We start from the raw sequence: 57,060 nt of genomic DNA, 5'->3' as shown, positions 1-57,060 counted from the left end.
CTTCATGCCGGTGATCGCCCAGACGAAGGTCCTCCCCCAACTACTGTCAGAGACCCGAGCCCTCCTCGCGAAGTCCTGGCCGAGTATCTGAGGCCCGCTCTCTCCGCTGTCCGGCCCACTCGGCCAGCCAGGACTGGTGCAGTGCCACCAGCGCGGCATCGAAAGCCATCGCGTACGACCAGTCCCATCGTCGGCGAGCACCGTACGCCGTCCAGCCGGTGTCGCTGTGTGTCAGCATCAGTCCACCGGGCTGAACCCATCCCCAGCGCAACGGCAGGAAGAGCTCCGAGCCGACCGTACTGTCCAGAAAACAGGCCCACCGCCGACGAAGCTCGCCTGAGCGCCACGGTCCCAGGACAGCGATGATCCGGCTGTGGTGAAGTCCGTTCGCGATGTAGTCAAGCTCCCATCGGTACCCCGGCCTCACTTCGCCCGGCGTCGCGGAGATGACCACGGCCAAGGCGTCGTCAGACCAATCGGCAACCGATGCTTTCCACGCATCGGAGTCGAAGCTGGCTCGCGCGGCTCCGATCGGTTGCAGCCGGGTTCCGGGTGGAGCCACCGCGATCACCGGTCCGAAGGCACTGAGATATCCGACCAGGATCTCCTCGAACCGACGCGTCCGCCGAATCGCCAGCCGATTGAGGATCCCACGCCGGGAGTACGTCGCTCGCAGTTTCAGTGAGTCTTCGTCGAAACTCCGCAGATAGAGCAGATGCGGCCTCTTGTCGGCAGCCAGGATCTGCCGCGCACTCACCGCGGCGAGCCGCTGGGAAAGCCGGTCGATCCCGTAGGCCGCCAGGACCGCACCGGCGAACAGGACCAGCGAGATCCGCGGTTCGTCCGCGATCAGATCCGCTGCCAGCATGAGCCCCATCCGGAACCTGTCGATCGCAGACAAGCTGCCGTCCGCCCAAGCACGGGCAGCCACACTCTCGATAGTGTGTAGACCCGTCCGGACGGCAAGCACTGCTGCCATCAGAACCAGATACGCCGCGACGGTGGCGGTGAACGCGAGCCAGGCCACGGTCCGCAGACTGGAGCCGATGAGGCGCCTGGTGACGCCACGCGCCGCTCGCTGCTGCGAGGTGACCCGATTGAGCGGCACCTTGGGAAGGCGTCTCCTGATCAGGAACAACGTTGCAGCGGCGACCAACCAGAGCCCGGCGGCAGTCCACTGCTGCGAGGTCCCCTGTGCGACGACGACCAGAGCACAGAATCCGGCAACGGATCCGAGCACGGTCCGGACGAACCGCCTGCGCCGGGCTCTCCGCACCACCCCGCCGACATCGATGTAGCGCGGTGGCGCCGAGCTGGAGACGAACGATTCCTCGTGCAGCCGGCTGCCCAGCCTGACGGGGCCGAGCCACACGAGCCAGGCTGCAACAGGCCCGCCGAAGAGAAGGCCGAAGATCGCGGAGCTCCCTGCTGGGTCGGCTACTTCGCCGGGCACCTTGCTGCTGAGATCACTGACCATCTCGGCGCTGGCCGCCTCGCACTGCACAACGCCTTGGCAGGTGATGATGATGTTGTACACAGAGCGACCCTCGGCCCAGGTGCGTCGCAATGATCCGTTGGCGTTGCGGTGTGCACGATCAGCTCCGTGCACAAGGACATGCGCAGGCGCCACGCCTGCCGTGGCCTCCACCAGCGAGACGTTGGTGACCGCGTCGCCCTCCCGCCGGCACCAGTCCCAGATCACCGCCAACTGCTGGTTTGGCTTATTCGTCCATCGGGCGACCAACTGTGAGCGACAACCCTTGGCCTTCTCGTCGAGCGGCGCCGCTCGCCGATCACGGACTGCCCAGGACGATCCGTTACTGCTGGGCGGTGACCAGGCGAGCAGGACCGCCCGGGTGGCGGCATAGTCATTGGCAGACGTCGCCGCCAACGCAACCAATGGTGTGCAGAACGCGAGGGCGGCCGTCATCGCTGCCACCGCCGTCAGTCTCCGTGGCGGGCGCATGGTCTCTTCAGGGATTCGTAGGTTAGGCCGTGGGCGGAGAGGATTGGCTCCAGGGCAGGGGAGGGCTGCTTGGTCAGGGCGAGAAACACGTGCAGAGTCGTGATGTGGATGACCGACTGCTCGTCAGCCTCTTCCCGGGCCGCGTGGACTGCGTGTCGTGCAGCGGTGCCGAAGGGTAGTGACTCGAGTCGCGTGGTGCCTTCAGGGACCATCGCCGCGGCAGCCTCCGCGCGTAGCGTCACGGGATCGACAGCGGCGCGTTCGAGGGCGGCCAGAAGGGGGTCACCGGCGTTGTCCAGGACCCCGACCAGCAAGTGTTCGGGACGAAGCTCCGTTGCTCCGAGTGTTACGGCCTCTCGCTTCGCATCGGAGATTGCCGTGCGGAGCGCCGAGCTGCAGCGATCGATCAGCCGGACGATCATTGAGGTGCCATCGGTGGTGAACATGGACACTAGCGACGCCGCTCTGGCAGCGGACTCCAGGTCACCGGCCGCCTCGAAGTACTGCTTGGCCACGTTGATGTCGCTGTAGGCGCCGTCGTGGTCGTCCATCCGGAGACGCAACTCGCCGAGGAGCACGTGCGCCAGTCCCTGCTCGGCCTTGTCGCCGGTGCGTTCGAAGTACTCCGTCGCCGCCTGGTACGTGTCCAGCGCACTGAACAGATCGCCGATCAGTTCGAGTGATCGACCCCAGCACCGGGCCACAACGCCCTGCATCTGGACGTCCGAGAGGTTCTGATACTCCTCGGCCGCTGTTTGATAGCTGCGGTTGGCCGCCTCGTAGTCGCCCTGATCACGCAGGGCATCGCCCAGCCGGGAGGCGGCCCGCGCTGCCTCACTGCGATCGAGCAGAACCGCGTTGGCCCGTAGACGTCTGAGTCCGGACACGACGGCCGGCTTGTCGCCGCGTTCTTCCGCAAGGTCGATCAGTTCCTCGAGCGCCTCGTTCTTCAAGCTGGGGCCGGTTACCGCCTGTCCGCTCAACATGATCGGAGTGACGGATTCACAGGCAGTGATCATCAGCTCATATCCGGCGACCGCCGAATCATCATCACCGGATTCATGCAGCGCTCCCGCCAAGAGAGCACGGTATATACATGCCTCTGCGACAGAACCGTGTGCCTGCGCCAGAGCGATGGCGAGCCGATAATGCTCAAGAGCTCGGTCGAACTGCTCCCGGGCGAGTGCGTTGTTTCCTTTACCGGCATGCCATGCAGCCTTGCCGCGACCAAGAACCCCCACAAGTACCTCACGTCTGGACTGGCGCTGGATGATCGTGGAGTCTAGTCCTCGATCCGTGATGGTCAAGCACTACGACGCTACGAGCGATGGGGAATCGGTGTGGATTTTCTGGGAGTGCTTGTGCTCATCTCGATTTATCTCGGAATCTGGCTGGCGGGCATCCTACGAGACACCGGATCACGCGAGCATCTGGCGTTCATCGGCCGAACACATTCGTTTGTTTTTCACCTGATCCGGCTCGAGGATGCCGGCTATCGGGTGCGTGACCTCACGCCGCCGCTCCACTCGATGCGCAGAAAACTCAGCCAGGCGGTGATTGGCCCACTGATCTATGTGCTGTTGGGGTGGGGTCTCCACCAGGTGTTCCACCCACCCCTGTGGGTGACCTGCCTCGGCGTAGCCCTACTTGTCGCACTGTTCGGTGCCTTTGATGTGGCGCTCTTCGACTGGCTGGGTCTGACCATGGGCGAGAACATCCGGAGCCATTCAAAGTGGTTCGCCCTGGCAGTGGCGACAGGGTCAAAAGTCGGCCTCACGGCGAGCGGTATCTGGGTTGCGGCAACCGGCGCTGCCGCCGTAAATGGCGGGGCGGCGGTCAAAGGTGTGGCGCTCATCTTGGCCTCGGCCCTTCTCTTGTCGGTTGCCCACCGGCCGGCTGCCTGGACGGAGCGCGCCAGTAGGCGACGTCGTGGTTCGCCGTCAGGAACCAGGTCAGCGGCGGACGGTTTGCTGTTCTTGCGGTCGTTCACCGACGACCGGATTACCATTCGTTCGCTGCTCGGAAACATAGGTCTGGCGCGGCCGGTCTTTCCAGGTATGCGGGCCCGCTTCGAGGAGAACATTGCCGTCATGCTCGTGAATAATGGGAACCTGATGGCACTTGGCCGGCCCGGCGAACAACTGCCGGACCTGGGCGCGGCGCGTACCTACTATCCTCATGAGAATTGGCAGGCCGAAGTAAGCCTGGCCGCGAATCGCGCCCGGTCGATCTATATAGTTGCCGGCTCGACCGAGGGCCTGAAGTGGGAGATCGAGCAACTCCACTCCTGGTCGTTGCTGACCAAGACCATAATTCTTTTTCCACCTGATGCGGACCAGGCGCGTTCCCGGGCCCGGTTCGTCTCGGCCTGCGCCGCGCTGAATTCCCCTGTTGTCGAAGAGGACCTGTGGGTCTCGTCGCTGTGGATCGGCATGGGGTACGACGAGGACGGAGAAATAGTCCACTACCTGTCGACGGGCCGGGACTGGGCCGCGTACTTCGGTGCGATTATCTTCTTCAACGGAATCCATGCCGGCCGTATTGCCAGGCCGGTTCATGAGACCCAAAGAGGCGAACAATTGGAGGCTGCAGGAACATCTGAGCCGAGTCCGGTCGACTTGCAGCCCGGGGAGATGAAAAAGGTGATGACGCTTGTGGCGTACGCGCGTCACAGGCTTGCGGTCGGCGATGAGCAGGGTGCCGCGGCAGCTATTGAGAGAGTGCTGGCCATCGATTCGTCAAATGCGGAAATCGCTCGTTTACTTGATAAACAGCGGGAGTAGTGGGCCGACCACGCCGAGGAGGGCGTCTAGGGGGACTTCTCGGGATGGGTTGGTGAGGCCGCTGACTCGGACGACTCGGCGGCCTTGGCGGAAGACGAGTTCGCCCTGGTCGGGGAGGTAGTAGCCGGGTTTGCCGATCGGTGCGAAGCGGGGCGGTGGGGTGCGGACCGCTTCCGGGATCGTGTCGGCGTGGAAGGACTCGACGATCGAGACGGTCGCGTCGAAGCTGCCCCAGATGCAGGTCAGCGCGCCGTTCACCCGGTAGTCGCGCCGGAGCTGCACCAGCGTGCCGATGAACTTCTCGGCCTCCGGCGTTGACAGCTGACACGCTGAGTCGGTCTGCCGCGCAGTACGAAGCAATCTCGGTACTACGTCGCGCACCGCCCGGCTGATCGCGATCGCCTTCACGCGGTCGATGCCGGTCGGATACCGATCGATCCCGCCGGTCGAGAGCACCCTGACCGCCCGGTCATCCACCGGGAAGACGACTCGCGACGGGCTGATCCGCGCGTCCGGCCCAAGCTCCGGAAGCAACTCCAACGTCCCGGACCCGGCCGCCAGCCGATCAACCGAGTCCGGCTGCTTCGGCAATGCGGTGACCCCGACGGTCACCGCACGCCCGTCCAGCAGCAACGTGCACAGGTCGAGCGCCGGCAACCCACCGTCATTCCACGAAAACGGCTTGGCGGTGACCGTCACCCTGAGTTCCTTGCTCAACGGCCAGGCGACCGCAGTACAGACATTCACCCCCGCCTCCCCGGAGGTCCCGTCCAACCCCTCCGCCTGAGGCGGCGCAATAGCAGTAGGCACCACCACAGGCACCCCCGGAACCGGCGGCGCCCCCTCATTAGCCCGCCGAGCCACCGAACACCCCACCACCAGCCCCAACACCGCCCACCCCACCACCACCCGCCGAAGCCACCCACCCCAACCGCCCGGCCGCGACCAGCGGTACTCGGGGAGGGCCGCCGGGGTTTGGTGTCTGGTGGGCGTCCGGCTACCGGCGCGGGGGCGCGCGGCAGGGAGCCGGGGGTCGGTCATCGGGCCTCCCGTCGGGGTGGGCGTGAGCCCATGGTGCGCCTGGGAGTGGGGGTGGCGATAGTCGTCCGGGGTGGCGCTTCACCAGCCGAGGGCGGGACTGGTCTACGATCGCGTCGCCATGCTTAACAGATTCCGGCAGTTCTGGACCAAGGTGATCTCACCGATCGCCAACCTCCTGCTCAGGCTCGGCGTGAGCGCCGATGCCGTCACGCTGGTCGGCACCATCGGCGTCTGCGCCGGTGCGCTGATCTTCTTCCCGCGCGGCCAGATCTGGCTGGGTGTGGTCGTCGTCACCTGTTTCGTCTTCTCCGACCTGATCGACGGCTACATGGCCCGCACCTCGGGGACGTCGTCGAAGTGGGGTTCCTACCTGGACTCCACGCTGGACCGGCTCGGCGACGGCGCCATCTTCGGCGGACTGGTGCTGTACTACGCGGGCAGCCACGGGCACACCCCGTGGATGGCGGGCGTGACGCTCTGGGCGCTGGTGATGGGCGCGACCACGTCGTACGCGCGGGCGAAGGCCGAAAGTCTCGGCCTGCACGCCAGCGGCGGCCTGGCGGAGCGCTCGGACCGGCTGGTCTCGGTGCTCGTCATCGGCTTCTTCTCCGATGTCCTGAACCTCCCGATCCTGCTCAAGATCGTCCTCTGCGCCCTGGCCGTCGCCAGCACCATCACAGTCGTCCAGCGCACCCTCTCGGTCCGCAAACAGGTCCTCTCAGACCCAGCCAACGCCGCCCTCGGCACCCCGCCCGGTACTACGCCGCCCCCGGCCGGAGCGCCCAGCGCCGCCGGTACTACGTCAACCGCAACCGGGTCGGGCAGCACCGCGGGTGCTGCGCCGGGCGGTGCCGCTGGAGCGGAGAGCACCGGTGGCGGGAGCACCGCGCCCGCTGGCGCCGGCTCGGCGACGAGTTCGGCGGGTACCGAGGGCGTGGCGCCGAGCGACCTCGGCCTTGGCGCGCCGGACAGTGGAACGGCCGGTGGAACCACCGGCGGAGCGGCCAGCGGCACCACCGGCCCCGGGGCCGGCACGCCGCCCGCCTCCTCCTGACCGGTGGAAGGGGTGCGGCAGCGGGCCGTTGATCTGGCGTTCGCCTTGGCGTGGACGTTGGTGCGGCGGTTGCCGGAGTCTGTGGTGTCGGCGGTGTTCCGGCGGGTGGCGGACTTCGTCGTACGCCGGAACGGGCGCGGCGTGCAGCGATTGCGCTCCAACCTCGCCGTCGTCCGGCCGCAAGCGACCCCGGCCGAGCTGGACGCGCTGACAGCGGCCGGAATGCGGTCCTATCTCAGGTACTGGCAAGAGGCGTTCCGGCTCCCCGAGTGGGATGACGAGCGGATCGTCGGCCGGGTTCGTACGGTCAACGAGAAGTTCCTCCGCGACGCCCACGACGCGGGCAAGGGCGTCATCTGCGCCCTCCCGCACCTGGCCAACTACGACCACGCGGGCGCCTGGGCCGGTCGTACCGGTATGCCGGTGTCGACCGTCGCCGAGCGTCTTCGCCCCGAGTCGTTGTTCGACCGTTTCGTCGCATACCGTGCCAAGCTCGGTATGGAGGTGCTTCCCCTGACGGGAAGCGACGAGCACGTGTTCGGAGTACTGGCGGAGCGACTGCGATCAGGCGGTTTCGTCTGCCTCGTCGCCGACCGCGACCTCTCCGAGCGAGGCGTCCCGGTGAAGTTCTTCGACCGCCAGTCAAGGATGCCCGCCGGCCCAGCGGCCCTCAGCATCCGCACCGGTGCCCCGCTGATCCCCGCGACCCTGCACTACGACGGCCCCGATCTCGTCATCACCTTCCACGACCCGATCGACCGCACCGGCGGCCCGGCGCAGATGACCCAGCGCTGCGCTGACGCCTTCGCCCTCGGCATCGCCGAACATCCGCAGGACTGGCACATGCTGCAGCGAATCTTCCTGGACTGAGATGAAGATCGGCCTGGTCTGCCCGTACTCGCTCGGTACGCCGGGTGGGGTCCAGAACCACGTCCGCGACCTGGCCGAGGCGTTGCTTGCCCTCGGCCACGAAGTCTCGGTGCTCGCGCCGGTCGACGACGACAACGGCCCGCCGTACGTCGTATCGGCCGGCCACGCCGTCGGAGTGCCCTACAACGGTTCGATCGCCCGTGTGACGTTTGGACCTCGTACCGCCGCACGGGTCAGGAATTGGCTGACCGAGGGCGCCTTCGACGTCGTCCACGTGCACGAACCGACGACGCCGAGCGCCTCGATCATCGCGCTCTGGGCCGGCGACGGCCCGTTCGTCGCGACCTTCCACACCTGGCAAGTGCGTTCCCGCGCGATGAGCGCGGCCGCCGGACTGCTCAGGCCCGCGCTGGAGAAGCTCGACGCGAGGATCGCGGTCTCGGAGAACGCACGCTCGATGATGGTGCAGCACATCGGCGGCGAGGCAGTAGTGATCCCGAACGGTCTCTACACGAGCCATTTCGCCGGCCGGATCCGACCCGAGTGGCAAGGCGCTCACGGCACGATCAGCTTCCTCGGCCGGATGGACGAACCACGCAAGGGGCTCGGCGTCCTGATGGCAGCCGTACCGCGGCTGGTCGCCAAGCGGCCGCAGGTGAAGGTACTGGTTGCAGGCACCGGACAGGCCGACGAGGCGCGGCGTTCGCTGCCGGAGCACTGCCGGGAGAACGTGCTCTTCCTCGGCGCGATCGACGATGTCGCCAGGGCGGACATGCTGGCCGGGTCGGACGTGTACGTCGCGCCGCACCTCGGTGGCGAGAGCTTCGGGATCGTACTGCTGGAGGCGATGGCCGCCGGCGCTCCCGTGCTGGCGAGCGACCTGGCGGCGTTCCGGCAGGTGCTCGATGGGGGCCGGCTGGGCGAATTGTTCGAGCCAGGCAACGCGGAGGCGCTCGCTAGCCAGGCGGCCCGGCTGCTGGCGTCGCCGGACGAGCGCGGCAAGCTACGGGATGCGGGTCGCGCAGCGGTACCGGCGTACGACTGGGGCGTTCTGGTGGACGACCTGGTGGCGGTCTACGAGCTGGTCGCTCGGCGGTAGGCGACCAGCCCGTCGGCGGTCGGGCAACTCGGCAGTGGTCAGCGCGACTCAGCAGTGGTCAGCGCAGCTCAGTAGCGGTGGCTGCGATGGCGTCGAAGTCGCCGGGGGTCGGGTGCCAGGGGAGTTGCAGCGGGTCGTCCTTGTACCGCGGGATGACATGCAGGTGTGTGTGGAACACCGACTGCCAAGCGTCGGCGCCGATACAGCTGAGCAGGTTGGCGCCATCGGCGTCCAGCCGGTCGATCACGCGACCGACCAAGGACTGCGCGAGCAGAGTCGCCGCGATCAGGTCTTCCGGAGCAGCCTCGCGCAGATCCATCGAGTGTTCGCGCGGGATGACGAGCAGATGCCCCCGCGTGGCGGGGTTGATGTCCATGAAGGCGATCGCGCGCTCGTTCTCGGCGACCCGCTGGGACGGGATGGTGCCGGCCACGATCCCGCAGAAAAGACAGTTCTCGGTCATCGCTCCAGGCTAAACTGCGCCAACCCGCATCAAGGCCGAGGGAGTCCCATGTCCGACGAGTTGCTGCGCCCGACCATCGGCGCGGACGTGGACGTGACCGTGCGCCCCTGGCGGTTGATGTCGCAGGCGTACGTGGCGTTCTTCGGCGGGGTCCTCGCGGTCACCGCGATCGCCTGGCTGAACGCGCGCCGGCTCGGCGTACCGGCTCGTGGGCGGTGGCTGATCCTGGGCTCCGGCTTGGCGGGGTTCGTGGCCGTCGCGGTGGCGCTCGAGTTGCTGACGGGTGAGGTGACGGTCGCGTCCGGGACGCGCGTGGTGATCCGGGTGATCGCGGTGCTGACCTGCCTGGTCCAGCTGCGGATCCAGCAGCCGATGGATCGCGCGTTCCAGTTGCGCGGCGCGGAGTACAAGTCGCTCTGGTGGCCGGGGCTGGCCGCGGTGATCGCCGGCGGAGTGCTCGAGGTCGTGCTGCTGATGCTGATCGAGGCCGTGCTGTGAGCGAGCCGACCGAAGCGAGGCTCCAGCTGGCCGGCCACTGGCTGCAGATCGGCCACCCCGAGCGCACGCTCGACGAACTCCAAGGGCTGTGGGGCGACGCGGCGCTCGACTACCGCGCGTTCCTGTTCCGTGGCGCCGCGCTGCACGCTCTCGACCGCAACAGTGAGGCCATCGACGTACTACGTGCCGGGCTGTCGCACTACGGCCAGTCAACGCCTCTGCTCCAATTACTCGGCTCTGCTCTCCGTGCCGCCGGGCAGCTGCAGGAGGCCGAGGCTGTCTACCTGCAAGGCCTCAGCCTCGACCCGAACGAGCCGGACCTGCTACTCGGCTACGCGATCGTCTGCCTGGCCGCGGGCCAGACGGAGAAGGCTTCTGCTCTCGTCGAGCGAGCCGCATCCTTCGCGCCCGAGAGCGCGGCCGTGTCGTCGGCCCGCGCGCAGGTCGCCTTCGCCCAAGGCCGGCACAAGGACATGCGGCGGCACAGCCAGGAAGCGCTCTCTGTCGATCCCGAGGACCCGGGCACCCAGGCGTTGCACGGTACGGCGTCGATGCTCACCGGCGACGCGAGGTCGGGATACCGCTCTCTCGCCTCGGCCGCCGCGAGCAACCCAGCGGACAGCGATCTGCGCGGAGCGGCTCGGGAAGCCAAGCTGATCAACCACCCGCTGCTGGCGCCCTTGCGTCCCTTCCAGCGTTTCAATCCGCTGGTGGTCTGGATCTGCGCGATCGCCGTCATCTACGGACTCCGGTACGCCGGATTCGGGCTGCTCGCGAGCGTCGCGGCGATCGGCTGGTTCGCGTTCTGCATCTACTCATGGGTCGCGCCGCCACTGGTACGCCGCATGATCAACCGGAAGTGGGGCTCATGACGAACGACCGGATCTCCGCGCTGCGCAAGGCGGTCGAGGCCAGCCCCGACGACGTGCTGCTGCGGCTCATCCTGGCCGAGACGCTGGTCGCCGCGGACGAGACCGATTCGGCGCTCGACGAGTACGTCGTGCTGCTCGATCAGCACGGCCTGCCGGCGGATCAGTTCGTGCCGGTCGGTGAGTTGGCGGCGGCCAACGGGCGGCTGGCGCTGCTGCGGAGTTGTCTGGAGGCAGCCCGGCAGGCCGGTGTCGTCGAAGGGACCGGGCGCCTACAGCAACTGGTCGACGAGATGATTTCCGAGCGTAGCGGCGTACGGGTGAAGGTCGGTCCGGAGGACGAGGCTGTCGTCGAGAGCGACACGGTGAAGGAGACCACCACCTTCGACCAGGTCGGTGGGATGGACGAGATCAAGCGGGTCATCCACCGGATGGTGATCCTGCCGCTGAGCCGGCCCGAGCTGTACTCGAAGTACGGGCGTCGGTCCGGCGGCGGCGTGATGCTCTACGGGCCGCCCGGTTGTGGGAAGACGTTGCTCGCGCGTGCGACGGCGGGGGAGTGTGGGCTGCCGTTCGTCAACGTCCGGATCGAGGACGTGATGGATCCGTACCTCGGGGTGTCCGAGCGGAATCTGCATGCCGCGTTCGAGCGAGCGCGGGCGAATGCGCCGTGCGTGCTGTTCCTCGACGAGTTGGACGCGCTCGCCTTCGCGCGGCACAAGCACGGTGGGTCGGAGTCGCGGCGGCTGGTCGACGTACTGCTGCAGGAGCTGGACGCGATCGGCTCGGAGAACGAAGGGCTGCTGGTACTGGCGGCGACGAACGCGCCGTGGGATGTGGACGAGGCGATGCTGCGGCCGGGACGGTTCGATCGGGTGATCTTCGTACCGCCGCCGGACGAGACCGCTCGGGCGGACATCCTGTCGGTGGTGCTGAAGGACGTGCCGACGACTGGGGTGGATCTGAAGTCGTTGGCCGGCCAGACGCCGATGTTCAGTGGTGCCGACCTGCGGGCGCTGGTCGAGCGCGGGGTTGATCGGGTGATCGACGAGGCGCTGACGAGTGGTGGTGAGCCGCCGTTGTCGATGCAGCATCTGTCGGCCGCGCTGCCGACGGTGAAGCCGTCGACGCTGGACTGGCTGCATCGGGTTCGCTCGTACATCGAGTTCGCCAACCAGTCCGAGCGCTACGACGACGTCGCGGAGTACCTCCGCAGCAAGGACATCCGGCGCCGCCTCAGCTGAGGGTTGTCACACCGTCGACTTGACCCGGGCGGCAGCTGAGTCGGGCATAGGTTCATACCGGGCGAAGCTTCGCGTGAAGGATGCCGCGCCGTGGGAAAGCGAGCGCAGATCGATGGCGTAGCGGGTGATCTCGACCTGCGGGACCTCGGCCTTGACCAGGGTGCGGTCGTTGCCGACGCGTTCGGTCCCGAGCAGACGGCCGCGTCGGCCGGAGAGGTCGCTCATCACCGCACCGACCAGGTCGTCGGGCGTCAGTACCGACACCAGATCGACCGGCTCCAGCAGGTTCACCTTCGTCGCGGTCGCCGCCTCGCGCAGCGCCAGCCCGCCGGCCATCTGGAACGCCATGTCGGACGAGTCGACGCTGTGCGCCTTCCCATCGAGCAGCGTCACCCGGATGTTGACCATCGGATACCCGGCGCCGACACCCCTCTCCATCTGCGCCCGGATGCCCTTCTCCACACTCGGGATGAACTGCCGCGGCACCGCTCCACCGACCACCTTGTCGACGAACTCGAACTCGGCGCCCTCCGGCAACGGCTCCACCTCGATGTCGCAGACGGCGTACTGCCCGTGCCCGCCCGACTGCTTGACGTGCCGCCCGTGCCCCTTGGCCTTGCCGCCGAACGTCTCCCGCAACGGCACCCGCAACTCGACGGTGTCCACGGTCACGCCGTACCGGTTGGCTAGCGCGTCCAGTACGACGTCCGCGTGCGCCTCGCCCATGCACCACAAGACGATCTGATGCGTCTCCGGGTTCTGCTCGATCCGTAGCGTCGGGTCCTCGGCGGCCAGCCGCTGCAGCCCGACCCCCAGCTTGTCCTCGTCAGTCTTCGCATGTGCCTGTACTGCGATCGGTAGCAGCGGCTCGGGCATCGTCCACGGCTTGAGCAGCAACGGATCGGCCTTGTCGGAGAGCGTGTCCCCGGTCTCGGCCCGGGTGAGCCGGCCGATCGCGCAGAGATCTCCCGCGACCACCGCGCTGGCCGGGCGTTGCTGGCGGCCGAGCGGGAACGAGAGCGTGCCGATCCGCTCGTCCTCGTCGTGGTCGGCGTGGCTGTTCGCGTCCCCGAAGAAGGACGTGAAATGGCCCGACACGTGAACCGTCGTGTCGGGCCTGATGGTGCCGGAGAACACCCGCACCAGGCTGACCCTGCCGACGTACGGATCCGACGTCGTCTTCACCACCTCGGCCAGCAACGGACCGTCCGGATCACAGGCGACCTGCTTGCGCGGTACGCCGTGCGGCGTGAACACCTCGGGCAGCGGGTGCTCGGGCGGCGAGGGGAACCCACTCGTCGCGACCTCGAGCAGCTCCATCGTGCCCACGCCGGTACCGCTGCAGACCGGGATGACAGGGAAGAACGAACCGCGGGCAACCGCTCTCTCGAGGTCCTCGATCAGCACGTCCTGGCCGATCTGCTCGCCCTCGAGATAGCGCTCCATCAGCGACTCGTCCTCGGACTCCTCGATGATGCCCTCGATCAGCGTGCCGCGGAGCTCTTCGATCTGATCGGCGTGCTGCGGGTCAGGGTCGTGCGTCGTGCGCTTGCCATCGGCGTAGTCGTACTGCGTCTGCGAGAGCAGGCCGACGAGACCGTTGCCGCCGGCCGGGAGGTAGAGCGGGAGAACCTTGTCCCCGAAGGCGCTCTGGGCCGTGGCGAGCGCGTTCTCGTAGTTCGCCCGGGCGTGGTCGAGCTTGGTGATCACGACGGCGCGCGGCATGCCGACCTGGTCGCACTCCTGCCAGAGCGCCTTGGTCGGCTCGTCGACACCCTCGTTGGCCGGGAGGACGAAGAGGGCGCAGTCCGCTGCTCGGAGACCGGCGCGGAGTTCGCCTACGAAGTCGGCGTACCCGGGGGTGTCGATCAGGTTGACCTTGACGCCGTTGTGGGGGAGCGGGGCCAGGGCGAGCCCGACCGATCGCTGCTGCCGGATCTCTGCGTCGTCGCAGTCGCAGACCGTCGTACCGTCGACGACGGTCCCCGGTCTGTTCAGCACTCCGGAGGCGACCAGCAAGGCCTCCACCAGTGTGGTCTTGCCGGCACCCGACGGCCCGACGAGCACCACGTTACGGATAGCGGCCGGGCTGTCCGCGACCGGAGCAGCACCACCGCCCTGGGAAGCATTCGCCTTGTCTGCCATGACGTTTCCTCCTGGTTCACCCACCATTCCCCCAACCGCCCACCCAGCACAAGCCCCCACGTAGCGCTTGCTGACCGAGGCAGGCGAGGTCAGGTCAAGGCGGCCATCGCCAGTTGGCGATGTCGGGCGGGGTCAGGTAGGGGCGGACATGGCCAGCCCGCGAGTCGGGGAGGTCAGGTGGAGGGCGTCAGGGCGCTGAGCATCGCTTGGAGATCCTCGGGATGCAGCCGAGCGACCGTCCTGCCGGCCAGCTCGGCGCGCAGCGCGGCCAGCTCAGCAAGTGCTTGCGCTGTCGCCTCTTGTTGACGGTTGAGCTCGGCCGCCGTCCGGGTGGCGCTCTCCCGCTGGTGAGCGAGGTCTGCCTCCGCCCGCGCCAGAGCAGCTCGTACCTCGATCACAGTCTCCTGCTGGGCAGCCTCTACCCGGGCGGCTTCTTGGAGCGCCGCCTCCAAGCGGACCGCCGCACCTTCGGCCAGCAGCCGTGCCGTGTCGCCTTCGGTGCTGCGCCGCCGCTCAGCCTCTAGCTCGGCGCGAAGGGCCTGCATCTCGGTACGAACGGCTGCGACTTCCGCCCGGCGCTCCTGCTCGCCCCGGAGGGCGGTATCCCGTTCCAGTGACGTCCGTTCGACCACTGCCGCAAGCTCCAGGCGATCCCGCTCACCGGCCTGCAGTTGTAGCTCTGCGGCTGCCAGTAGTCCGGCTGCTGTCTCCGACCTCTGTACTGCGACGTCTCGCGCGCTGAGAGCGTCTTGCGTCTGCTGACGTGCTGCGCCGAGAGCTTCCGTCGACTCCAGCGCCTGGCGTGCTGCCGCAGCAGCGCGGTCGACTGCCTCGGAACGCTCCTTAGCCGCCCGCTCGGCAGCAGCGATCGCCTGTCTCGTCCGTTGCTCGGCGCTCTCGCGGGCTTCCTCGGCGGCCAGTCGGGCTCGTTCTGCTTCTGCGACCTGCGTGTGGGCGGTCTCGACAGAGGCGACCGCAGCAGCCTCCACCTCATCCAGGCGGGTGCTCACCGCTGCTAGCGCCGCGGTCAGCGCGTCTACCGGCTCACGGATTGTCTCCAGGTGGTCTCGCAGGCGCTCAGCGTCCAGCCGGAAGGTGTTGCTGCCCGCGTCCAGGCCCAGTGCTCCTAGGGCCTCTTTCTCAGCCCTCGCCATCTGTGCGCAGGTCCGGCCGCCATCCCAGCGAGTATCCCGGCAGAAACTCCTCGGTCTCCCGCCCTGCATCCCCGGCGCCGGCAGTTCTGCCCGGCACTTGCTGTATCCGCAGCGCCCAGTCCCCTCACTCATGTCGCTGAGCGTAGAGGTTTGCAGATACGAAACCGCGAAACTGGTTCGGCGTTTCCCAAACCAAACCATCAACCAACGAAACCAGTGTTTTGTTGGGACGACGAGACAACATCAGAACGGGGACCGGTGTCCGAGGACTCGGTACGCGGTGGGCGGGAGACGGCGAACACGGCCAGTTCGGCGATGCTGGGTCCGCCGGCGGTGTGCAGTTGCGCTAGGTGGGGTCCACCGGCGGTCGATCGGTCATACCAGGTCGGGCCGAGGCCAGCCCGACGCCGCGAGCGGCTTCTGCCTGGTCGAGTCCACGGCGGTTGGTGCCGGTGCGACCTTGCGCCGAGGTAGATCCGTTCGGCGCGGAGGCCGAACCCAGGCAGGCCCGCCACCGCGGGGAGGCCTCGTCTCTGCCAGGCCCATCGATAGCCTGTTCGGCCTCAACAGCGGTGGGTCATGGTTATCCCTCGCGGATGCTTCCGACCATCCATAGCTTGCTGCCAGTGACGCATTCGCGTTCAGTCCACGTGTCCTGAACCTTGTCAGCGCCACCTCCGCTAATAGCAAGGTGTGTCGCAGAGCGCGCCACGACGTTCTTGCCACCGTCGAGGATTTCAAAGGACCTTGAATCGCCTCGTACGGTGTATCCCTTGGGCCAGACAAGAGTCACCAACTCTTGAGACCCCTGCACCTGAACACATCCGCTCGCGTCGACGGTCAAGATGCCCCCGTAGAGAGCCTCCATGCTGCTCGGCATCGCTGAATCGGACTCGACGATTCGAGGGGGAGGGGAGGATGAGCACGCGCTGGCCACGGCCGCCAGGGCCACTGTCGATGCAACAACCACGAGTAACCATTGTCTGCGCACGAATACCAGCCTAGCGTCCTACCATGAGTACACGTATAGGTCGAGGGCTAAGGTTCGTGGCCGCCGGCGTGGGTGCGAGTATCTTGCTGAGCGGGGCGCTGCTGCCTGCGGTTGCTGACAATCCGGATCCAAATCCAGATCCTAAACTCTCCAACCGGCCGCAGATGTCAGCGCCGGTGGACGTGACGGGGTGACGCAGTTGCTTCGGGAGAGCGGGAACGATTGCGGGACGTCCTCAAGCCTGTGCTGGACCACGACGGTGGCATGATTTGGGATGCAGCAACTCAGGCATTAACCATTCAACTGACTTCTGATGAAGCCGTTGACCAAGCGCGAATCCTGATAGCAAGTGCCGAAACAAATCTCCGGATCAATTTTGCGCGCGTGCAATATACTGCAAAGGAACTGGATGATCTTGCTAACAAACTTCTAGGGAACCAGGTCGAATGGGCGGGGGCATCTGGCATCGGTGGCGGCTACGATGCATATTCAAATAGAGTCCTCCTGCAGGTGTATCCCGGCGGCAAGGATGCCGCCACTCTTATTCGCGCCATCGAGAATCTAAATGATCCGCGCGTTACGCTCGAGCGAGTTGAGCCGGTGGACAACTGGAAGCCGGAGAGTCGGGATGCCGATATTGCCCCTTGGACTACCGGAGCCAAGATTCACTACTCGGGTGGCGACCCAAGCCAGTACTGCACACTCGGATGGGCGTGGAGGCTGTGGAGCAATGGCGGGATCGTCGGTTCCACCGCGAGACACTGCCCTAACCTTGTCTATGACAACAATGGAGTCTACGTAGGGACGGTGTACTCGAGTAAGAAAATCGCTGACTCTGCATTCATGTCGAATTCCAACGGCTATTCGCCGTCTGTATTCGTCGGGAACCAGACAACAACCGACTATCGACCAGTTGTGGGTGTCATCACGTCCTGGGTGGCTGGGTTCCTGTTGCCATGAGCGGATCAACGAGCGGCCTCACTGTGACGACCGTCAGGTTTCCGACGTACACCCTGCCTTATTTCCCATCTTGCGGAGAAGGCCAGGGACTGGTGGGCGTCCTCATGTGGGATCACTTCACAATGGGAGGCGACTCGGGCGGTCCGTGGTTGACCACGCAGAGCGTCACGGGTAATGCGTTCGCCCACGGTCAACACTTCGGGTATGGCTGCGCAGCAGGCTATGCCGGATCATTCTTCGTCAAGCTGAATGCCATCAGCTCAGCTCAACAAGCCTCGATCTTGACAACATACTAGCGATCTCCGTCTCTCTGGCCGCCCTGCCCCGCGCGCCAGCTCGTCTGCGGCTGGTGGCAGCGTGCTTGCCGACACTCCGTGTGCGCGAGCCTGGCCGGACATCCCTTCTGTGTGTTCGCTCGGCCTGACACGAAACTGGGTATCCGGCGAAGGTGTTCAAGGTCGCCGGCTTATGCTCGGCGAGTCCCCTGCGGTGGGCCGGGTCGTCGGCGAGGATCGACGAATGCGTGCAGAACTGGATGCCCTGGTCGTCCTGGAGACACTCAGAGAAGCCAGCGCCGAGCTGCAGCCTGCGGGAGGCCGGCCAGGGAACGAAGATCCCGGGAGAGACTGGCCGGGCGTCGACGACCCAGCCGAGCTGCAGGCGCAGATTGCCGACTGGCTGACCCAGTACGGCAACGCAGGAACCCGCAAGACCTACGCCTACGCCCTGGGCCTCCCCGCCGCCTGGGTCGACGCCTTGACCGGCGGCCGGGGGGCAACTGGGGCTGAGGGAAGTGGGGCCGGCGGGGGCGCGCCGAGTGCGAGCGGCGCTGACGGTGCGACCGGGCGGCGGGCGGGTGTGGGGGAGGTAGCTGGAGCGGGTGGCCGGCGACCGCCGGTTGGGAAGCTGGGGGTGTTGCATCAGTTGGCTTGGTTTCGGTGGTGTGCGGGGCGGGGGATGGATCCGCGGGCGGCTACGGGAGCTGAGGTGAAGGCGTGGCTGCATCAGTTGGATGCGGCGGGCGCGGAGAAGCGGACTCGGCAGCGGATGTTGTCTACGTTGTCGGCGTTCTACGGGCACCTCACCGAAGCGGGCGTAGTACCGGCCAATCCGGCGGCGCTTAATCGGGCGCGGCTTGGGCTTGGGAGTACTGCTCGTGATGCGTCGCCGACTATCAGGCTTACAGCTGGTCAGTTGAGAGCGCTCCTGGATGCAGCTGCTCAGTTGCCTAACCGCACGCGGTACCGAGACCTCTACGCGCGCCGGGCAGTGGCAGTAGTCGGTCTGCTGACTCTCGGGCTCCGGGTCTCCGAGTTGGTCGGTCTGGATCGCGACAGCCTGGTGCTGTCCGGGGGAGAGCCCATGCTGCGAGTCCTCGGCAAGGGCGGGCTCCACCGCGAGGTCTACCTGACCGACCTCGCCGCGAGAGCGCTCACTGAGTACCTGGCCGAACGCGACCGCACCAGCGACGCCGCCACGCCGGCACTCCGCGGTAGGACCAGCGCCAACCGCGCCCCGATGATCGCCACCAAGGACGGCACCCGCTGCTCCCGCTTCGACATCAATGCACTGCTCCGGCGGATCGCAGTACAGGCCGGCCCGGCACTGGCGGAGGTAGCCGACCGGATCCACCCCCACGCCCTCCGCCACGCCTACGTCACCATCGCCCTAGAACAAGACGCCCGCATCCAGCACGTCCAAGCAGACGTAGGCCACGCCACCATCGCCACCACCCAGTACTACGACCGCAACCGCCGCACCCGAGACACCACAGCCGCCGACCTGGTAGCCGCCGCAATCCAGGCCGCCGACCCGATGAGGCATTCGGGCGACACACCGGCCAGTCGCGGGTACTGACGGACCCTTGGCGTCGGTACTGTCGCGACATGCGTAGGGGATTCTTCACAGCCGTCGCCGCTGTGTTCGCCGGGCTCGTCCTGGCTGGGTCGGCAGTGCCGTCACAGGCGGCGACCACCGGCAGCACGGACGTCATCGACTCGATGCAGTTCACGTACGAGGTGACCGCCGACGGAGTGCTGAAGGTCCGCGAGCAGATCGTCTACCGCTTCCTGCCGGCCGCCGACCGGCACGGCATCATCCGGGACCTGATCACCCGCGAGGTCTACGTCGACGACAAGTCGAAGGACCAGGAGTACCGAATCTCCAACGTGCGCGTCTCCAGCCCGTCCGGAGACAGCGCCGACTTCACCCAGACGGTGAACAAGACGAACAACGACCGCGACCAGAGCCTCCGGATCAAGATCGGCGCCGCCGACCGGACCGTGAAGGGCCCGACCGCGACCTACGTTCTCCAGTACGACGTACGCGGCGCGCTCCGGCATTTCGCCGACCACAGCGAGCTCTACTGGGACACCACCGGAACCCTCACCGACGCCGTGACCAGAAACGTCTCGGTCAAGGTCACCGTGCCGGAGGGCGTGCAGCGCGCGACCTGCTTCGCCGGACCGCAAGGCAGCTCGACTCCGTGCGACCAGGCGACGGTGACCGCCGGCACCGGCGTCTACAGCCAGGCAGAGCTGGCACCCCACAGCGGATTGACCGTCGTCGCCGCGATCCCGGCCGGTGTCGTGAAGAACGACACTCCGATCGTCGTGGACGCGCCCGGCTTCCTGCAGCGAAACGGCCTCACCGTCCCCGGACTGATCGGCTCGGGCGCCGTCAGCTTCGCGGCGATCCTCGCGGCCGTGCTCTACAGCAAGAACGGCAACAAGGACCAGCGCTTCGCCGGGATGCCGCCGGGCAGCTTCCCGCCGGACGGGATGGTCGCCGCGCCGGTCAAGGACGACCTGAAGGAGAGCCAGCTCCCCGTCGCGTTCTCGCCGCCGAGGATCCCGGTCGCCGAGGGCGGCCTGCTGATCGACGCGAAGGCGAACACGACCGAGACCGCCGCGACCCTGATCGACCTCGCCGTCCGCGGCGGGATCCGGATCGACAACACCGGCGAGCAGCAGAAGGCCGTGCTGGTGAACCCCGCGGTGGCGACGGCGCCGCACGAGCAGTACCTGATGCAGGGACTGTTCCCCGGCCTGCAGCCAGGTGCCGAGATCGTGCTGGAGCGCCGCCCGACCGGCGACACCTCGATGCGCGAGGCACACGACGCGATGATCGCCCAGCTCCGCGAGCAGATCAGGCAGCGCAACTGGTACGTCCGGATGCCGCGCGCCGGCGGCGGCAAGGCCGTGTCGGGCGGCGCGAGAGTCGCCTGCCTCGGCATCCTCGGCACTTGGATCTTCGGCGGACTGATCGGTGGTACGGCGATCGGCGCGGCCACCGGCGGTCTGGGCCGGGCGATCCTCTTCGGGGTGCCGGCGCTGGCCGTGGTGATCGCGATCGCCATCTGGTTCGGAGTACGGGGCCGCGGGCAACGAACTGCCGCCGGTCGCGCGGTGACCGACCAGCTGGTCGGCTTCCGCACCTATCTCGCGACCGCCGAGGCGGATCAGCTCAAGTTCGAAGAGGGCGAGGACATCTTCAGCAAGTACCTGCCCTGGGCCATCGCCTTCGAACTGGCCGACCGCTGGCAGCGCGTCTGTGCCCAACTTGTCGCAGCCGGCCGGATCACCCCAGACCCCTACTGGTACACCGGCCCGTCCTACTACAGCTCAGGTTTCGCGGCCGGCAGCATCAGCCAAACCGTAGCGAACACCTTCGACCCACCACCCGCTCCCGCAGGCAGCGGCGGCGGAGGCGGCAGCTCCTCAGGCTTCAGCGGCGGCTTCTCCGGCGGCGGAGGCGGCGGTGGCGGCACCAGCTCCTGGTAACAGGGCGGTGGCAGAAGGCCCGGTAGTTCTCGGTGGTACTGGAGGTTCGGCTGGGCCGCCGCGCGGATGGCGGCGGCCCTGAGCACGGGCGTGGATGCGGTTCAGGACTAGGGGTCCTGGAGCGCGGGGGAGGCTAGACGGCGCCGCCGGCGGCCTTGGGGGCGGTGGGGTCGGCGCCTTCGTTGCCGACCAGTTCGCGAGCCAGGAAGTCCTCCAGATGGAAGAGGTTGTCGCCGGCGCGTTTCGCGACGTTGACCAGGGTGGTCATGGCGGAGACCTCTTCGACCTGCTCCTTGAGGAACCACTGCATGAACTGCTCGCCGACGTAGTCGCCGTCGTCGCGAGCCGTCCGGGCCAGCGTCTCGATCTGCTTGGTGACGGTGATCTCCTGCTGCAGCGCGAGCTCGAGCGGCTCCAGCGCGGACTTGAAGTCGCCCGCGACCTCGCCGACGCCGGGGATCTGCGGCCGGATGTCCTTGTCCAGCAGGTACTGCACCATCATCATCGCGTGGTTGCGCTCTTCCAGCGACTGCTTGTAGAAGTGCGAGGCGAGCTGCGGGAGATCCTGGTCGTCGAACCAGACGGCCACCGCGGTGTACTGGTGGGACGCCGTGAATTCGTTCCTGATCTGCTCTTGAAGAAGTTTCTCGTACGTGCTCATGCAGGCCAATGTAGTGCTCACAGGTGGTTTTCTCACCGTTGGCGAGGCTCGCCTAACAGCGTGTCAGATGTTTGTCAGGTAAGGCTTTCCACATGCGATCTGATCGCGGGTAGGTTGCCCAGAGGCGCGAAGTAGCCGGCGATGCCGTGGTCGAAGGTGATCGCCGCGATCCCTTGCTGCAACCAGATCGGCGCCTGCGCGACCGCGTCGTCGGGGGTCAGGGCAAGCACCAGTACTTCGGCGTCGGCCGGGCTCAAGCCGTTTTCGATCGCGAACCCGCGGGCGCGCTGCGCCGACGTGAACGCCATCAGGAAGGGCTGGTCCTGATGCACTCCGACGAAGGGCTGTGGGTTCTCCGGCTCACCGCGCTGGACGAACCACCAGCGGTCCAGCCCGAAGGTTGCCGCCCACAACTTCTCCTGGTTGGCCGTGCTGGGGTCGGCCGCGACAGCCTCCGACAACGCGTCGGTGGCAGCGGGTTCGATCGTTTCCGTCATACCCCCACGGTACGAGGTCAGCGGTTCCTCATGCGCACAATTTCGGTGTCGTCACCGGGCAGTGTGAGAGTGATCTCGTGCCCGTCGACGGCGACCGCGATGCCCTCGGCGAGAGCCTCGGGGCGGATCGCGTCACGGGTCAGCAACACCGCGTGCACGAGTACCAGCGGCTCGCCGTTGTGAGCCGCGGTCAGGTACGGCGTGGCCGAGTGCGGTCCGAAGGGGTTCGCTCCTAGATCGCGGTGCACGCCCGCCTCGTCGTACCCGTGCAAGTTGACCACCGCGGCCATCAGTCCGTCCGAGTTCCGTGCCGATGCCCAGGCCGGCCCTTCGCCGACTGTTGCCGTTGGCAAGGTTTGCCCGGCAACCGCATACCCACCGCTGCGGACCAGTACGCCGGCAGGCCCGTCAACCAGTGAGCAGCGGATCTCCCAACCGCCATGCACCACCGACGCGGTCTCGATCGCCCACGGTCCGTCGCTGCCCAGCCACGCGTTGTTCCAGGACGCCGCCGATCGCGCCCCCACGCCCAGCCGCCGGATCCGCCCGCGATAGCTCGACTTGCCATGTTGGTCGACGAGCGACGTCAGGTTGTCCACCCGTTGCAAGGAGGCCGCATCGGAGATCTCCGGCCCGGCGTGGTTCGCGTAGGCCAGCCGGTCGTAGTGCGGGTCGGCGGCAGGCTCGACGCCGGCAGGCTCGGCCGGGGGAGCATGGTCCGCGCCGTGGTTGATCAGCTTGACCACCTGGTCGTGCCGGCTCGCGTGCACCAGCCATCCAGGCGCAGGCATCGCCCGTACTTGGTCGGCCTCGTCCAGCGGCACGGTCTCCTCGGGATCCGACCACACCGGGTGCTCCGGCGGCAGCAGCAGCCCGATGAAGCCCTTGGAGGCCCAGTAGGGCGACCCAGGTCCGGAGTACGGCTGGGTAGTCGGCAGGAATGTGTCGTACCAACCCAGTGTCAGCAGCCCTCGCTCATCCGGTACGCCGTGCTGCACGAAGTGCCGCGCGATCCCCGAACACAACCGCCGCGTCTGCCCCGGCGTCAGCGGCGACGCGTCGAGGATCTGCCCCATCCAGTACGGCGTCGCAGCCGCCATCCGGTAAGTCAGCGACCGCCCCTGATAGACCGGAGCGCCATCGTTCCCGACCAGGTGAACCGCGTCCTCCAAGAACAGCGCCAGCCGCTCGCGATAGACCTTCAGCCGGTCGTCGTACTGCGCCCCTGGCGTCGCCGCCGCCATCCGGGTCCAGAGGCCCGGGTAGAGATGCATCGCCCAGCCGATGTAGTTGTCGAAGTTCTGCCCGTCGCCATCGGAGTACCAGCCGTCGCCGACGTACCAGTCCTCGATCCGGTCCAGCCCGCCGTCGATGTCCTCCTGCGAGTACGGTGCGCCCACCGACGCGAGGAACTGCTCGCTGACGACTTGGAACAGCCGCCAGTTGTTGTCGTGCGTGGTCGATCCGATGAAGCCGCCGAGCCACTCCGCGACGTGCTCCTGGGAGCGGGTGTCGAGTCGATCCCAGATCCACTCGCGGGACTCGTGCAGCGCGACGGCGATCGCGGCCGCCTCGACCATCTGTTGCGAGCGCGGGGTGAGCCGCAGCCACGCCTCGGGGTGGTCCGGGTTGGCGCCGTTGGCGACGCCGCGCGCGTACCGCTCGATCAACTTCTCGCAGCCGACACCCCGGACGCCGGCGATCCGGAACGCGGCCAGCATGAACGACCTGGCGAACCCTTCCAGCTCGTCGGACGAAGTACCGGAGCGGCTCGGCCGGCCGGGCAGGACGACGCGGGCGTCGCCGGGGGAGAGGTACGGGATCAGTGAATCGAGCAGGTGGTCGGCGAGTGCCTCCCAGTGGGCGCGCGACCAGCCGGTCTGGCGGGACAGCACACGGTCGGTGTCAGGGAGCACGAGGCGGCTCATGCGATCCTCCCTAGTTCGGTGGAACTGATGACGTGATGAAGAGGAGCGCCGGAGGCAAAACGTTCCAATTCACTCACGGCCAGTTCGCCGAGCCTCGCGACCTCGTTGCCGACCGCGCCTGCCAGGTGCGGGGTGAGGAAGACGTTGGGCAGGTCGAGCAGCGGCGAGTCGGGCGGCAGCGGCTCCGGGTCGGTGACGTCGAGGACGGCGTCGAGACGGCCGGCCACGCACTCCCGCTCGAGCGCGGCGGCGTCGACGATCCGGCCGCGGGCGGTGTTGATCAGGACGGAGCCGTCCTTCAGCAGCCCGAGCAGGCGGGCGTCGACCAGGCCGACCGTCTCCGGCAGCAGCGGCGCGTGCACGCTCAGGATGTCGCTGCGGGTGAAGAGGTCGTCGAGCTCGACCAGCTCCGCGCCGAGCTCTGCAGCCTCGGCCGCGCTCAGGTACGGGTCGCTGATCAGTACTTCGAGATCGAACGCGCGCAGCCGCTCCGCCACCATCCGCCCGATCCGCGAGGCGCCGAGCAGCCCCACGGTGCTCCCGTAGCTGCCGGGCACCGCGCTGGGGTCCGGGCGCTGCTTGTTGATCCTGTACTCCGCTCCGAGCCGAAACGCCCGTTTGCCGCTCAGCACGATGGTCGCCACGGTGAACTCGGCCACCGGCAGCGCGTTGGCCACGACCGCCGACGAGACCTGGACGCCGCGCTCGAAAACGGCAGGGTCGACGAACCCCTTGACCGAGCCGGCCGCATGAATGATCGCCTTGAGCCTCGGAGCCACAGCCAGCACCTCGGGCGTGATCGCCGGGCAACCCCAGCCGGTGAGCAGCACGTCCACGTCCGCGAGCGACGCCCGGATCGCGGGGTCGTCGAGGAACGGATTGCCGGGCTCGTGCCTCGGGCTACCGCTGCCGGGGACGCTGCCTGGGCCGACCGGTAGCACCTCGGCCACCCGCTCCAGACGCTCCCGGACGGCGGGCACCAGCACGCGGGCGCGGCTGGACTCGTTCATCGCGAGCATCACCCTCGGCCGCCTCGTGACGGCAGCGTTCGGGGCGGTCGCGGGAGTCGTCGCCGCGTCGACGGGCGGCGCCGGCCGGGCCGCGGTGGAGGCGGTCTCCGGGGACGACGAGGTGGCGGTTTGGGTCGGCTCGGATTCGGTGCGCACAGGAGCACGCTAGCAAGCGCTTTCCCAGAATGCTCGTCCGCGGGCATGTCTGACCACATCCGGACACGACGACGCACCGGGCGCAGCGCGGATCGGAGGACGAAGTGAGAAAGATCCCAGCAGGCGGAATTACCGCCCAGCGTGCGGGCGTTGACACAAGAGAAGGCAGGATAGAGGGGCCGACCGCCCTGAAGGCCACTAAGAAGGAGACGACGATGCTGCGACCGGACGACCTCTACGAGATCGTCGACGAGTCGGTGGCGACCGGCCCGGCGGCGACGCCCAAGGTGCTGGTGCATTCGCTCGACGGATTCATGGACGCCGGTCAGGCCGGCCGGGTGACGGCCGACCACCTGCTCGAGGTGCTCGACAACCGGCTGCTCGCGCGGTTCGACGTCGACCTTCTGCACGACTACCGGGCCCGCCGTCCCGAGGTGACGTTCGCCGAGGACCGGTTCATCGACTACAGCCCGCCGCAGCTGTCGCTGCACCTGATGAAGGACGACGCGGGCGTCGAGTTCCTGCTGCTGGAGGGCGTCGAGCCCGACAACCACTGGAACCGCTTCGCCGGCGCGGTCCGTCAGCTGATCGAGATGTACAACGTGACCCTGACCATCGGCGTGCACGGCATCCCGATGGGCGTCCCGCACACCCGCCCGCTCGGCCTCACGTCCCACGCGACGCGGCCGGAGCTGGTCACCCGCTCGAACATCTGGGACGGCGAGATGCGCCTCCCCGCGAGCGCGATGACCATGCTGCAGGTCCGCCTGGGCGAGGCCGGCAAGGACGCGATGGGCTTCGCCGTGCACGTCCCGCACTACCTGGCCGAGAACCGCTTCCCGGGCGCAGCGCTGGCCCTGGTCCACGCCATCTCCGCCGCGACCGGCCTGCTGCTCCCTAGTAAGGCCCTCCTGGATGAGGCCGCAGTGACTGGCCGCTTGGTCGACGAGCAGGTAGAAGCCTCCGAAGACGCCTCCTCGGTAGTCAACGCCCTGGAGACGCAGTACGACGCAGCCGCCGGCTCAGTAAGCCGCGGCAGCCTCCTAGCCGGCTCCACCCCCTCAGCCGACGAGCTGGGCGCCGAGGTCGAGCAGTTCCTCGCCGAACTGAACCGCGAAGACGACAACTGATCGCGGTGTAATCGCCGTGAGACGGCGACTCTCTAGCGTGTGCAGGACGAACGCCTGCACACGCTAGCTCTGGGGGAGCCGAATGCGATCGAGCAAACTGCTGGGACCACTCGTAGCAGCCGCGATGATCGGTGGAGTGTCGCTCCAACCTGCAGCTGCGGTGCCGAGGACAACCACTGTCCGGTACTTCGTGACAGCCGAGGCGCACAAATACTGGCACGCCTTCACCCACTGTCCGTCAGGCATGCTCGCCACCGGTGGCGGCGGTGGTGGTGGCTCCAGCGAGGTCCGGCTGGTCTCCACCCAGGCCATCGACGGCGGCACCGGCTGGGACGTAACCATCGCGAACCCCACCGACCATTCAGTGGTCTTCTCGGTCTATGCCATCTGCTACAGCGGCCTGACGAACTACCAGGTACGCACCGAGACAGCGGCCGCCGCCCCGAACGACGTCAGCAACGGCTGGTCGGACTGCACCCTCGGCGGCAAGGTACTGGGCGGCGGCGTCTGGGCCGACACCTACAACGTCTCGCTCCGGGAGATGAGCGCCTCCCAGCCGCGCAACGCGTACTTCGGGCAGCTCCGGAACTGGGATTCCGTCCCCAGGACGATGACCATCCAGACCATCTGCGCCAACGGGATCACCCCCGACGCCTTCGTCACCGACCTCTACGAAGACGTCGCGCCGGGCCAGAACGGAATCTCCGAGGCGACCTGCCCGCCGAATCGCACCATCATCAGCGGCGGCCCGTTGGGCTCCAGCACGGTGATGAGCATCCCGGACCCGCAACCCGACGTCACCAAGTGGATGATCTCGGTCCGCAACGAGACCTCGTCCACCGAACGCTTCGCTGCCACCGTCCTCTGCGGGATCTGACTCAGGCGGTCACCCGCGCGCGCTGACCGCCCCGGGTGATCGTGCCGTCGACGCTGAAGCGGCCGGGGCCGGTGGCTGCCAGTGCGAGGGCGAAGAGGCCCAGTACGACGACCAGCTCCCAACCGCCGTCCGCCACGAACACCCCGTTCGACATGTGCACGAACAGGAACGCGCCGGCCATGTCGAGTGCCAACAGGACCCCGGCGACGGTCGTCAGTACGCCGAGCACCAGGGCTGCGCCGCCGATGAGTTCGACCGCTGCCGCGTAGTACGCGGAGAGCGTGGGGGCGGGCACGCCCATCTGTTCGAAGCCGGCCGCGGTGCCGTCGAGGCCGTTGGTGCGGAACTTCTGCCAGCCGTGGGCGATGAAGACGACGCCGAGGCCGGCGCGGGCGATCAGCAGCACGAGGTCGCGGGAAGCGTGGACGGGCCGGGTCAGCGTGCGGAGGGGGCTCACAGCTACTCCTGTCAGTCGTTCGTTTGATGGTTGAGTGCTCATCAACTTACAAGCAGCGACCGAAAGCTCACCGAAAATGCCCGGGTGAGCGGCGACACACGAGCAGTGCGCGGGCGCGCGTCCGTAGTACAGACAGAAGCTGTCAGGATGAGGCATGCCCGAGTCCCTGGAGGATCTGGTCGAGCTGCTCGACCTGGAAAAGATCGACGACGACCTGTTCCGCGGCCGGCAGCCGCAGACGACGGCCCAGCGGGTGTTCGGTGGGCAGGTGCTCGGCCAGGCGCTCGCCGCCGCCGGCCGCACCGTCGGCGAGGACCGCATCGTGCACTCCCTGCACGGATACTTCCTGCGCCCGGGCGACACGTCGGTACCGATCGAGTACCACCCCGAGCTGATCCGCGACGGCCGCTCGTTCAGCAGCCGGCGCGTGGTCGCGACCCAGCGCGGCAAGACGATCTTCTACATGTCCGCGTCGTTCCAGGTGCCCGAGCCGGGGCTGGACCACGCCGACAAGATGCCGGACGACCTGGTCCCACCGGAGGAGGCGCCGACGCTCGCGTCGGTCTTCGAGGCGGCGAGCGGTCGCAAGGCCGAGGACTGGAACAAGGAGTGGGCGGCCCTCGACGTCCGGCTGGCCGGCCTCACCGGGCGGCAGTTCTGGATCCGGGCCTCGGGCAAGCTTGCCGACGATCACGCCTTGCACGCTTGCGTTCTGGCCTATGCGAGCGACCTGACGTTGCTCGGGGCAAGCTTGTTGCCGCATGGGATCATCATCGGCGACCGGCGGATCCAGCCGGCCTCGATCGACCATGCGCTGTGGTTCCACCGGCCGTTCCGCGCGGACGAGTGGCTGCTCTACGACCAGGCGTCGCCGTCGGCGTCGGGTGCTCGTGGATTCGCGACGGGGCGGCTGTTCAGTCAGGACGGGCGGCTGGTCGCCTCGGTCGCGCAGGAGGGGCTGATCCGGCCGATCGGTCTCGAATTGGACGATGAAGAAGCTTGAGCGATCTGCTAGCGTTGCCGGTATGAATCAGCGCGCAGTGGTGACGACGACGCCGAGGTACGTCCCGGCGCGCTGACAGCTGACTGTCGATTTTCGAAGCCCCGGGGCGAGTGCCCCGGGGCTTCGCCATGTGGACACTCGCCTCACTCATCGTTGAGGAGCCACACCCATGAACAACCAAGCCAGATTTGACCACCGCAAGCTCGGCCGCGAGCTCGGCCTGTTCGACTCCGACCCGCTGATCGGCGCCGGCCTGCCGTACTGGCTGCCCGCTGGCGCCGCGATCCGCCAGGCCCTGGAGCGCTACATCGCCGACGTCGAGCGAAGAGCCGGCTACCAGCAGGTCTACTCGCCTGTACTGGGCAAACGCGAGCTCTACGAGATCTCCGGCCACTGGTCGAAGTACAGCGAGGACATGTACCCGCCGATGTCGATCGGCGACGAGGAGGTCGTACTCCGGCCGAGCCTCTGCCCACACCACGCCCTCATGTACCGCTCCCGATCCCACAGCTATCGCGAGCTTCCCCTGCGGATGTCCGAGCTCGGTGGCCAGTACCGCTCCGAGTTGTCCGGCGTACTCGGCGGCCTCACCAGAGTCCGCGCGATGCAACTCAACGACGGCCACATCTTCTGCATGCTGGAGCAGGTCGCCGATGAGGCCCTCGCAGCGCTCGAGCTCATCAAGCAAGCGCACAGCGACCTCGGCATCAGCGCATCGGGTTACGTGCTGTCCCTACCCGCTGAGGATGCAAACCTCGGCGACCCGTCCAGCAAGTACGTCGGCGACGCGGAGAGCTGGGCGCTCGCTGCTGATCTCCTGCGCGACGTGCTGGACAAGTCCGGACTCGAGTACTCCGAGGAGCCCGGCGAGGCCGCCTTCTACGGGCCGAAGATCGACATCCAGATCGTCGACTCGGCCGGCCGGGAGTCGACCCTGTCCACCATCCAGGTCGATTTCCATCAGCCGGAGGCGTTCGGGCTGGAGTACATCGGTGCTGACGGCAACAAGCATCGGCCGGTGATGGTGCATCGGGCGATCGTCGGCAGCATCGAGCGGGCCGTCGCGCATCTGATCGAGGTGCACGGCGGCGCGTTCCCCGGGTGGCTCGCGCCGGTGCAACTCGTAGTACTGCCGATCTCTGACGACGAGGAGCAGGCTGCCGAGCAGGTCGCGCGCCGGGCACGGGATCGTGGGCTCCGGGTCGAGATCGCGCATGCCGACGAGGGGTCGCTGGGTGCGCGGATCCGGGAGAACCGGCTGGCGCCGTACCAGGCTGTGATCGGTGCGCGCGAGGCGGCGGCGGGTGCGATCGCCCTCCGCCTGCGCGACGGACAACAGTTGCCCCCGGCGCCGATCGGCGAGGCCCTCGACCGGCTCGCCGCCGAGTGTGACCCACTCCGGCGTGATTGATGGCCGTCCCGATCGACAGGACATAGTCGGTCACTCAGCCGAGCGCTGCGCTCACGGAGGCGGCGACCGGCCGTGATCGGGGCACTATGTCCTGTCGATCGGGACAACTCAGCGTGGTTGGAGTTGGCCGATCAAGTGGGTCGTGGTCTGGTCCTGGTTGTAGATGGCGAAGTCGACCGCGTCGCCCAAGCGCTGGTGGGCGAAGGTGACTCGGGAGGGGAGCAGGAGCGGTTTGCGGAAGTCGACGCGGACCGTGTACGCGTCGGGGAGCCCGCCGGATCGCTGGATGGAGGCCAGGGAGGCAGCCTTGGCCCACATCCCGTGTGCGATCTGGCGGGGGAACCCGAAGGCCTGTGCCGACAGCTTGAACAGATGGATCGGGTTCCGGTCGCCGGACGCAGCGGCGTACCGGCGGCCGAGGTTGCCCCTGAGATCCCAGACGGCGGTCGGCTCAAGACCAGGGTCGGGCAGCAGGTCAGCGTGTGCCGTCGGCTCGCCGGACGACCGGCTCAGCAGCGTGGTCGTGTCGGTCCAGACGACCTCGTCGTCCACGCTGACCGAGCTCAGCACGTCGAAGACCGTGCCCTTCGGATGCGGACGCTCGGGCCCGCTGTGCACGGTGATCGCGAACTCGGCGTGCATCGGCAGCGGCTTGAGCTGGGTGATCGTGTTGCCGAGGTGCACGATGCCCATCGGCTTGTACGGGAACGACGGATCCGACATCAGATCCAGGTGCAGCGGAAACGCGAGGATGTGCGGGTACGTGACCGGCAGCGCGGGTCCGGCCGCGAACCCGGTGACCTCCCGGTACGCCGTCAGGTGGTCCTGGTCGACTGTTGCCCGTGGCAACTCCAGGGTCAGCCCGTCGTGGTCCGGCTCGTACTCCGCTTTGCGCAGCGTGGCCTTGACCGTGCGGGCGTAGAGCGCGCCGAAGCCCGGCGAATCGGCGTACCGGCGGGTGGGCATCTCAGGCGCCGAGCATGCTCTGGCCGCAGACGCGGACCACGTTGCCGGTGACGCCCGCGGAGGCCGGGTCGGCGAACCAGGCGATCGTCTCGGCGACGTCGATCGGCTGCCCGCCCTGCTGCAGCGAGTTGATCCGGCGGCCGACCTCGCGGATCGCGAACGGCACCTTCGCGGTCATCTCGGTCTCGATGAAACCGGGGGAGACCGCGTTGATCCGCAGGTTGCGCTCGGCCAGCCGGGGCGCGAGAGCCTGGACGAGACCGATCACGCCGGCCTTGGAGGTGGCGTAGTTGGTCTGCCCGTTGTTGCCCGCGATACCGGCGATCGAGGCGACGCCGATCACCGATGCGCCGTCGTTGAGGGCCTTGGATTCGAGCAGGTGGGCGGTGATCCGCTCGGGTGCGCGGAGGTTGACGTCGAGGACGGCGTCCCAGGTGTCGGTACGCATGTTCGCCAGCCGCTTGTCGCGGGTGATGCCGGCGTTGTGGACCACGATGTCGAGGCCGCCGAGCTCCGCGCCGGCCGCAGCGATCCGTTGCGGCGCGTCGATCGCGGTGACGTCGAGCAGCAGTTCGTGGCCACCGATCCTGGTGATCACCTTGCGGAGGTCATTGGCGTTCTGCGGTACGTCGACGCCGAGGACCGTCGCGCCGTCGCGGGCGAGGGTCTGCGCGATGGCCGCGCCGATGCCACGGGCTGCCCCGGTGACGAGGGCGACCTTGCCGGCCAGGGGAGCGGTCGGGTCGTTGCCGACCAGGGGGCCGGTGCCGATGCGGGCGACCTGGCCGTCGACGTAGGCCGACTTGGGGGAGAGGAAGAAGCGCAGGGTCGAGTCGAGTTGGTCGTGGGCGTCGGGGGCGACGTACACCAGATTGACTGTGGCGCCGCGCTTGACCTCCTTGCCGAGCGACCTGGTGAAGCCTTCGAGGGCGCGTTGCGCGATCTGCTGCTCGGGGGTCGCGGACAGCTCGGGAGTGCGGCCGACGACGATGACGCGTCCGGCCGGGGCGAGCTGGCGGATGACGGGGGAGAAGAAGCGCTGGAGCGAGGTGAGGTCGGCGGTGGAGGTCGCGCCGGTGGCGTCGAAGACGAGTGCCTTGGGGCGGAGGGTGCTTGAGGCGACGCCTTCGGCGGCAGTACTGAACGAGGCTCCGATGTCGCGCAGGAGGGCCTGGATCGCCTTGCCTGTGTCGGTTTCGGTGATCGCGCCGAAGACGACCTGGCCGTCGATCACGGGGGATCCGTCGGTCCACCGCGGCAGCGGGGTCGGGTCTGGCAGTCCTAGGTTTTTGACCAGCGTGCGGCCCAGCGGCGTACGGGTGAAAGTCTGGTAGCGATCCGTCATCTTCGGTCTGCTCCTACTTCTCGAGGATGGCGACGACGCCCTGGCCACCGGCGGCGCAGATCGAGATCAGACCGCGGCCGCCGCCGTTCTCGTCGAGCTGCTTGGCCAGCGCGGCGACGATCCGGCCGCCGGTCGCTGCGAACGGGTGGCCGGCCGCCAGCGAGCTGCCGTTGACGTTGAGTTTGGCCCGGTCGACCTCGCCCAGGGGGGCGTCGAGGCCGAGGCGTTCCTTGCAGAAGATCGGGTCCTCCCAAGCCTTCAGGGTGGAGAGCACCTGGGAGGCGAAGGCCTCGTGGATCTCGTAGTAGTCGAAGTCCTGGAGGGTGAGGCCGGCGCGTTGGAGCATGCGCGGTACGGCGTACGCGGGGGCCATCAGCAGGCCCTCGGCGCCCTTCACGTAGTCGACCGCGGCGGTCTGCGAGTGGGTGAGGTACGCGAGCGGCCTGAGTCCGTGGTCGGCGGCCCACTCGTCGGTGGACAGCAGGACCGTGGAGGCGCCGTCGGTCAGGGGAGTGGAGTTGCCGGCGGTCATCGTCGCCGTCTCGCCCTTGCCGTAGACGGTCTTGAGCTTGGCCAGCTTCTCCAGGGTGGTGTCGGCGCGGAGGTTCTGGTCCTTCTCGAGGCCGAGGTAGGGGGTGATGAGGCTGTCCTGGAAGCCTCGGTCGTACGACTTGGCGAGGTTGATGTGCGAGTTGTAGGCGAGCTCGTCCTGCGCCTCGCGGGTGATGCCCCACTCGAGCGCTGTGAGGGCGGCGTGGTCGCCCATCGACTTGCCCGTCCTCGGCTCCGCATTGCGGGGGATCTCCGGAACGATGTCCTTCGGCCTTAGGTGGGTTAGGACTTTGAGGCGTTCTTGGAGCGACTTGGCCCGGTTGAGGTCGAGGAGCACGTTGCGGAGCTCATTGCTGACCGCGATCGGGGCGTCGGATGCAGTGTCGACGCCGCCGGCGATGCCCGCGTCGATCTGGCCGAGGGCGATCTTGTTGCCGACCAGGATCGCGGCCTCGAGTCCGGTGCCGCACGCCTGCTGGATGTCGTACGCCGGGGTGGTCGCCGCGAGCTTCGAGCCGAGGACCACCTCGCGGACCATGTTCCAGTCGCGGGCGTGCTTGAGGACCGCGCCGGCGACGACCTCGCCGACCTCCTGGCCGCCCAGTCCGGTGCGGTCGACGAGACCGTTGAGGGCGGCGGTCAGCATGTCGGAGTTCGACGCGTGCCGGTAGGTCTTGTCCTGCCGGGCGAACGGGATGCGGTTGCCGGCGACGACTGCCACCTTGCGGATCTCGGTCACTGGTTCTCTCCTGCGGTACTTGAGGGTGAGCGCCTGGCGGTGGCCTTCTTGGTACTGCGCGTGGTGCTCGTCTTGAGTGCTTTGGGGCCCGGCTTGGCGGGCGTAGTACCGGCTAGCGCCTTGCGGCCGACCGCGGTGGCGAGCGTTGCGGTGATCGCTGTCGCTCGTACTGTGCTGATGTCGGCGTGGTGGACCACCGGGTGTGCCTTGTCTCCCGTTTGGCGCGAGACGATCAGGCCCATCCGCGCCATGTGCATCGCGCCGAGGGTCTGTGTGTAGAGGTGGTTGGCCAGGTAGTCCGTGTCGACCTCGTCGAAGACGCCGGTCTTCTGACCCGCCTTGAGAATCGTCGAGATCCGGTCGAGCGCCGCCGCCATCGCGTTGCCCAGCTTGATCATCACCGGTTCGGTGATCTCCCCGAACAACTCCTCGCCGGTCTTTCGGAGCAGACTCATTGCGCAGTCAGCGAAGGCCGGATACTCCAGGCAGAAGTCCACGAAGACCTCGCTGAGGCTCCGCAGCCTGTTCATCGGCGCCTTGCGTGGGCCGTCCACCTCTTGAAGGCGCTCGTCCAACTCGCCGAGGTAGTCGACCAATGTGAGCGCGAACAGCTCTTCCTTGCCCGCGAAGTGCCGGTAGATGAGCGCCTTGTTGATCCCGACCCGCTTGGCGATGTCGTCGATCTGGGCGTCGATCGTGCCGCGCTCGTCGAACAGCTCCCGGGTCGCCCGGATGATGTCCCGCTCGCGGTCGCGACGACGCTCCGCCGTCGTCCGGCGGCGTCCGATCGCGAGCAGCGCGGAGCTCATGCACCGATCTTAGTCATACGGGTACCCCTGGGTGCAAACGATAGTTACACTCGTGGGTAACATCACTCCCGTACGATCACCCTGCAGCTCGCTCCGGAGGAATCGATGACCATGACCGAGTCAACCAGTACGCCGCCCGCCGAGCCCTTGTCGGCCGACGTGATGGCACTGGCCGGCGAACTCGCGGCCGAGCGGTCCAAGCCGGAGTGGCAGACGTTCAACCTGAACCTGAACGACGAGCAGATCGAGATCCGCGACTGGGCGCACACCTTCGCCGCCGACGTGATCCGCCCCGCCGCCTCCGAGTGGGACGAGCGCGAAGAGACCCCGTGGCCCGTGATCCAAGAGGCCGCCAAGATCGGGCTGTACTCGATGGACGGGTCGATCAACCTGTTCATCGACCCGTCCGGGCTGTTGATGCCGCTCGTCCAGGAGGAGCTCTTCTGGGGCGACGCCGGCATCGGGATGTCGCTCGTCGGCACCGGCCTGGCCAGCTCGGCCGTCTTCTCCAACGGCACCCCCGAGCAGTGGAGCCAGTGGCTCCCGCGCTGCTACGGCACGCCTGACGACGTACAGGTCGCCGCTTTCTGCTCGTCGGAGCCGGGCGCAGGGTCGGACGTCTCGGCGATCCGCACCAAGGCGACGTACGACGAGAAGACCGACGAGTGGGTCATCAACGGCCAGAAGGCCTGGGCCACCAACGGCGGCATCGCCGACATCCACGTCGTCGTGGCCACCGTCGACCCGTCCCTGGGCAGCCGCGGCCAGGCCGCTTTCGTCGTACCGAAGTCCGAGGTGAAGGGCTTGGAGCAAGGCACCAAGCTCAAGAAGCACGGCCTCCGCGCCTCCCACACCGCCGACGTCTTCTTCGACAACGTCCGGATCCCCGCCGCCAACATCCTGGGCGGCAAGGAGAAACTCGACGCCCGCCTCGCCAAGGCCCGCGAGAACAACGGCTCGGCGAACCGTGCCAACGCCTCCATGGCCACCTTCGAAATGACCCGCCACATCGTAGGCTCCCAGGCCATCGGCATCGCCCGAGCCGCCTACGAATTCGCCCTCGAGTACGCCAAAGGCCGCGAACAATTCGGCCGCCCCATCATCGACAACCAAGGCATCGCTTTCAAGCTCGCCGACATGGCCATGGAAATCGACGCCGCCCGCCTCCTGGTCTGGCGAGCCGGCTTCATGTCAGCCGCCCTCATGCGAGGCCAAACCCCCGACTACCGCCACGGCGAAGGCTCCATGGCCAAGCTGAAAGCCAGCGAGGTAGCCGTCAAGGCCACCGAAGACGCCATCCAAATCCTAGGCGGCAACGGCTACACCCGCGAATACCCGGTCGAGCGCATGCACAGAGACTCAAAGATCTACACCATCTTCGAGGGCACCAGCGAAATCCAGCGCCTAGTAATCTCCCGAGCCATCTCAGGAATGCGAATCAGGTAAGTACAGAGAGAAGTGGGGCGCCCCCCGGCGCCCCCTGCAAGAACAAGAACAAGAAGTGATAGCTGGTGTGAGAGTCGAGTAACCTCGCCAATCATGGGAGAGAGAGGAATTAGTTGGCGTAGCCGGATCGCCAATCAGTAGGCCCTCGGCAGGTTCAAAGGTTGATTGCGCGCACTCCAGCAGGCGTTCGCCGGCTGCCTCCCACGGAGCTCTGGAACTGCCGACGTCCCTGGTGAACCGGATCCCTGCCTATCGACCTTTTCGCTTCTTCTGCTTCGGGGATTTGGATTCGCCAGTCTTTTTCGAGCTTGCCACTCGACGCGCCAGACGGTGGAGCCCGAGCGCGGTGTAGGCAGTGGCAAGGTTGTGAGATGACCTAATTGTGTCCGGGTGGTCGTCGCCGAGTACGCGTCGGCGGCGCCGGTAAGTGTCCTCCAGCAACTCGAGCGCCTCCTTTCGACGCTTGAGGTTATGAAGGATCATCGCGCGGATATTCGCGGATGTCAGGGTGTCCGGGTGGTCGTCGCCGAGTACGCGGCGGCGGCGCTCGTAGGTGTCCTCATGCAGCACCTTGGCTTCGTCGCGGCGGCCCATGTCGTGGTACATGCCGCCGAGGTTGTTGGCAGAGGTCAGGGTGTCCGGGTGATCGTCACCGAGTACGCGGCGGCGGCGCTCGTAGGTGTCCTCATGCAGCGCCAGTGCCTCGTCCCGGCGACCCGCGTCGTCGTACGTGCTGGCGAGGTTGTTGGCGGAGTGAAGGGCGTGGGGGTGGTCTTCGCCGAGTTGCCGTCGTAGCCGGCCGTATGTGTCCTGGTTCAGCGCTAGTGCCTCGTCGCGGCGACCCTCTTCGCGGTATGTGCTAGCCAGGTTGCTCGCGGTGGTCAGGGTATCCGGGTGATCGTCGCCGAGTATGCGGCGGCGGCGCTCGTAGGTGTCTTGGTTCAGTAGGGTGGCTTCGCCCATGAGTGCCATCGCCGAGATACTGACTCCTAAATCGTTGGCGGAGTTCAGAGTATCCGGATGATCGTATCCAAGTGTTTCCCGTCGACGTGCCAGGGTTTCGCGTTGATGTTTCGCGGCCAGCGCATAGTCGCCCTTGTCGAATATCGCGTGAGCCAAGAACTGAGCCATCATGAGAGTGTCGGGCGCGTTGGGACTGAGGTTTCGGGTCCAAGAGCTGTGCAAAGTCGTTGTGAGGGTGAGCGCTGCGTCCGTCTGGCCGCTGAGCAGCAGGTAGTGAGCAGCGGCGCACGCCATCGAACGGAGCCGGTCTTCTGCGGCCGCGAGATCAGTCGCGAGCAGATGAGGCACCAATTGGGACCACTGAGGCCACGTGGCCGGGCTGGTGTTATCAGGAGGAGTTTGTGTGCTCAGCAGAGCGATGACGGCCTGCAGATAGGCGGTTTGGTTCTGCAGGGTGTGATCTCTGAGGATGGCCTGCGTCAGGCGATGTACGCGGAGGCCGTTCTGGTCCAGGCGGGCCAAGCCCAGGTCGCGTATCTGGTTGAAGGCATGTGTGGCTTCGAAGATGTCGGTAGGGAGCGGAGGGGCATTCTCGCTCCGGGTGAATGGCCTACCGAACCAGACTGCAGGAACGGGTTCAGGAGCGAGGTAGCCGCACAGGTGCAGTAGTTCCGCGGCCGCTGGATGGGAGGCGGACAGCTTTTCCAGTGCAAGGATGGTTGACGCGCCTAGCGAGGCCGGGTAGGAGCGAGGTTTGCCTTGCGACAGCAGTTTGGTTGCCTGGCCGTCAAGTAGCCGCAGGAATTCGGTGGCAGGCAGGCCTGCCTGGAGTACGCCGACAGCCTGGGCCAGTGCCAAGGGCAAATCTCCGAGCGCGGCCGCAACGGCGTCGGCATCGGCATCCTGCAGACCTGTCACTTTGGATGTGAGCATCGCCTTGGATTCAGAGCGACTGAATTCCTCGACGGCGGTGACATGGCCGATCTCTTGCCAATGCCCTAGACGGGTGGTCGCGATGGTGTGGCCCTGGCCTGCGGGAAGGAAGGGGAGGAGATGATCGGGGTCCTCGACATTGTCGAAGATCAGTAGCCAGCGTTGGCGATCCCGCAGGGCGGAAAGCGCTGCGGATGCTGCCGTCTGGGCGTCAGCCACTGCGTTTGCGGCACCAATATCGACGCCGAGTTCCGCCAGCTGGGCGGTGATCAGGTCCGGCTGTTCGGCCGCGATCGTCCATACAGTGTCGTAGTCGGCTGCGAAGCGTTGGGCGTACTCGATGGACAGCTGTGTTTTGCCGACACCACCTGGCCCTTGCAGGATGGCTACGCCCGGTGATCCCCGGAGAAGTGCTTCGCGTACTGATACAAGCAAGTCGTCGCGGCCGGTGAAGTCGGGATTTCTGAGGGGGACACGCCAAACAGCCGGGCGGGGGTGCGTTCCGGGGAGTCGCGCGCCTGTTTGCGAGCGCTGGTAGCGGGCAGCTGAGCCTGGGAAGTCCGAGTTGCCGCTCGGACCGACCTTGCCCGCCAAGGCATTCAGAATCCGGTCTTTTGCTTCTGGTTCTGCTATCTGAAACAGCTTGATCGGCTGGACTGATTGCAGGAGGTCGGGAAGTTGTCCGACCTGCAGGTCTTCGATCCAGACTGGGATGAGACGGCCGCCTTGGCCGCGCCCGGCCGCCGCCATGACGGCAGTCCACTCCTGCTCGGTGAATCCGCCACCGAAGTACCGGTTCGAGCACAGGGCGACTACTCGCTTGGCCCGCCGCAGTGCCGCCTCTCTGGCCAGGATGACGTTGTCGCCCGGCAGCCAGCTCCACACGTCGAGCTCGATGGTGTAGCCAGCCTCCATCAGCGTAGTGCCGACCCATTCCGCCCACAGCCGGTCCTGTCCGGCATAGCTGATGTAGAAGTCCAGATTCGACTCGACGGCCTCGTTGTCCGGCACGCTCTCACTGTTCATAGTCAGTTCCCTACGACTGCAAGGCAGCGATGATCTTGGCGACCACGCGCTCGTACTCGGTATCAGAGACATCCCGGAAGTCGGCGTAGTACCGGGTCGCGGCGAAGGCCGGCAGCTCCACGTCCTCGATGACCACCGGTATGAACCTGCGGTGGGCCTCGATGGAGCGCTGCATCAACGCCGCGTACTCCTGCTGCACCCAGCCACTCGCAACGGATGCCGGGCTGAATACGAGGATGCTGTCCGCGGAATCGCGGATCGCCTCCTCGATCGTATGCACCAGCAGATCGCCCGGTTTGAGGATTACCTCGTCGCGAGCTACGACCAGACCTGCGCCTTCTAGCTGCGTGGCGAGGCCCAAGACCCAGTCGAGGTCTTCATGTGCATAGGAGACGAAGACGTCGTACTTTGCGCCCACTGCAGCAGCCTTTCCTTGACCTGTACTCGATGCGGAGGTCTGCGCTGCCTTGGCCTTCCTGCGCGGTCTGACCGCTAGCCATGCGAAATACGCCCCCGCCAGTCCGGCGACAGTACCGATCGCCGTGAGAACCACCCCCGCAGTGTCCATCTCCGTAGGCTAGTGCCAGGGGGCGCGTATCGGCAGGCGACGACCCGGCGAGGAATCGAATCCACTAGTCGATGTCGAGTACCAGGGAAAGCAGCTGCATCCTCAATCCGGTGGTGAGAAGCACGTGTCGAGGCGAACAGGGATTGGTCTGCGGTCGGCAGCCATTCACGGTACGAGCTGCAGTGGCTTGATCAGTTCGTAGGCGGTCAGGACCGTGGCGCAGATGATCATGAACGTCAGCACAGCGATGGTGCGTCGTCGGCGTCTGGCTTCGCGGTCGGCGGTTTGGAGGGTTTGGAAGGCCTGGCTGCGGTTGAGGTCGGCCTCGGTGTCGGGTTGCTGGCGCCACGTTGCCGGTGTGGCGAGGACTGCTGCGACCTCGGCCCGCTGGTTGACATCGAGTACGGTCGGCCTGCGCTTGAGCCATTTGACCAGTTTCCGTGCGTCGATGACATCGACACCTGTGGGCTTCTGCACGATCTGCAGGAGTGCCGGATCGAGTATCGCGAGCACTGGACGGACCGGTACCGGCCAGCCGACTGAACTCGTCAGCAGCCGGGAAGCTCTGCTCGCTTCGTACTCGGAGTTTCTGACGTGGTCGCACCGGGTTCCCGAGACAAGAAGGGTCCCTCCGCCTACCCAGATCCGCTGGCCGGAGTGGTTCTTGGTGTTCACGGTGAACACGCCTGCCGGACCCAGTAAGACGTGGTCGATGTCGGAGCCATGCCGGCCCACCGGAACCGAGTGCAGGACGGTCCAGCCTGAGTCCAGCTTCGTGAGCAGTTCGCCGACTGCGATCTCGCCCAGCGCTCCGTCGTACCAACGCCTGCCCGCCTCGGTGAGGGGCGAGACTCCGAAGAATTGAGCAAGACGGCCGCGGGAGCGCAACATCCCTGGTTGGGTGAAGAGCGCATGAAATACCGCATGGCCTGGTCCACGTTCACTCAGACCGATGACACCGCCGGACATGGATTCCATCCAAGTTCCCCCGCCCCCGTTGTCCGGTTCATCGCGTTGTCGCCATGAAGTGTTACGCGCCACCGCTGGTTGACGGTGGCGCGTCGGGGGTCAGGTGCAGAGGTTTATGTACCAGACCTTGTCCCAGTTGGTGATGAATTTCCAGTTGGTGAGGATGTAGCCGATGTGTTCGTGGCGGGAGCCCAGGGTTTCTACCTGGACGTTTTGGTGGTTGTAGAAGTTGGTGGTGCCCAGCCAGCCGCTCAGGGAGTAGGTGCCGCATTTGTAGAACTGGAACATGGTGTAGTACTCGCCTTTGCGGATCCAGGTGCAGAAGCGGGCGGCGGGGCAGTTGTTGACCCAGTCGGTGGCTTGTTGCTGGGTCCATTTGCCGAAGGCGGAGTTTTCGGGGTTGGGGCTGACCCAGGGGTCGAGGATGCCGGCGGGGGTGGCGGTGGAGCGGGTGGTGGTGTCGGGTGTGGGCTCGGTTGCTGAGGCGGTGAGGGTGGTGGTGAGGAGCATCAGGGCGGCGAGGGCGGCGGCGAGGGCTGTGAGGCGGCTGCGGTGCTGAGTTGATGACCTGCCTCGGCTGGGGGATTTCCTGAGCACGGCGGTTCTCCGATCAGGGGGAGCGGTGTTCCTGCTGTCGGGAACTTATTGAGGAGCGGGTTCACGGTCGGCGGTATTACAGCGTCGTGCAGAGTCTTGACAAAGTCAGGCAGGGTGGCGCGTCACCGGAGTCGGCTGGAACGTCGACGAGGGCTTCGTCGTCTGATACGAAGGTCCGGCGCTCTGTGCGATCTGACCGCTGTTGCGCGCCAACTGGTGGGGGAGTCGGATGGATGTTGTCTGCCTGAATGATGCTTCGTTCGATATTGCCGCGACGGCTGGTCTTTACTCGGCGTTGACCGGGGTTCTTGCTGGGTTTGCGTTTACCGCGCTGATTCTGGTTCCGAGTCTTGTGCTCTCGACGGGGCGTCGGCTCGGTGAGGAGGTTGCCGGGCATATCGCTGATGCGGCGAGGGTTCTGGTGAGTGCGTTTCTGGCGTTGGTGCTGGCCAGCATCAATTACGCGGTGCTGGGCGGAGAGCCGACCTCAGGTGGTCGCGCTGCGGCCGGCGAACTGCTGGCTGGGGTTGGGCTCGCGGTTGCGGCGATCCTGATGATCTACGCGATTGTGCTGACGCTCGAGACCGTCGCCGAGTTGGCGGACGGGACCAGTCCGTTGATGCAGGCGGCGGAATCGTCAGCCTGGTCGCCTATCGCAAGACTCGTCAGGTGCCGGCGTTGGGCATCGCGTTCGTGATCTCGGCGGCCTTCGCGGTTGTGCAGGCACTGGTGAACGTCTGCGAGAGCGCCGGCGTTTGGGTGCCGCTCGCCAGCCTGGTCGCGTTGTTCGCGTTCACGTCGGTATTCGTCTGGCTGGTGGCTCTGCGAGCGCGTCAGTAGGTCAGGGTGTCGAGGCGGGCCGCGAGTGACGCCATGGCTTCTGCGGTGGGGGTGTGGCCGTCTGCGTGGAAGATGCAGAGGGTTAGGCCTTCGGGGGTTGGTAGTTGGAGCTTTTCGGCACGTAGGTCCAGAGGGCCTACGTCGGGGTGGTTCAGGCGGTTGATGCCGCCCAACCTGGCGACTATGTCGTGGCGGTTCCAGAGGGTTCGGAAGTGGTCGCTGCCGGCGGACAACTGGTCGACCAGAGCCAGCAGGTCGGGGTCGTCGAGGTTGGAGCCGATTTGGGCTCGGAGGGCGGCGACCCCGTTGGCTGTCACCTCGTCCCATTCGCGGCGGAAGGTGCGTTCGGCCGGGTCCAGGAAGACCTTCAGGAGCAGGTTGCTGCCGACGGTGTAGTCGGGGGAGAGCTCCACCGCTATTGGGTTCGAGGCGAGGATGTTCAGCAACCTGTCCTGGACGTACGCCGGGGTGGTGGTCCAGGAGTTGATCAGCCGGATCAAGCTCGCCGGGACGTCTTCGGGGGTGCCGGCCAGGCCGCGGGGGCGGGGTGGGTGGGCGAGGGTGTGGAGGTGGGCCGTTGCGTCGGGGGAGAGTTGCAGGACCCGAGCGAGGGCGTCCAGGACCTGGTCCGAGGGGTGCAGATCGCGACCTTGTTCCAGGCGGATGTAGTAGTCGCTGCTGATGCCGGCCAGGAGGGCCAGTTCTTCGCGGCGGAGGCCTTGGACTCGGCGTCTTCCGCCTGGGGGCAGGCCCACGTCTTCGGGTTGGACTTGTTCGCGTCTTGCCCGGAGGTATTCACCTAGACGATTCGGCACGTCTTCAAAACTAGCTGACCTTTTCGGCGAAGGACTTCAGGTCGGAGATGAGCTTGGTCCAGCCCTCGTCGATCATCGCGCGGATGGCGCTGCCGGGTTCGAAGCCGGTGTGGATGACGGTGAGTTTCACCTGGTCGCCGTCTGGCTCGAGGTCGAAGCTGGCCCGGGAGAGGGGCTCGGCGCTGGTTTTGGCGTAGAGGTCGTCGTCCATCTCGGTGGCCTGGGCGAACTCGGGGGTGATGTGGTGCCAGGTGAAGGCGAAGCGGCGGTAGGGGTCGTACTCGAGGACCTCCTGGCCGGGGCCGGACATGGTGACGTCGCCCATCACCCAGTCGATGGGGGAGCCGACCTTCCAGTCGGTCCGGTGCTGCACGCCCCAGTACTGCTGGGTGAAGGCCGGGTTGGTGAGGGCCTGCCAGAGCCGCTCGGGCGTGGTCTTGATGTAGGTCGTGTAGACGAAGTCGTTGTCGCTCACTGGTTCTGTCTCCAATGCTGTCTTGAGGTCGGCGAACAGCTCTACCCGCCGCCGGTCGTACTGGTTGATCCACCGGTCGGCGATGGCGTTGATCGGTTCGGCGTTCAGGTGATGCAACTTCTCCCGGCCGCGCCGGACGGTGGTGACGAGGTTCGCGCTCTCCAGTACTGCGAGATGCTTGCTGACCGACTGCCGGGCCATCGACAGCCCGGCGCACAGCTCGCTCAGGGTCTGTCCGTTGCGCTCGTTCAGGCTGTCCAGCAGTTGCCGCCGGCTCGGATCGGCCAGCGCCCGGAACACCTCGTCGTCCATCACCACTCCATTCATGCAGCCAATCGGCTGCCTAACTACAATAGGCAGCCATAAGGCTGCATGTCAAAGGCCGAGAATGAAGCGGACGCTCAAAGGGCACCGGACGATCCACATGGATACGAACAAGCTCGTCCTCGTCACAGGCGTCACCGGCTACATCGGCGGCCGGCTCGTCCCAGAGCTGCTCAAAGCCGGCTACCGGGTCCGTGCGATGGCCCGCAATCCCCGCCGTCTCCGCGACCGCGACTGGTACGACGAAGTCGAGGTGGTCGAGGCCGACGCCGGCGACCGCGACCAACTCGACAAGGCGCTCGAAGGCGTCGACGTCGCGTACTACCTGATCCACGCCCTCGGCACCGGCAAGCGGTTCGAGTCCCGCGACCGCCATACCGCGCTGACCTTCGGCGCAGCTGCCCGAGACGCCGGAGTCCAACGGATCGTCTACCTCGGCGGCCTCTATCCACAGGGCGAGGAGCTCTCCCCACACCTCGACTCCCGACGCGAGGTCGGCGAGATCCTGCTCGCGTCCGGCGTCCCGACGACGGTCCTGCGCGCCGCGGTCATCCTCGGCTCAGGCTCGGCGTCCTTCGAGATGCTCCGGTATCTCACCGACCGGCTGCCCGTGATGGTCACCCCACGCTGGCTCCACACCAGGATCCAGCCGATCGCAGTACGCGATGTCCTCCTGTACCTGGTCGGCAGCGCCAAGATGCCCGCGACCGTCAGCCGAGGCTTCGACATCGGCGGGCCCGACGTACTGACGTATCGCGACATGATGCAGCGGTACGCCGCAGTCGCCCACCTCACCACCAGGCGAATCGTCACCCTCCCGCTCCTCACCCCGTCGCTGTCGAGCCACTGGGTCGGCCTCGTGACGCCCGTCCCGAACAGCATCGCCAGACCCCTCGTCGACAGCCTCATCCACGAGGTCGTCTGCAAGGAGCACGACATCGAGCAGTACGTCGCTGACCCCGCCACCGGCCTGATCGGCTTCGACCAAGCCGTCGAACTCGCGCTCAAGCGAGTCCAGGACCTAGACGTCACCACTAGCTGGGCCTCGGCGTCGACGCCCGGAGCACCGAGCGACCCGCTGCCGGGCGACCCCGACTGGTCCGGTGGTTCCCTGTACGTCGACGAGCGGGAGAGCGCGATCGCGACCACCCCCGAGCAACTCTGGTCGGTGATCGAGGGCATCGGCGGCGGCAACGGCTGGTATTCCTGGCGACTCGGCTGGTGGGCCCGGGGAGTCCTCGACCGCGTCTTCGGCGGCCCGGGTCTGCGCCGCGGCCGGCGAAACCCGAACGACCTGTCCGTCGGCGACCCGCTCGACTGGTGGCGGGTGGAGGAGATCGAGGACGTCAAGCTGCTCCGGCTGCGTGCCGAGATGCGCCTACCTGGTCTCGCGTGGCTGGAGCTGATCGTCGACACGGACGACGACAACCGCACGATCTTCCGTCAGCGAGCGCTCTTCCATCCGCACGGACTGCCCGGACACCTGTACTGGTGGGCCATCAAGCCCTTCCACGGCATCGTCTTCGGCGGTATGCAGCGCAACATAGCCGCGGCGGCGCAGGGCAAGGACGTCCCCAGATGGCGGCCGTCGCGCAAATCGTCTTGACGCGGCCCCGACGATGGTGAGGTGGACTTCACCAGCCTCGGCTACCGAACCGACCTGATGCTGCTGCAGCTGAGCGGCTCCGTACTGACCGATCAAGGCGACTACGTCGTCGTCCGGACCCCGGCCAACCCGTCTTTCTGGTGGGGTAACTACCTGCTCTTCCGTACTGCGTTCGGGCCGGGCGACGCCGCCGCGCGGGAGGAGATCTTCCACCGGGAGTTCCCGGACGCGAAGCACCTCGCGCTGGGTGTCGACACGATCGACGGGGTGGTCGGCAGCGAGGACGAGGTCAAGGCGCAGGCTCTCGAGGTCGACCGCAGCACGGTGATGACCGCGCGAGAGGTACGCTCGCCGGCCCGGCCGAACGAGACCTCGCTGTACCGGCAGCTGAGGAGCGACGACGACTGGGAGCAGTCCTTCGCGGTGTCGCTGGAGTGCGCGACGATGACGGTCGACGAGGAGTACCGGGTCTTCAGCCGGCGCCGGATGGAGGCGGAGCGGCAGCTGTGCGAGTCCGGGCACGCCCGCTGGTTCGGCGCGTTCGACGGTGACCGATTGCAGGCCTCGCTGGGGCTGGCGTGGGACGGGTCGGGAGTCGCGCGGTTCCAGAACGTGCAGACCCGGCCGGCGGATCGCAACCAGGGGATCGCCGGCACGCTCGTCCACCGGGCCTCGCGGTACGGGTTCGACGAGCTGGCCGCGCACACGCTGGTGATGGTCGCGGATCCCGGCTACCTCGCGATCCGGATCTACCGGGCGCTGGGGTTCGACGACAACGAGGTGCAGCTGGCGGTGTTCAGGCGGCCTGCGTGAAAGGCTGGGCGGCATGACTGAGACTGCAGCTCGCCGGGGTACGGCGTTGGTCACTGGTGGGAGTCGTGGGATCGGAGCGGCGGCGGCCGGTGCGTTGGCGGCGGATGGTTGGGATGTCGGCATCAGCTACCGCACCCGTCAGGACGAGGCAGCAAAGGTCGTCGCGGCTTGCGAGAAGCTGGGCAGGCGCGCGTACGCCGTACAGGCTGATGTCGCGGAGGCCGACCAGATCGAGCAGCTCTTCGACGCGGTGACCGGCGAGCTCGGCGCGATAGGTGCCGTAGTCAACAATGCGGGCATCGTGTCGCCGAGCGGGCGGGTGGCCGACTACGCCGTGGAGCGGTTGGAGCGGGTGTTCCGGATCAACACGATCGGGGCGTTCCTGGTCGCGGGTGCGGCGGTACGCCGGATGTCGACCGCGAGTGGCGGCGCCGGCGGAGTCATCATCAACGTGTCGTCGCGGGGTGCCGTGCTGGGGTCGGCGGGCGAGTACGTCGACTACGCGGCCAGCAAGGCGGCGGTCGACACGATGACGATCGGGCTGGCCAACGAGGTCGCGAAGGAAGGCATCCGCGTGCTCGGCATCAGGCCCGGGCTGATCGAGACGGACATCCACGAGGAGGGCCGGCTCGACCGGATCGGCGGTACGCCGCCGCTGGGCCGTCCGGGCAAGGTCGAAGAGGTCGCCGAGCTGATCGCGTTCCTCGCGTCGGAGCGCGCCTCGTACATGACCGGCTCGATGGTCGACGTGGCGGGCGGACGCTGACGGATGGGGTTGCGACCGGTCGACTTGGCGCGGCGGGCCGGCATCTCGACGCAGTTGGTGCGCAACTACGAGACGGCCGGGATCGTGCCCGAGGTGCCGCGGAGCGAGTCGGGCTACCGGCAGTACGACGACGTGCATCTGCAGGCGATGCTGACGTTTCGGGCGCTGGTGCCTGGATTCGGGCATGAGACCTCTACGCGGATCATGCAGGCGGTTCATGCTGGGGACCAGGCGCTCGCGTTTCGGTTGATCGACGCTAGTCATGCTGCGTTGCACGAGCAGCGGCTGGCGACGGACGTGGCGAGCGAGGCGCTGGGGGAGGCGGCTGAGGAGTTCCTGGACGGCGTACCGGTGGTGAATGGGCCGGATCCGCTGGTGGGGGAGCTGGCGGCGCAGCTCGGTGTGCGGACGTCGACGTTGCGGGTGTGGGAGTCGGCGGAGTTGCTGATGCCGGTGCGGGAGGCGGGGACGAAGTACCGGCGGTACGGTCCGTTGCAGGTGAGGGATGCGCGGATCATCGCGATGCTGCGGCGCGGGCGGTACGGGTTCGACCAGATCCGGCCTGTACTGGACGGGCTGCGGCAGACCGGGAGTACGGAGGCGTTGCGCGCGGCGGTGGCGGAGCGACGAGCAGCACATGACCGACGGACCCGCGCGATGCTGCACGGCTCGGCCCTGCTCCACGACTACCTAGGCTGGGACCGCTAGCTGGTCAGATCGGATCACTACCTGGTACCTGGGCCGGGATCGCGAGTTGGGTCGGGCGGTTGCGGCCTCGGACGGTGACTTCTTCGCCCGCCTTCCAACGCCGGGCCTCGGCGGGGGCCGCCTCCTCGACGGCGGCCATCGAGGCGAGCAATCGGCCGGGGACAGACTTGGCCAGCTCGGTGAGTCGGGATGCCTCGTTGACCGGGTCGCCGATGACGGTGTACTCGTGGCGGCGCACGTCTCCGACAGTCCCGGCAACGACCGTACCGGCGGTGACGCCGATCCCGGCCGTTGCCTCGGGCAACTCCTGAGCCAGCCGCCGAGCAAGCGCCCGGCCCGCCTGGAGAGCGCTCCCTGCCGGGTCGGGCAGTTCGGCCGGCGCACCGAAGACCGCCAGCACCGCATCGCCGGCGAACTTGTTCACGAAGCCACCTTGGCGGTCGACCTCGTCGACCACGATCTCGAAGAACCTGTTCAGCAAGGCAACGACTTCACCAGGCGGCCGGACCGCCGCGAGCTCGGTCGACCCCACGAGATCCACGAACAGCACCGCGACGAAGCGCTCCTCCCCGCCAAGAGCATCACTGGCCAATGCTTCCCGGACGACGTCGGGCCCGACATACCGCCCGAAGAGATCGCGGATCCGCTCCCGCTCACGCAAACCGGCGGCCATCCGGTTGAAGCCCGCCTGGAGTGAGCCCAGCTCCGTACCGTCGAAGACCGGGATGTGAACGTTCAGCTCCCCGTCGCCGATCACCGTCAGCGCGTTCCGCACCGAGCGAACCGGCGCAACCACCGACCGCGCGGTCAGAAACGTGAGGAATCCGCCACAAGTCAGCACAAGGGTGCCAAGGGCAAGGATGATGACGGCCAGCCGAGTCGGTGAAACGTCACCGTCGATCAGGGCGAGCACCGCGGTGAGCATCAGCCCGGCCACCGGTACGCCGGAACCGACCGCCCAGAAGAACATCGTCCGCGCCTTCAGCCCCGCCGCGAGCAGGCGTTTGGGCGGCGCCTGATCGGCCAGTGCCCGCGCGGCGATCGGCCGCAGCGTGAACTCGGACAGCAGATACGAGACCGTGCAGGTGACGATTCCGCCGTCGACGATGGTCACCAGTACCCGGAGCACGCTCTCTGGCTGCAGCGCGAGCGTCAGCCCGGTGAAGAAGACCGTTGCGAGGAACCAGAGCACTACCTCGACGAGGGTCAGCCGCAGCGGGAGCTGGAGCGTGGCGATCTGCTCCCGGCGGGTCGCCGGCCGGTCCTCGAGGACCCAGCTGGTGGTACGGACCGCCAGCCGCGTGCTCACCACCACGCCGACGGCCAGTGCGACGACGAAGAAGGCGGGCACGGCGATCGTCCGGACCAGGCTCAGCTCGTCGTTGGCCGGCGGGCCTGGCAGGACGAAGACGGCCAGCACGAAGACGGTCGTGGCGCCGATGATGTTGGTGCCGATGCAGAAGACGCTCAACAGCACCTGAGCCCGGATCCGCAGCAGCCGCGGCGACTGGCCGGCCGGGCCGAGCAGCCACGATCCGAACGGCTTCCGCTGCAGTACGAGCTCCGGCCGTCCCTGCGCCATCTTGTCCCCGTTTCGCTGGTCCAGCAGGGGTTCCCCGTCTGAACCGGTTTTGGCACGGTGCTGCCCGTGGCCCTAATAGGCCGCGTCATCGGGCCTTTCCGTGGGTAATGTCCTGCGAACGACATTCTGCCTCGGGAGCCCCTGTGAGCCACGATCGCCACTCCTACGCCGAACCGGCGTTGGTGCGCACCACCCACCTCGCGCTGGACCTCGACCTGGACTTCACCGCCAAGGTGCTGTCCGGTACGGCCACGCACACGCTCGCCTGGAGTGGCCCGGGCGATCGGCTGGTCCTCGATACGCGAGACCTGACCGTCCTCGCGGTGGAGGGTGCGGTCGACGGGGAATGGGAGCCGCTCGAGTACAGCCTGGCAGTCCCGGACAACGAGCTGGGATCAGCCCTGACGATCCGGACCGGGCAGCACGGGCAGGTGCGGGTGAGCTACCGGACCGCCCCGACGGCGACCGGGCTGCAGTGGCTGGAGCCGGCGATGACCGCGGGCGGCGTGATGCCGTTCATGTTCAGCCAGTCCCAGCACATCCACGCCCGCAGCTGGGTCCCGGTCCAGGACACCCCGAGCGTGCGCTTCAGCTACTCCGCGCACGTCACGGCCCCGCCTGAGCTGATGGTCCTGATGAGCGCCGACAACGGCACCGAGTCGCGCCGCATCGGCTCGTACGACGTGGTGATGCCGGAGCCGATTCCGTCGTACCTGCTGGCGATCGCCGCGGGCGACCTGGTGTTCGAGCCGATCGGCGCCCGGACCGGTGTCTGGGCCGAGCCGGAGATGGCCAAGCGGGCGGCGACCGAGTTCGCCGACATCGAGGAGATGATGCGCGTCACCGAGGCGGTCTTCGGACCGTACCGGTGGGGTCGCTACGACATCCTGGTCCTGCCGCCGTCCTTCCCGTACGGCGGGATGGAGAACCCGCGGATGACCTTCGCCACCCCGACCGTGGTGATCGGCGACAAGTCGCTGGTCAACGTGGTGGCGCACGAGCTGGCGCACAGCTGGTCGGGCAACCTCGTCACCCAGGACAGCTGGGACGACATCTGGCTCAACGAGGGCTTCACGGCCTACGTCGAGTACCGGATCGTCGAGGCCGTATACGGCAACGAGCTGGCCGTGATGGAGACGGCGATCAAGCAGCACGCGACCGTGGTCAAGCTGGATCCCCTCTCGGCGGCGGAGCAGGCGGCCGAGCTGCCGGGGCTCAACCACCGGTCGCAGTACCACGGTACGACCGGCCTCGGACCGCTGAAGGGCTGCTGGTTCCTGACCTGGCTGGAGGAACGGTTCACGCGGGAGGTCTTCGATCCCTTCCTGCGCGGGTACTTCGATCGCTTCGCGTTCCAGAGCATCAACTCGGACGACTTCGTCGAGCACCTGCAGGAGCAGTTGCTGGACAAGCACCCGGGCGTGGTGACGGCAGCGGAGATCGCCGCCTGGCTGGACGAGCCGGGCATCCCCGCCTTCGCGGAGAGAGCGATCTCTGCGCGGTTCGAGGTCGTCGACGAGTCGCGTGAGCGCTGGCTCTCGACCGGCGAGCTGCCTGAGGGCGCCAAGCACTGGACGACGCAGGAGTGGCTGCGTTTCCTCGACGCCGCGCCGGATGTGCTGACGGCGGAACAGTTGCAGCAGCTCGATCGGGAGTTCGACCTGACCGGTACCGCGAACGGCGAGATCGCCCGTCGCTGGTACTCGATCGTTGCCGCGAGCACCTACACCCCGGCGTACGACGAGCTGGCCGTCTTCCTGACCCGGGTGGGGCGGATGAAGCTGGTGCTGCCCGTCTACAAGGCGCTGGTACGGACCGAGGGCGGCCGGGAGCTCGCGAGTCAGGTGTTCGAGACCGCGCGACCCGGCTATCACCCGATCACGACGGCGGCGGTGCTCAAGATCCTCAAGCGCTGAGCCTTTGCGGGTTACCGTCTGAGGTATGTCGATCGAGCTGGACCGGCCGGGGCTGCTGACGGCGATGATCAGCCCGGGGTCGCGCGCTGCCCCGGGCGAGGATCGGCGTACGCCGCGGGACTGGGTCGTGGACGTGGCGTTCGTCGTGCTCGGTACGGGGTTGAGCGTGATCGGGCTGGCGATTCCCGACGGGTCCAGGCTCAACCCGCCGGTCGTGCTGCATGCGACGATCGGCGTACTGGCTGCGCTCTCGCTGATGCTGCGGCGGAGGTGGCCGCTCGCTGTCGCGTTGGTGTTGATCGGGTTGTCCGCGTTCTTCCCGGCTGTGGGGAGCTCTAGTGGGTTGGCGCTTTTCAGCCTGGCGGTGCATCGGCGGACCCTGGTCAGCGCGCTCGGGTGTGTTGCGGCGGTGTTGTCGTGCTTGGTGCAGTTCTGGATCTATCCGCCGGCGCGGTCGATTCCGTATGTCTATTGGATGGTGGTCAGCCTCACCAGCCTGCTCTGCGTGGCGGCGGTTGCCTGGGGCATCGTCGTACGGACGCGGCGGCAGTTGATGCTCTCGCTGGCTGAGCGTGCTCGGCGGGCCGAGGAGGAGCAGGAGTTGCGGGTCGAGCAGGGGCGGCGGCGTGAGCGGGAGCGGATCGCTCGGGAGATGCATGATGCACTCGGGCATCGGTTGTCGCTGCTGAGCGTGCATGCTGGTGCGCTGGAGTTTCGGCCGGACATGCCGTCCGATGAGCTTGCGCAAGCGGCGGGGGTGATCCGGTCGAGTGCGCGGGAGTGCATGGAAGATCTGCGGGAGATCGTCGGCGTACTACGTGCGCCCGATGCCACGGTCTCGGGTGGTAGGCGGCCGCAGCCTGGCCTGGCAGACGTCGACACCCTGGTGGAGGAGTCGCGCACCGCGGGGATGACCGTGATGTTCACGCCGCTCTCGTCGCCTCCGGAATCGATCCCGCTGACCACCGGGCGCCACGGCTACCGGATCGTCCAGGAGGGGCTGACGAACGCACGCAAACACGCACCGGGCCAGCCGGTCACCATCGTCCTGTCCGGGGCCGCCGGCAACGGCCTCTCCATCGAGATCCGCAATCCGCTGGCTTCCGCGGATCCTGGGGACGGGTCACGCGTAGGACTGGTGGGTCTGGCCGAGCGGGCGAAGCTGGCCGGCGGCACGCTCGACCACGGTCCAACCACCACGAACTGCTTCCGCCTCCACGCCTGGCTACCCTGGCCAGCTCGATAGGAATGCGCCGCACGCTGTTGCCGACCTGTCGCTGAGCCGGTGGCCTACGATGGCCGGCATGGTGGGGACGGGGGTTCGGTTGCTTGTCGTGGACGACGATCCGCTGGTACGGGCTGGTTTGAAGAGCATGCTGGGTGGCGCCGCCGAGCTGGAGGTCGTGGGGGAGGCCGCCGACGGGCGGGCCGCGATCGACGCCGTACGGGCGGCCAAGCCGGACGTCGTGCTGATGGACATCACCATGCCGGTGATGGACGGATTGACCGCGACCGAGGCCATCCGATCGGGTGCGGATGCGCCGGAGGTGGTGATCCTGACGACCTTCGGTTCGGAGGAACACCTGCTGCATGCCTTGCGCGCGGGTGCGGCCGGCTTCCTGTTGAAGGACGCGGCGCCCCAGGAGATCGTCGACGCGGTGGTGAAGGTCGCCGGCGGAGACCCGATCCTGTCCGGCGCGGTCACCCGTCAGCTGATGGATTATGTGTCCGGTCCTGATGAGCAGAGCCGGCGCGACGAGGCTCTCGAAGTACTGGCCAAGCTGACCGATCGCGAACGCGAGGTCGCCGCGGCAGTTGCCCAAGGCAAGAGCAATGCGGAGATCGCCGCCGATCTCGCCATGGGCGTCCCCACCGTCAAGACGCACCTCACCCGGGTCCTCCTCAAACTCGGCCTCAACAACCGGGTGCAAGTAGCTCTCCTGGCCCACGACGCCGGCCTCGCTTAGACTTCTAGCCATGACACATCTCTTGTGCGGGAGGTTCGTTCCCGCTTCGGCATGAGTGCCGCGCGGGTGCGCAGCCCGAAAGACCTGAAACGCCAACGCCGGCTCCGATCCCATTCCTGCTGGGACCACCTCCTGATCGCGCCGCTCTGGCCGAAGTACGGCGTCAACCTCGGTACGTTGCTCCGCACGTGTGATGCGGTCGGCGCCTGCCTCGCAGTACCCAAGCTGCCGTGGGTGCCCGATGCCCTCGCCCACGGCAACACCCTGAAACGCCGAACCTGCGTGCACTGGACCGGCCACGACCCCGTCCGCTGGCTGATCGACCAGAAGCAGCGTGACAACACGACCATCGTCGGGGTCGAGCTGGCCGACGAGTCCATCAGGCTGGGCGACCTCCCGGCAGCCCGCAACCGCACGATCGCGGTGCTAGGCCACGAACGCAACGGCATCCCACCCGACGCAATCGAACACCTGGACCTCGTAGTCGAAATCCCCATGCTCGGCACCGGCGCAAGCCTCAACGTAGCTGTCGCCGGATCCCTGGTCCTCTACCGCCTGGCCGGGCTCATCTGAGCAATCTCCGCCCACTGCCAACGCGCTGCGGCGCTTCCCGCGCCCAACCGGCCGCTCACCGACCTCGCGGCCCAGGTCCACGCAGCAGGCATCCGCCGCACCGCGTCATCCTCGTCGGCAAGGTGCTCGCCGCAACAGCCTTCCGCGACAGCCACCTGTACTCAACCACCCGAGATCGTGCCTGATCGACTCCCGGTGGCCAAGGTGGTAACTAACTTGCACCCAGTGACGAATAGTTTCCGCACTCCAACTCCAGCTGGCGCTGCCAACCGCGGGCCGCCGTCAGCCGTCGTGGGCCGGCCGGCGGTGGTGGTGCGGCAGGAGGTGGTGCGGTCGGTGTTGTCGTTGCGGGGTGGTGGGGCTGTTGGCGGGTAGGGTGCTGCGGAACCAGGTATGGCCAGAGGGGAGCTCGGGGTGGACCAGCGGTACGGGGGAGAGGCGAGTGGGGGCGGAGATCTGCGTGGGGGCAAGGAGTCGTCTCGGACGATCGGTGGTGATCATCTTGCGCTGCGGGATCAGGTGTTGGCTGAGTTGCGGCGACGGATTGTCGATGGTGACTACGCGCAGGGTGAGCGGCTGACCGAGAACCGGTTGGCCGATGACTTCGGGGTGTCGCGGAATCCGGTGCGTGAGGCGCTGCGGGTGGTGGAGACCGAGGGGTTCGTGGAGATCCTGCCCCGGCGTGGTGCGGTGGTGGCGACGCTCGATGAGACGGCTATCCGGGATCTGTTCGCCGTACGGGAGCAGCTCGAGACGTTGGCTGCGGGGTTGGCGGCTGAGCGGGCGACCGAGGAGGACGTCGCTCGGTTGCGGAAGCTGCTGGATGATGCGAGCGCGGCGACGGAGGCTGAGGACTTCGACCAGGTCGCTGAGCTGAACAGCGCGCTGCACCTCGCGGTGATCGAGATCAGCGGCAACCGGTGGCTGGCGTCGCTGTCGGCGGCCATGTACCACCACGTCCACTGGGTCTTCCGCCTCGGCGCGGCTCAACGCGCTCCGCACTCGTGGAAAGAACACATCCGCGTAGTAGACGCCATAGCCGCCGGCGACCGGAATGCCGCAACAGCAGCAGCCCGCGACCACGTAGAAGCCGCAGCCACCGCAGCTCTGGCCGGTCCTACGTCCTAGCGGCCCGTCGCGTAGCCCTGCATTCCTCGGGGGTTGGCTGCCGCGGAGAGGACGCCGTCTGGGGTACGGGAGACGGCGCAGAGGCGGCCGAGGCTCCAGGGGTCTGACTCGACGACCTGGTGGCCCTTGCTGATCAGCGTGTCGCGGACCACCGGTCCGAGGCGGCTCTCCACGGTCAGGTTGCCTGGTACTGCGGCCCGCGGGTAGAACGACGACGGGAACGCAGTGGTGTGCCACGCAGGCGCATCGATCGCCTCCTGCAGCTCCTGGCCGCCCGCAAGATGGCGCAGGAGGAACAGCAGCTGCCACTGGTCCTGCTGGTCGCCACCAGGCGAGCCACACGCCAGTACGGGCGCTCCATCCCGCAGTACCAGCGTCGGCGTGAGCGTGGTCCGCGGCCGCAGGCCAGGAGCGAGCGACGACGCCAACCCGTCCTCCAGCCAGAACATCTGCAACCGGCTCCCCAGGCAGAAGCCCAGCTCAGGGATCGTCGGGGACGACTGCAGCCAGCCACCGCTGGGCGTCGCCGAGATGACATTGCCCCACTGGTCGATCACGTCGACATGGCACGTGTCGCCGCGGGTAGCCCCATCCGGCGCCACCGTCGGCTCGCCGGTGCTCGCGTCGCCCACAACTCCAGCCACGAGCAACGGCAGCCGTGGCACCCGCCCATCCGGGCTACCCGGCCTCATCTCGTGCGACGCGGCTGCGCCGACCAGTGCCGCCCGCTCAGCCGCATACCCCGGCGACAGCAGCGTCTTGAGCGGTACGTCGACCCCGTCGCCGTACCAAGCCTCCCGATCCGCATACGAGAGCTTGGTGACCTCCGTCGTCACGTGGACGGCTTCAGCACCCGTCAGATCGAGCGCCGACGGGTCACCCAGCTCGGCCAGGACAGCCAGCGACTGCAGCAGCGCCGGCCCCTGACCCCACGGACCCGTCTTGGCGACCGTGTGCCCGTGCCAGTCGAAGGTGGCCGGCTCCTCCCAGCTCGCCGAGTACGACGCCACGTCGTCGCCCGTGATCAGCCCGGAATGGTCCTCACCGCTCGAATCGCGGTGCGGCAGCCGCGAGAACCGGTCGATCGCCTCGGCGACGAACCCCTGGCGCCACGTAGTACGCGCTCTCTCGAGCTGCGCGACCCGGTCCGCGCCAGCCTCCTCGGCCGCGATCACCAGCCGCTCGAGCGTGTCGGCGTACGCCGGGTTGCGGAACAACTCGTTGGCCCGCGGCGCCTCGCCACCCTGCAACCACAGCTCGGCAGAGGTCGGCCAGTGCTCCGTGAACAACTCCCGGACCGTGTTGACTGTGTCGCCGACCCGAGCGAGCACCGGGTGCCCGTTGCGTGCATACCCGATCGCTGGCTCCAGCACCGTCCTGAGCGGCAGTGAGCCGTGGTCCCGCAGCAATAGCAACCAGGCGTCGACAGCACCCGGCACAGTGGCCGCCAGCGGCCCGGAGCCCGGGATGAGCGACAACCCCAGCCCCTTGAAGTGTTCGATGGTGGCGCCCGCCGGAGCCACCCCCTGTCCGCACAGCACCCGCGGAGTCGGGTCAGCCGCGGTAGCGATGATCGCCGGTACCTCACCACCAGGACCGTTGAGGTGCGGCTCCACGACGTGCAGCACGAACCCAGCAGCCGCAGCGGCGTCGAAGGCGTTGCCACCCAGCTCCAGGAGCCGCATGGCCGACTGCGACGCCAGCCAGTGCGTGGACGAGACCATCCCGAACGTGCCGCGCAGAGTGGGCCGGGTGGTGAAGGTCATCGAGCAACTCCTCTAATGGTGTCTGCTTGATCGCGTACGTCGGGTCCGCTCCCATCGTCGCCGACCAGGTGACAGGCGACGCGGTGTCCACCCTCTCCGATCACCCTGGACTCCGGTACGACGGTCCTGCACTTCTCGATCGCCACCGGGCACCGCGTGTGGAACCGGCAACCGGGTGGCGGGTCTATAGCCGACGGTAGGTCGTCCCCGAGCAGCACAGGTCGCCGCGCCCGCTGGGTGGACGGGTCGGGCACAGGAGCCGCAGACAGCAACGCCTGCGTGTACGGATGAGCCGGTACTCCGAAGATCCGCTCCCGAGGCCCCTGCTCGACCAGCTGCCCCAGATACATCACCGCAACCTCATCAGCCAGATACTCGACGGCCGACAAGTCATGCGTGATGAACAAGCACGCAAACCCCAGATCCCGCTGCAGGTCAGCCAACAGGTTGAGCACCGAAGCCTGCACCGATACATCCAGCGCACTGGTCGGCTCATCAGCCACCAGGAGCCGAGGCGACGAGATCAACGCCCGAGCAATACTCACCCGCTGCCGCTGCCCACCTGACAACTCATGAGGCGCCCGCTGAGCCACCTCCGGCCGGAGCCCAACCCGCCGGAGCGCGTCGGCGACCGCGGCGGCGACGTCACGCCGTTGAGATGCGCGCGCCGGAACGACGCTGTCGACGCCGGCCCGGGCTCTGCCCTCAGCTTCAGTCTCGGGGGCGGACGGAGCGGGAGGCGTGCTAGGCCCGCTCTCGGTGGAGCGTCGTCGCCAGCGGCGCATGAGGCGGAGGGGCTCGCCGACTATGTCTCCTACC

Annotated in this window: 51 protein-coding genes (2 of these 51 running past the window's edge); 27 read left to right on the top strand and 24 right to left on the bottom strand. The window is 67.3% G+C overall.

Annotated features, from left to right (window positions below):
* Positions 1-91, top strand: partial view of an HIT family protein gene (locus ABD116_RS20135; protein WP_343972147.1) — the 3' portion only. The gene continues 488 nt to the left of window position 1, outside the view; only the last 91 of its 579 coding nucleotides appear in the window; the start codon falls outside the window, past its left edge; it ends in the stop codon at positions 89-91.
* Here ABD116_RS20135 and ABD116_RS20130 read toward each other — a convergent pair.
* Complete coding sequence (locus tag ABD116_RS20130) at positions 47-1,939, bottom strand: hypothetical protein (protein WP_343972144.1); 1,893 nt, start codon at positions 1,937-1,939, stop codon at positions 47-49. The two genes, ABD116_RS20135 and ABD116_RS20130, sit on opposite strands and share 45 nt — an antisense overlap.
* 5 nt (positions 1,940-1,944) lie before the next feature.
* Positions 1,945-3,273, bottom strand: a complete 1,329-nt coding sequence (locus ABD116_RS20125) for a tetratricopeptide repeat protein (protein WP_343972141.1) — start codon at positions 3,271-3,273, stop codon at positions 1,945-1,947.
* 33 nt (positions 3,274-3,306) lie between these two features.
* Here ABD116_RS20125 and ABD116_RS20120 point away from each other — a divergent pair, with 33 nt between their 5' ends.
* A complete protein-coding gene (locus ABD116_RS20120; protein WP_343972138.1) occupies positions 3,307-4,749 on the top strand; it encodes a hypothetical protein in 1,443 nt (480 codons plus the stop codon).
* Here the strand turns inward: ABD116_RS20120 and ABD116_RS20115 are convergent.
* Positions 4,726-5,496 carry a hypothetical protein gene (locus ABD116_RS20115; RefSeq protein WP_343972135.1) on the bottom strand — a complete coding sequence of 257 codons (771 nt, stop codon included), beginning with the start codon at positions 5,494-5,496 and terminating at the stop codon, positions 4,726-4,728. The two genes, ABD116_RS20120 and ABD116_RS20115, sit on opposite strands and share 24 nt — an antisense overlap.
* Positions 5,497-5,908: 412 nt before the next feature.
* Between ABD116_RS20115 and pgsA the strand changes: the two genes are divergently transcribed.
* From pgsA to ABD116_RS20100, 3 genes are read left to right on the top strand one after another with little or no spacing between them, the layout of a single operon-like run.
* Entirely contained in the window at positions 5,909-6,844 is a 936-nt protein-coding gene (gene pgsA / locus ABD116_RS20110) for a phosphatidylinositol phosphate synthase (protein ID WP_343972131.1), read from the top strand.
* A 12-nt stretch (positions 6,845-6,856) separates the two neighbouring features.
* Complete coding sequence (locus ABD116_RS20105; protein WP_343972128.1) at positions 6,857-7,714, top strand: phosphatidylinositol mannoside acyltransferase; 858 nt, start codon at positions 6,857-6,859, stop codon at positions 7,712-7,714.
* A 1-nt stretch (position 7,715) separates the two neighbouring features.
* Positions 7,716-8,813: a glycosyltransferase family 4 protein gene (locus ABD116_RS20100; RefSeq protein ID WP_343972125.1), complete on the top strand. Its 1,098-nt coding sequence runs from the start codon at positions 7,716-7,718 to the stop codon at positions 8,811-8,813.
* A 58-nt stretch (positions 8,814-8,871) separates the two neighbouring features.
* Here the strand turns inward: ABD116_RS20100 and ABD116_RS20095 are convergent, their stop codons facing one another.
* Entirely contained in the window at positions 8,872-9,276 is a 405-nt protein-coding gene (locus ABD116_RS20095; RefSeq protein WP_343972122.1) for an HIT family protein, read from the bottom strand.
* 48 nt (positions 9,277-9,324) lie between these two features.
* Here ABD116_RS20095 and ABD116_RS20090 point away from each other — a divergent pair, with 48 nt between their 5' ends.
* Genes ABD116_RS20090 through ABD116_RS20080 form a run of 3 tightly spaced genes read left to right on the top strand, consistent with a single transcriptional unit; the run spans position 9,325 to position 11,887 of the window.
* Positions 9,325-9,774: a hypothetical protein gene (locus ABD116_RS20090; RefSeq protein WP_343972119.1), complete on the top strand. Its 450-nt coding sequence runs from the start codon at positions 9,325-9,327 to the stop codon at positions 9,772-9,774.
* Positions 9,771-10,646 (top strand): tetratricopeptide repeat protein, encoded by an 876-nt coding sequence (locus ABD116_RS20085; RefSeq protein ID WP_343972117.1) that lies wholly within the window; start codon positions 9,771-9,773, stop codon positions 10,644-10,646. The genes ABD116_RS20090 and ABD116_RS20085 overlap by 4 nt, the downstream gene beginning before the upstream one ends.
* Entirely contained in the window at positions 10,643-11,887 is a 1,245-nt protein-coding gene (locus ABD116_RS20080) for an AAA family ATPase (RefSeq protein ID WP_343972114.1), read from the top strand. The genes ABD116_RS20085 and ABD116_RS20080 overlap by 4 nt, the downstream gene beginning before the upstream one ends.
* Before the next feature lie 6 nt (positions 11,888-11,893).
* Here the strand turns inward: ABD116_RS20080 and ABD116_RS20075 are convergent, their stop codons facing one another.
* Positions 11,894-14,032: an elongation factor G-like protein EF-G2 gene (locus ABD116_RS20075; protein ID WP_343972112.1), complete on the bottom strand. Its 2,139-nt coding sequence runs from the start codon at positions 14,030-14,032 to the stop codon at positions 11,894-11,896.
* Positions 14,033-14,205: 173 nt separating this feature from the next.
* Complete coding sequence (locus ABD116_RS20070) at positions 14,206-15,186, bottom strand: coiled-coil domain-containing protein (protein WP_343972109.1); 981 nt, start codon at positions 15,184-15,186, stop codon at positions 14,206-14,208.
* A 1,234-nt stretch (positions 15,187-16,420) separates the two neighbouring features.
* Between ABD116_RS20070 and ABD116_RS20065 the strand changes: the two genes are divergently transcribed.
* The 3 genes from ABD116_RS20065 (at position 16,421) to ABD116_RS20055 (ending at position 20,919) form a co-directional block, all read left to right on the top strand.
* On the top strand, positions 16,421-17,137 hold the full coding sequence (locus ABD116_RS20065) for a hypothetical protein (RefSeq protein WP_343972106.1): 717 nt from the start codon (positions 16,421-16,423) through the stop codon (positions 17,135-17,137).
* A 519-nt stretch (positions 17,138-17,656) separates the two neighbouring features.
* A complete protein-coding gene (locus tag ABD116_RS20060; RefSeq protein ID WP_343972103.1) occupies positions 17,657-18,994 on the top strand; it encodes a tyrosine-type recombinase/integrase in 1,338 nt (445 codons plus the stop codon).
* A 29-nt stretch (positions 18,995-19,023) separates the two neighbouring features.
* On the top strand, positions 19,024-20,919 hold the full coding sequence (locus ABD116_RS20055; RefSeq protein ID WP_343972100.1) for a DUF2207 domain-containing protein: 1,896 nt from the start codon (positions 19,024-19,026) through the stop codon (positions 20,917-20,919).
* A gap of 133 nt (positions 20,920-21,052) precedes the next feature.
* Here ABD116_RS20055 and ABD116_RS20050 read toward each other — a convergent pair whose 3' ends face one another.
* The 4 genes from ABD116_RS20050 to ABD116_RS20035 form a co-directional block, all read right to left on the bottom strand.
* Positions 21,053-21,580 carry a ferritin gene (locus tag ABD116_RS20050; protein ID WP_343972097.1) on the bottom strand — a complete coding sequence of 176 codons (528 nt, stop codon included), beginning with the start codon at positions 21,578-21,580 and terminating at the stop codon, positions 21,053-21,055.
* Between the two features lie 74 nt (positions 21,581-21,654).
* Entirely contained in the window at positions 21,655-22,077 is a 423-nt protein-coding gene (locus ABD116_RS20045; protein ID WP_343972094.1) for a hypothetical protein, read from the bottom strand.
* Positions 22,078-22,094: 17 nt separating this feature from the next.
* Positions 22,095-24,005 (bottom strand): DUF2264 domain-containing protein, encoded by a 1,911-nt coding sequence (locus tag ABD116_RS20040; RefSeq protein WP_343972092.1) that lies wholly within the window; start codon positions 24,003-24,005, stop codon positions 22,095-22,097.
* The gene (locus ABD116_RS20035) at positions 24,002-25,171 is read right to left on the bottom strand and encodes a hydroxyacid dehydrogenase (protein WP_343972089.1); all 1,170 of its coding nucleotides are present in this window, start codon (positions 25,169-25,171) and stop codon (positions 24,002-24,004) included. The genes ABD116_RS20040 and ABD116_RS20035 overlap by 4 nt, the downstream gene beginning before the upstream one ends.
* Positions 25,172-25,386: 215 nt before the next feature.
* On the opposite strand from ABD116_RS20035, the gene ABD116_RS20030 reads away from it, so the two are divergent.
* Both ABD116_RS20030 and ABD116_RS20025 read left to right on the top strand, forming a co-directional pair.
* Entirely contained in the window at positions 25,387-26,301 is a 915-nt protein-coding gene (locus ABD116_RS20030; protein ID WP_343972086.1) for a proteasome assembly chaperone family protein, read from the top strand.
* 82 nt (positions 26,302-26,383) lie between these two features.
* Positions 26,384-27,178 (top strand): hypothetical protein, encoded by a 795-nt coding sequence (locus tag ABD116_RS20025; protein WP_343972083.1) that lies wholly within the window; start codon positions 26,384-26,386, stop codon positions 27,176-27,178.
* A 1-nt stretch (position 27,179) separates the two neighbouring features.
* On the opposite strand, the gene ABD116_RS20020 is transcribed toward ABD116_RS20025, so the two are convergent.
* Positions 27,180-27,635 carry a DoxX family protein gene (locus ABD116_RS20020; protein ID WP_343972081.1) on the bottom strand — a complete coding sequence of 152 codons (456 nt, stop codon included), beginning with the start codon at positions 27,633-27,635 and terminating at the stop codon, positions 27,180-27,182.
* Between the two features lie 154 nt (positions 27,636-27,789).
* On the opposite strand from ABD116_RS20020, the gene ABD116_RS20015 reads away from it, so the two are divergent.
* Together ABD116_RS20015 and thrS are read left to right on the top strand one after the other, a co-directional pair.
* Entirely contained in the window at positions 27,790-28,638 is an 849-nt protein-coding gene (locus tag ABD116_RS20015) for an acyl-CoA thioesterase (protein ID WP_343972079.1), read from the top strand.
* A 169-nt stretch (positions 28,639-28,807) separates the two neighbouring features.
* Entirely contained in the window at positions 28,808-30,049 is a 1,242-nt protein-coding gene (thrS, locus tag ABD116_RS20010) for a threonine--tRNA ligase (protein WP_343972077.1), read from the top strand.
* Between the two features lie 108 nt (positions 30,050-30,157).
* Here the strand turns inward: thrS and ABD116_RS20005 are convergent, their stop codons facing one another.
* From ABD116_RS20005 to ABD116_RS19990, 4 genes are read right to left on the bottom strand one after another with little or no spacing between them, the layout of a single operon-like run.
* The gene (locus tag ABD116_RS20005; RefSeq protein WP_343972074.1) at positions 30,158-31,015 is read right to left on the bottom strand and encodes a MaoC family dehydratase; all 858 of its coding nucleotides are present in this window, start codon (positions 31,013-31,015) and stop codon (positions 30,158-30,160) included.
* 1 nt (position 31,016) lies between these two features.
* Complete coding sequence (locus ABD116_RS20000; protein ID WP_343972071.1) at positions 31,017-32,360, bottom strand: 3-oxoacyl-ACP reductase; 1,344 nt, start codon at positions 32,358-32,360, stop codon at positions 31,017-31,019.
* A gap of 13 nt (positions 32,361-32,373) precedes the next feature.
* A complete protein-coding gene (locus ABD116_RS19995) occupies positions 32,374-33,651 on the bottom strand; it encodes an acetyl-CoA C-acetyltransferase (protein WP_343972068.1) in 1,278 nt (425 codons plus the stop codon).
* Positions 33,648-34,460 (bottom strand): TetR/AcrR family transcriptional regulator, encoded by an 813-nt coding sequence (locus ABD116_RS19990; RefSeq protein ID WP_343972065.1) that lies wholly within the window; start codon positions 34,458-34,460, stop codon positions 33,648-33,650. The genes ABD116_RS19995 and ABD116_RS19990 overlap by 4 nt, the downstream gene beginning before the upstream one ends.
* Positions 34,461-34,571: 111 nt before the next feature.
* Between ABD116_RS19990 and ABD116_RS19985 the strand changes: the two genes are divergently transcribed.
* A complete protein-coding gene (locus ABD116_RS19985) occupies positions 34,572-35,906 on the top strand; it encodes an acyl-CoA dehydrogenase family protein (RefSeq protein WP_343972062.1) in 1,335 nt (444 codons plus the stop codon).
* A gap of 249 nt (positions 35,907-36,155) precedes the next feature.
* Here ABD116_RS19985 and fxsT read toward each other — a convergent pair whose 3' ends face one another.
* The 4 genes from fxsT to ABD116_RS19965 form a co-directional block, all read right to left on the bottom strand.
* Positions 36,156-38,828: an FxSxx-COOH system tetratricopeptide repeat protein gene (gene fxsT, locus ABD116_RS19980; RefSeq protein ID WP_343972060.1), complete on the bottom strand. Its 2,673-nt coding sequence runs from the start codon at positions 38,826-38,828 to the stop codon at positions 36,156-36,158.
* Positions 38,829-38,838: 10 nt separating this feature from the next.
* A complete protein-coding gene (locus tag ABD116_RS19975) occupies positions 38,839-39,396 on the bottom strand; it encodes a toll/interleukin-1 receptor domain-containing protein (RefSeq protein ID WP_343972057.1) in 558 nt (185 codons plus the stop codon).
* Between the two features lie 165 nt (positions 39,397-39,561).
* A complete protein-coding gene (locus ABD116_RS19970) occupies positions 39,562-40,374 on the bottom strand; it encodes a nuclease-related domain-containing protein (RefSeq protein ID WP_343972054.1) in 813 nt (270 codons plus the stop codon).
* Positions 40,375-40,464: 90 nt separating this feature from the next.
* Positions 40,465-40,962: a hypothetical protein gene (locus tag ABD116_RS19965; protein ID WP_343972051.1), complete on the bottom strand. Its 498-nt coding sequence runs from the start codon at positions 40,960-40,962 to the stop codon at positions 40,465-40,467.
* Positions 40,963-41,191: 229 nt separating this feature from the next.
* Between ABD116_RS19965 and ABD116_RS19960 the strand changes: the two genes are divergently transcribed.
* Both ABD116_RS19960 and ABD116_RS19955 read left to right on the top strand, forming a co-directional pair.
* Positions 41,192-41,659 (top strand): hypothetical protein, encoded by a 468-nt coding sequence (locus ABD116_RS19960; RefSeq protein WP_343972049.1) that lies wholly within the window; start codon positions 41,192-41,194, stop codon positions 41,657-41,659.
* Positions 41,632-41,802, top strand: coding sequence for a hypothetical protein (locus ABD116_RS19955; RefSeq protein WP_343972046.1), 171 nt, complete (start codon positions 41,632-41,634; stop codon positions 41,800-41,802). The genes ABD116_RS19960 and ABD116_RS19955 overlap by 28 nt, the downstream gene beginning before the upstream one ends.
* Here the strand turns inward: ABD116_RS19955 and ABD116_RS19950 are convergent.
* Both ABD116_RS19950 and ABD116_RS19945 read right to left on the bottom strand, forming a co-directional pair.
* The gene (locus ABD116_RS19950; protein ID WP_343972043.1) at positions 41,796-42,617 is read right to left on the bottom strand and encodes a helix-turn-helix transcriptional regulator; all 822 of its coding nucleotides are present in this window, start codon (positions 42,615-42,617) and stop codon (positions 41,796-41,798) included. The two genes, ABD116_RS19955 and ABD116_RS19950, sit on opposite strands and share 7 nt — an antisense overlap.
* A gap of 10 nt (positions 42,618-42,627) precedes the next feature.
* Positions 42,628-43,404 (bottom strand): ArsR/SmtB family transcription factor, encoded by a 777-nt coding sequence (locus ABD116_RS19945; protein WP_343972040.1) that lies wholly within the window; start codon positions 43,402-43,404, stop codon positions 42,628-42,630.
* A gap of 112 nt (positions 43,405-43,516) precedes the next feature.
* On the opposite strand from ABD116_RS19945, the gene ABD116_RS19940 reads away from it, so the two are divergent.
* From ABD116_RS19940 to ABD116_RS19925, 4 genes are read left to right on the top strand one after another with little or no spacing between them, the layout of a single operon-like run.
* Positions 43,517-45,022 carry an SDR family oxidoreductase gene (locus tag ABD116_RS19940; protein ID WP_343972038.1) on the top strand — a complete coding sequence of 502 codons (1,506 nt, stop codon included), beginning with the start codon at positions 43,517-43,519 and terminating at the stop codon, positions 45,020-45,022.
* Positions 45,023-45,043: 21 nt separating this feature from the next.
* Positions 45,044-45,835: a GNAT family N-acetyltransferase gene (locus ABD116_RS19935; RefSeq protein ID WP_343972036.1), complete on the top strand. Its 792-nt coding sequence runs from the start codon at positions 45,044-45,046 to the stop codon at positions 45,833-45,835.
* Between the two features lie 13 nt (positions 45,836-45,848).
* Positions 45,849-46,601: an SDR family oxidoreductase gene (locus ABD116_RS19930; protein ID WP_343972033.1), complete on the top strand. Its 753-nt coding sequence runs from the start codon at positions 45,849-45,851 to the stop codon at positions 46,599-46,601.
* A gap of 3 nt (positions 46,602-46,604) precedes the next feature.
* On the top strand, positions 46,605-47,309 hold the full coding sequence (locus tag ABD116_RS19925) for a MerR family transcriptional regulator (protein WP_343972030.1): 705 nt from the start codon (positions 46,605-46,607) through the stop codon (positions 47,307-47,309).
* A gap of 4 nt (positions 47,310-47,313) precedes the next feature.
* Here the strand turns inward: ABD116_RS19925 and ABD116_RS19920 are convergent, their stop codons facing one another.
* Positions 47,314-48,891, bottom strand: coding sequence for an adenylate/guanylate cyclase domain-containing protein (locus tag ABD116_RS19920; RefSeq protein ID WP_343972027.1), 1,578 nt, complete (start codon positions 48,889-48,891; stop codon positions 47,314-47,316).
* A gap of 143 nt (positions 48,892-49,034) precedes the next feature.
* Between ABD116_RS19920 and ABD116_RS19915 the strand changes: the two genes are divergently transcribed.
* The 5 genes from ABD116_RS19915 (at position 49,035) to ABD116_RS19895 (ending at position 54,475) form a co-directional block, all read left to right on the top strand.
* Complete coding sequence (locus ABD116_RS19915) at positions 49,035-50,807, top strand: M1 family metallopeptidase (protein WP_343972024.1); 1,773 nt, start codon at positions 49,035-49,037, stop codon at positions 50,805-50,807.
* 25 nt (positions 50,808-50,832) lie between these two features.
* Positions 50,833-52,053, top strand: coding sequence for a sensor histidine kinase (locus ABD116_RS19910; protein WP_343972021.1), 1,221 nt, complete (start codon positions 50,833-50,835; stop codon positions 52,051-52,053).
* 58 nt (positions 52,054-52,111) lie between these two features.
* Positions 52,112-52,774, top strand: a complete 663-nt coding sequence (locus ABD116_RS19905; RefSeq protein WP_343972018.1) for a response regulator — start codon at positions 52,112-52,114, stop codon at positions 52,772-52,774.
* Between the two features lie 24 nt (positions 52,775-52,798).
* Entirely contained in the window at positions 52,799-53,347 is a 549-nt protein-coding gene (locus ABD116_RS19900; protein ID WP_343972015.1) for a TrmH family RNA methyltransferase, read from the top strand.
* Between the two features lie 393 nt (positions 53,348-53,740).
* Positions 53,741-54,475 carry a GntR family transcriptional regulator gene (locus tag ABD116_RS19895; protein WP_343972012.1) on the top strand — a complete coding sequence of 245 codons (735 nt, stop codon included), beginning with the start codon at positions 53,741-53,743 and terminating at the stop codon, positions 54,473-54,475.
* Here the strand turns inward: ABD116_RS19895 and ABD116_RS19890 are convergent.
* Together ABD116_RS19890 and ABD116_RS19885 are read right to left on the bottom strand one after the other, a co-directional pair.
* Complete coding sequence (locus ABD116_RS19890) at positions 54,472-56,241, bottom strand: gamma-glutamyltransferase family protein (RefSeq protein ID WP_343972010.1); 1,770 nt, start codon at positions 56,239-56,241, stop codon at positions 54,472-54,474. The two genes, ABD116_RS19895 and ABD116_RS19890, sit on opposite strands and share 4 nt — an antisense overlap.
* Positions 56,238-57,060: the 3' portion of an ABC transporter ATP-binding protein gene (locus ABD116_RS19885; RefSeq protein ID WP_343972008.1), read on the bottom strand. Its footprint extends 299 nt past the window's final position; the window shows 823 of its 1,122 coding nt (coding positions 300-1,122); its start codon lies off the right edge, out of view; its stop codon occupies positions 56,238-56,240. The genes ABD116_RS19890 and ABD116_RS19885 overlap by 4 nt, the downstream gene beginning before the upstream one ends.

The organism is Kribbella koreensis (genome assembly GCF_039525325.1).
Classification (GTDB): domain Bacteria; phylum Actinomycetota; class Actinomycetes; order Propionibacteriales; family Kribbellaceae; genus Kribbella; species Kribbella koreensis.
This window is presented reverse-complemented; position numbering and strand designations above follow the sequence as displayed.

What these genes read in the sequence shown, in the direction of transcription:
- ABD116_RS19910 (WP_343972021.1), top strand. Translation starts at nt 50,833, where the DNA reads ATGTCGATCGAGCTGGACCGGCCGGGGCTGCTGACGGCGATGATCAGC.
- ABD116_RS20080 (WP_343972114.1), top strand. Translation starts at nt 10,643, where the DNA reads ATGACGAACGACCGGATCTCCGCGCTGCGCAAGGCGGTCGAGGCCAGC.
- ABD116_RS19970 (WP_343972054.1), bottom strand. Translation starts at nt 40,374, where the DNA reads ATGGAATCCATGTCCGGCGGTGTCATCGGTCTGAGTGAACGTGGACCA.
- ABD116_RS20015 (WP_343972079.1), top strand. Translation starts at nt 27,790, where the DNA reads ATGCCCGAGTCCCTGGAGGATCTGGTCGAGCTGCTCGACCTGGAAAAG.
- ABD116_RS20095 (WP_343972122.1), bottom strand. Translation starts at nt 9,276, where the DNA reads ATGACCGAGAACTGTCTTTTCTGCGGGATCGTGGCCGGCACCATCCCG.
- ABD116_RS19960 (WP_343972049.1), top strand. Translation starts at nt 41,192, where the DNA reads ATGGATGTTGTCTGCCTGAATGATGCTTCGTTCGATATTGCCGCGACG.
- ABD116_RS19930 (WP_343972033.1), top strand. Translation starts at nt 45,849, where the DNA reads ATGACTGAGACTGCAGCTCGCCGGGGTACGGCGTTGGTCACTGGTGGG.
- ABD116_RS19920 (WP_343972027.1), bottom strand. Translation starts at nt 48,891, where the DNA reads ATGGCGCAGGGACGGCCGGAGCTCGTACTGCAGCGGAAGCCGTTCGGA.
- ABD116_RS20070 (WP_343972109.1), bottom strand. Translation starts at nt 15,186, where the DNA reads ATGGCGAGGGCTGAGAAAGAGGCCCTAGGAGCACTGGGCCTGGACGCG.
- ABD116_RS19890 (WP_343972010.1), bottom strand. Translation starts at nt 56,241, where the DNA reads ATGACCTTCACCACCCGGCCCACTCTGCGCGGCACGTTCGGGATGGTC.
- ABD116_RS19905 (WP_343972018.1), top strand. Translation starts at nt 52,112, where the DNA reads ATGGTGGGGACGGGGGTTCGGTTGCTTGTCGTGGACGACGATCCGCTG.
- ABD116_RS20050 (WP_343972097.1), bottom strand. Translation starts at nt 21,580, where the DNA reads ATGAGCACGTACGAGAAACTTCTTCAAGAGCAGATCAGGAACGAATTC.
- ABD116_RS19990 (WP_343972065.1), bottom strand. Translation starts at nt 34,460, where the DNA reads ATGAGCTCCGCGCTGCTCGCGATCGGACGCCGCCGGACGACGGCGGAG.
- ABD116_RS20055 (WP_343972100.1), top strand. Translation starts at nt 19,024, where the DNA reads ATGCGTAGGGGATTCTTCACAGCCGTCGCCGCTGTGTTCGCCGGGCTC.
- ABD116_RS19925 (WP_343972030.1), top strand. Translation starts at nt 46,605, where the DNA reads ATGGGGTTGCGACCGGTCGACTTGGCGCGGCGGGCCGGCATCTCGACG.
- ABD116_RS20100 (WP_343972125.1), top strand. Translation starts at nt 7,716, where the DNA reads ATGAAGATCGGCCTGGTCTGCCCGTACTCGCTCGGTACGCCGGGTGGG.
- ABD116_RS20045 (WP_343972094.1), bottom strand. Translation starts at nt 22,077, where the DNA reads ATGACGGAAACGATCGAACCCGCTGCCACCGACGCGTTGTCGGAGGCT.
- ABD116_RS20075 (WP_343972112.1), bottom strand. Translation starts at nt 14,032, where the DNA reads ATGGCAGACAAGGCGAATGCTTCCCAGGGCGGTGGTGCTGCTCCGGTC.
- ABD116_RS20060 (WP_343972103.1), top strand. Translation starts at nt 17,657, where the DNA reads ATGCGTGCAGAACTGGATGCCCTGGTCGTCCTGGAGACACTCAGAGAA.
- ABD116_RS20090 (WP_343972119.1), top strand. Translation starts at nt 9,325, where the DNA reads ATGTCCGACGAGTTGCTGCGCCCGACCATCGGCGCGGACGTGGACGTG.
- ABD116_RS20025 (WP_343972083.1), top strand. Translation starts at nt 26,384, where the DNA reads ATGCGATCGAGCAAACTGCTGGGACCACTCGTAGCAGCCGCGATGATC.
- ABD116_RS19945 (WP_343972040.1), bottom strand. Translation starts at nt 43,404, where the DNA reads ATGGACGACGAGGTGTTCCGGGCGCTGGCCGATCCGAGCCGGCGGCAA.
- fxsT (WP_343972060.1), bottom strand. Translation starts at nt 38,828, where the DNA reads ATGAACAGTGAGAGCGTGCCGGACAACGAGGCCGTCGAGTCGAATCTG.
- ABD116_RS20040 (WP_343972092.1), bottom strand. Translation starts at nt 24,005, where the DNA reads ATGAGCCGCCTCGTGCTCCCTGACACCGACCGTGTGCTGTCCCGCCAG.
- ABD116_RS20000 (WP_343972071.1), bottom strand. Translation starts at nt 32,360, where the DNA reads ATGACGGATCGCTACCAGACTTTCACCCGTACGCCGCTGGGCCGCACG.
- ABD116_RS19975 (WP_343972057.1), bottom strand. Translation starts at nt 39,396, where the DNA reads ATGGACACTGCGGGGGTGGTTCTCACGGCGATCGGTACTGTCGCCGGA.
- ABD116_RS19940 (WP_343972038.1), top strand. Translation starts at nt 43,517, where the DNA reads ATGGATACGAACAAGCTCGTCCTCGTCACAGGCGTCACCGGCTACATC.
- ABD116_RS19985 (WP_343972062.1), top strand. Translation starts at nt 34,572, where the DNA reads ATGACCGAGTCAACCAGTACGCCGCCCGCCGAGCCCTTGTCGGCCGAC.
- pgsA (WP_343972131.1), top strand. Translation starts at nt 5,909, where the DNA reads ATGCTTAACAGATTCCGGCAGTTCTGGACCAAGGTGATCTCACCGATC.
- ABD116_RS20030 (WP_343972086.1), top strand. Translation starts at nt 25,387, where the DNA reads ATGCTGCGACCGGACGACCTCTACGAGATCGTCGACGAGTCGGTGGCG.
- thrS (WP_343972077.1), top strand. Translation starts at nt 28,808, where the DNA reads ATGAACAACCAAGCCAGATTTGACCACCGCAAGCTCGGCCGCGAGCTC.
- ABD116_RS20005 (WP_343972074.1), bottom strand. Translation starts at nt 31,015, where the DNA reads ATGCCCACCCGCCGGTACGCCGATTCGCCGGGCTTCGGCGCGCTCTAC.
- ABD116_RS19895 (WP_343972012.1), top strand. Translation starts at nt 53,741, where the DNA reads ATGGCCAGAGGGGAGCTCGGGGTGGACCAGCGGTACGGGGGAGAGGCG.